Genomic DNA, 57,671 nt, shown 5'->3' on the forward strand with positions numbered 1-57,671 from the left:
CCGTTTTTTTATCCATTTTGCAATTGGTTTTTCAAAATATTCGAAAATAATAGCACTCAAAAAAAGAGCAACAACAAAATAAATAGCAATTTTTGTGAAATCATTTATTTTTGGAAGATATTGATTGCCATATTTTATAATAATCATATGTATCATGTAAAATGAAAAACTAATTTCACCAAGGTATACAAAAATTTTATGTTGTAAAATTTTAGAAATAAATCCTTTTTGTAAAGCAAAAGTAAGAACAATAGCAACCATTGGAATCCAGTAATATATCCCGTAACGAAATGCTCTTTGTATATCTAAATGGAAATAGAAAAAAATACCTAAAATTAAAATAGATGCTATTTCGAGTAAATTTCCTTTAATTGTATCTATTTTATAATTTTTAATTTTATCATAGATTTGAAAAGTAATTATTCCAAGAATAAAATCAAAACTTCTGACAATTGGATTAATATAAAATATCCCTTTTTCTAGTGCTAAATCTGAACGAAAATATGGTTCAGTAATAAAAATAGCAGGAATAATTAATAATAGTAAATATTTTAATTTAGGAAATTTATGTAACCATATTACAAAGAATGGAAACATAATGTAAAAGAAAAATTCTGTAGAAATACTCCAAGAAACATTATTAATAGAAAAGTAATAATCTTTAATAGGAATATAGGATTGTAATAAAAATAAATTAAGAATAGGAATATCCCAATGTATGTAACCTTTCCAAACGTTAATTATAACAAAAGGTAACATAATTATAAATGTAAGTACATGTAAAGGATAAATTCTAGCCACACGAGCAATGTAAAATTTCTTTTTATTGAAATCAGGATTGTCTATAATTTTTCTTTCATAATTAAGTGCCAATACAAAACCACTAAGAATGAAAAAGAAACCAACACCTAAATAACCTTCAAAAAACACATTATTTTTTAGCCAATTATACCAAACTAAATTTGTTTTTACAAATGTCAAATGACTTAAAAAAACAGCAAGAGCAAAGAAGAAACGTAAGGAAGTTAAACTTTTTAGCATTAGTCTAAAACTTTGATTTCCATTTGATAATATTCATCAAACATATGTATAAATTCATTTAATTTACTTTCACGAACAGAAATAGTAAACATACATTTATCGGAAAAATGTTTATCTTTTACTGTTCCATCCATTCGTTCAACATTTCGTTCAACAATTCCTTGTTGGTCGTAATTGAAAATCATTTTTATGCGTTTGGATACAAATCGCTCTACAATTTTAGCTTCTTCTAAAACAACTTGCGCAGCATATTTATAAGCCTTTACAAGTCCAGGAATTCCAAGTTTTGTTCCTCCGAAATAGCGAACGGAAACCACAAGAATATTGGTAATTTCAGCTGATAATAATTGATTATAAATTGGTAAACCTGCAGAACCACTTGGTTCACCATCGTCATTAGCACGATAATTTTTTTTATCGATTCCAAGAATATAAGCATAACAATGATGGTTAGCATCAGGATGAATTTCGTATAAATTTTCCAAATACATTTTTATCTCATCTTCATTTTCTACAGGATAAGCATAATTGATAAACTTACTTCCTAGTTCTTTGAAAATGACATCTTCTATAGGTTTTTCAATCGTTTGGTAACTATCAGTCATTTTTATTTTGGCATTTACAAAAGTGCAACAAAGTTAAAAATATATTTCTGTAGTCTTTTATATAAAAAGAAATAAAGCATCAAACAATAAAATATTTTATTGTTTGATGCTTTATTCTGTTAAAAGCTATGAAATATTGTTATTGATTAGTCGGCATCGTAGATAACCACTTTTTTAGCATATTTGTTTGGGCCATTTAAAAATTCGACATGTTGCGGATGTTTTTGATAAGCTTGGAATTCTTCCATTGTTTCAAAAGCTCCAAAAAGAGAAAATGAGTAAGATCCATCTACAACGTCTCTTACAATATCTGCTGGTGTTCCTACGTGAAAAAATTTAGCTAGATTTATATTTTCTAAATTTCTAGCAGCTGTTTCAAATTCTTTATATTCAGCTTCTGTAATATCGTCTTTTAACCAAAATAATACGTGATGTGCTAACATTGTTTTTGTTTTTTGTAAGTAATTAATAATTAATTTTTTAAATCCATTCAATTAAATTTTCAATTAAAATATTTTTTAAAAAATATCAATTATTTTAATTGAAAGTTGTATAACAAATATAACTTTTTCTTTTCGCTTAATCAACTTTAAAAATCCTTAATAAATGATAAAATTTTCATAAATAGGAAAGCTCCAAATAGGAGCTTTTTCTATTAAATTATTTATAACAATATTTAAATGTATTTTTTACAAATTAGTAAGCAATTTGCATTTTAACTTTTTTCGTTTTTATTTTCTGACCATTTAATTTCTTTAAAATTTCAGGTACTTTTTTTCTGTTGATAGCTACATAAGAAGTCGTATCTTTTACTTCAATTAGCCCAACATCGTTCTTTTCCAAGTTTCCTTTTTTAAATAAGAAACCAACAATATCAACTTTATTAACTTTATCTTTTTTACCTGCCGAAATGTAAATTGTTTGGTATGGTGTTCTTTCAGGAATTTTATAAGTTCCATTTAAGTTTTCTACTAATAAATTTTCTTTCACAAATGGGAAATGTTCTTCATTACTTATAATTAAGTAAACAAAACCTTTCGCATTCATACGAGCTGTTCTTCCATTTCTATGAATAAATGCAGCTTCTTTGGGAGGTAATTGATAGTGAATAATAGAATCAACCTCAGGAATATCTAATCCTCTAGCTGCTAAATCAGTTGTGATTAAAACTCGAACTGAATCATTTCGAAACTTTAGTAAAGCTCTTTCACGTTCATCTTGCTCCATCCCACCATGAAAACTCTCTCTTGCAATTCCTTTTTCATGTAGCAAATTACTTATTCTATCCACAGCATCTCGGTGATTACAGAAAATAAGCATTCTTTTATTCCCTATTTTACAAATAAGGTTAAATAAAGTATCCAATTTTTCTTCAGAAATTGTATTCACCAATTTCATTTGTAAATCAGGTTTTACCTCAATATTTTTTAAATAGCTAACAATCTTTTCATCTTGCAATCCAACAAAAGCAGGAATATCAACCATTTCTGTTGCAGAAGTTAAAATACGTTGTTTCAATCCAGAAAGTTGTTCTACAATAAAACTCATATCTTCTTGGAAACCTAATTCCAAAGCTTTATCAAACTCATCTAAAACTAATGTATTTACAGTTGAAGGATCAAAATTTTCGTTACGTAAATGATATGCAATTCTACCAGGTGTTCCAATTAACACAGCAGGAGCTTCTAACAAATTATTTTGCTCTATTTTTGTATTATGTCCTCCATAGCAACAAGAAACTTTATAATCTGTTTTCATCGATTTAAAAACAGTTTCTATTTGTAAAGCTAATTCTCTAGCTGGAACCAGAATAAGACATTGTACGCCTTTTGCGTCAGGTTTTAAATCTCTAACGACAGGAAATAAAAAAGCCAATGTTTTTCCAGATCCTGTAGGAGATAATAAAACTAAATCTCTTTCATTTTCAGACATTTTGAATGCAGATCTTTGCATTGCGTTCATGTCCTTAATTCCTAAATTTTTATAAAGTAAATCCATTTGCATGCTGCAAAAATACTAACATTTTAGCGATAAATAACAATAGCTTGCACAGAATACTTTATACAAATAGCAATATGCTTTTTATTTGGGCAATCCCTTTGGGGCAGGCTTTACGTTGCAATCTTTTTCCGAGGAAAAAGGATTTACACTTCAATCCTTATTGCAGAAAAATAGTTACTTTTTAGCAATAGAATAAAAATAAACAAGCTTGTAGTTATCCTAAAAAAAGTGTTTATCATAGACTTATTTACCCAATAAAATAACCTTGTAAAGTTGTTTTTGTTGGGTATTTTGAATTATCAACTCGTGCAAAGAGCAATATTTATGTTGCGTTTTAATTAAAAATAATTAGTTAACAAATGATATATATTTATTTTGGAATTCAATAAATAAATTGTTTTTATAATTTCATAAAACTTCTTATAAATGATAAAATATCTATTTAAAGCTCAATTTTTATGTTAAATTTGAAATACTAAATTAATATGAATGTCTCAACAAGGTAAATCCCTAGAAGATGTACACGAGAGTGTAGAAGTAAAAAAAGGAAAATTCAAAAAAATACTTAGTTTTTTTGGTCCAGCTTATTTAATAAGTGTTGGTTATATGGATCCTGGAAATTGGGCAACAGATTTGGCAGGAGGTAGCCAGTTCGGATATACATTAATTTGGGTTTTATTGATGAGTAATATTATGGCTTTGTTATTACAAAGTTTATGTACTCGTTTGGGAATTGTTAGAGGGAAAGATTTAGCACAATGTAATAGAGAAACTTATCCTAAAGGTCTGAATTTTGTATTGTATGTTTTAGCTGAAATAGCAATTGCAGCATGTGATTTAGCTGAAATATTGGGGATGGCAATTGGACTTAATTTATTATTCGGAATAGATCTTATTTATGGTGTTTTAATTAGTTTTTTAGATACATTTCTTTTGTTGTATTTGCAACGTTTGGGAATGCGAAAAATGGAAGTTTTTATTGTAGGGCTTATAACATTAATTGGACTTTGTTTCCTAACAGAAATGTTTCTTGCAAAACCAGATTTTGGAGAAGTTGCAAAGGGTTTTATTCCGTCAATACCTAATAGTGCTGCATTGTATATAAGTATAGGAATTATTGGAGCAACTGTAATGCCACATAATCTTTATTTACACTCGGCCTTGGTACAAACAAGACGTATTGATAGAGATGAAAAATCTATAAAAAAAGCACTCAAATATAATTTTTGGGATAGTGCTATAGCACTTAATTTAGCATTTTTTGTAAATGCTGCGATTCTTATTTTAGCAGCTTCTGTTTTTCATAAGAATGGTTATCATCAAGTTGCAGAGTTAGAGGATGCTTATCATCTATTAGGAATAACATTAGGAACAGACTTAGCTCCAAAATTATTTGCTGTAGCATTAATTCTTGCAGGACAAAGTTCTACCGTAACAGGAACATTGGCAGGACAAATTGTAATGGAAGGTTATTTACATCTTCGTATAAATCCAATGTTGCGTAGAATTTTAACACGTTTACTTGCAGTTGTTCCAGCTGTATTAGTTATTCTATTTTCTGGAGAGAGTAAAGTTGGGTCTTTACTTATATTTAGCCAAGTTATTCTTAGTATGCAATTGGCTTTTGCTGTAATTCCTTTGATTCATTTTGTAAGTGATAAATCAAAAATGGGAAATTTTGCAATTAACACGACAACTAAAGTTTTTGCATGGATAATTGCATTTGTAATTTCTTTTTTAAATGCACAATTAGTTTATGATGAATTTAATAACTGGATGAAAGAAGGAAATTCTGTTACACTGAATATTACATTGGTAATATTTGGTATTCTACTTTTAATTTTATTGTTATTAACTTTTTTCTATCCTATCATTAGTAAAAAGAAAAATAATATAGAAAAAGGACAAATTCATCAACCATTGAAAATATTTTCAGTAGATAAAGTTCCTCAGCAATCATTTAGTAGAATTGTAGTTGCTTTAGACTTCTCTATAATCGATGAAAAAGTTCTTAATTATGTAACTAAATTAGGAAATAAAGAGTCTAAAATTACTCTAGTTCATGTTGTAGAAAGTCCTGCAACCAAATATATGGGAGAAAAAACAGATGATTCTGAATCTAAATCTGATTTGAAATGTTTAGAAGAATATGCAGAAATGCTGAAACCTTTGTATGATAATATTCGTGTTGAATTAGGTTATAACAACAGGGTACAAGCTATTGCAGATGTTTGTAGACAGCAAAATGCAGATTTATTGATTGTTGGTTCTCATGGTCATAATACGTTCAAAGACATTATTTTTGGAGAAACAGTAAATAAACTTCGTCACAAAGTAAAAATACCAGTATTTATTGCAAAGTAATTTTTAATTGTAGCTTTTCTTTTAATGTTAATTGTTTTCTATTAAATTAGTTATTCAATTAACATATAGAATGACAAATAAAGTTTTTTTTACATTATTTATTGCAGGGATTAATCTTATTTATGCACAACAACAAGATTTAACTAAATATGTAAATCCTATTATTGGTACAGAGAAAATGGGGCATACTTTTCCTGGCGCTACAGTTCCTTTTGGTTCTGTGCAGCTAAGTCCAGAAACAGATAATGTTCCTTATTCTATAAATCATAAATACAATCCTAAAACTTACGATTATTGTTCAGGTTATAGGTATGAAGATAAAACAATCATAGGATTTAGTCATACACATTTTAATGGAGTTGGGCATTCCGATTTGGGTGATTTTTTAATTATGCCAACGGTTGGTCAATTACAACTGAATGTAGGAGTAGTGGAAGATACAAAAACAGGTTATCGTTCACACTTTTCTCATGAAAATGAACAAGCTGAGGCAGGATATTATAAAGTAAAACTAGATGATTATAATATTGTAGCAGAAATGACAGCAACAATTCGTGTAGGATTTCATCAATATACTTTTCCCCAATCAACAAACTCTCATATCATTTTTGATTTAAATTCTAATATTTACAATTATGATGATAAAAACACTTGGACTTATGTAAAAGTTATAAATGATACATTGGTTACAGGTTATAGACAAACAAGGGGTTGGGCTAGAAACAGAACAGTTTATTTTGCAATGACTTTTTCTAAACCATTTAAGAATTATGGTCAAAAGAACGAAGAACAAAATTTGGACTATAAAGGTTTTTGGAGAAAATGGAACGAAAATGAGAATTTTCCATTGATTGAAGGTAAAAAAATAAAAATGTATTTTGATTTTGATACCAGTGAAAATGAAAAGATTAAAATAAAATTTGCAATTTCTCCAGTTAGTCAAAAAAATGCATTACAAAATCTACAAACAGAAATTCCTGATTGGAATTTTGAAGAGGTTCGTAAGCAAGCCAAAGAGAATTGGAATAAAGAATTAAATCGTATTCAGATTAATGCTTCAAAGAATGACAAAGTAAACTTCTATACAGCTATGTATCATACATTTATTAATCCAACCACTTATGTGGATGTCAATGGAGAATACAAAGGTTTAGATCAAGAGGTTCACCAAGCGAATGGCTTTGTAAACTATACAACATTTTCTTTATGGGATACTTATAGAGCTTTACATCCTTTTTTTAATTTAATTCAACCAACTCGTAATAATGATATCGTAAAATCAATGATGAAGCATTACGAACAAAATCCTATAAAAATGTTACCTATATGGTCACATTATGCAAATGAAAATTGGTGTATGAGTGGTTATCATTCAGTATCTGTATTAGCAGATGCTATTGTAAAAGGAGTTTATACTGGAGATGCGAATCAAGCGTTAGAAGCATGTATTGTAACATCAAATAAAAGGGATTACGAAGGAATAGGAGAGTATATAGAGAAAGGTTATATTGCTGCTGAAAACAACAGTACTTCTGTTTCTAATACTTTAGAATATGCTTTTGATGATTGGTCGATTGCTCAAATAGCTAAGAAATTGAATAAAATGGATGTTTATAAAGAATATATGAAACGTTCTGAAAATTGGAAAAATAATTATGATATATCAATCGGATTTATGAGACCTAAATTAGCTAATGGAACATTTAAAAAGGAATTTGATGTTTTAGATACTCATGGGCAAGGATTTATTGAAGGTAATTCTTGGAATTATAGCTTCTTTGTTCCCCATAATCCTAATGAATTGATTAATGTAATGGGAGGTGAAAAGAAATTTGGAGCAAAATTAGATGAATTATTTAGTATGCATTTACCAGATGAATATTTTGAAAATACAGAAGATATTACAAGAGAAGGTATTTTAGGAGGATATGTTCATGGAAATGAGCCAGCTCATCATGTAGCTTATTTATATAATTGGGTTAATCAGCCATGGAAAACCCAAGAAAAAATACGTATGATTTTGGAAATGCAATATAAACCTACTCCAGATGGACTAGGAGGAAATGATGATACAGGACAAATGAGTGCTTGGTATATTTTTAGTGCTTTGGGTTTTTATCCAGTTCAACAAGGATCTGATAGTTATGCTATTGGTAGTCCATTAGTGGATAATGCAGTTATAAATTTAGAAAATGGAAAACATTTTATAATAGATGTTGAAAATCAAAGCAAAAAGAATATTTACATTCAAAAAATTGAATTGAATGGCAAAGTGTACGATTTTTATAATTTGAAACATCAGGATATTATAAATGGTGGGAAAATTAAATTTTATATGGGTTCTAAACCAAAGAAATAAATGTTAAATAAATGATAATCCATTGTTTAATTTTTTATTCTAAAAGAAATATGTTTAATTTAATAGTATAAAAATATAAAAACATGGCAACAAAAGAACAAAATCATTTACAAGAATTGGTAGAAAAATTGAAAAGTCCAAATCATAAAAAATTAGTTCAAACAAATAGAATTAAAAAGAAAAGAAGAAATAATGCTAAGAGCTAATTAATTCAAAATAAAAAAAGAGATGATATTTTAATATCATCTCTTTTTTTATTTTGGTATTTTTTGCATGTGCTCATGTTCAATATCAGTTAGTGATTTTTTACCTACAACTGTAAAACCTTTTCTTTCATATAGTTTTTTAGCTGATGGTTTTCTTAAATCAACCAATAATCCCAATGTCTTTTTTTCTTTATGAACTATTTCTTCAATTAAATAATCAAGAATTTTAGATCCTAAACCTTTTCCTTGATAATCTTGAGAAATAGCAATTGTATCAATATATATTTCACCTTTTCCTGTTTCATCTTCAGGATTAATTTTTCTATTATACTTACTTTCTAATAATTGTAATACAGGAAGTCTTAATTTATATAAGTCATCTCCATCATAATAAGTTGAAGTTCCAACAATTTTATTATCAATTTCTACGACAATTGTATTTGTATAGCTGTATTGATTATTTTTTTGTTTGATTAATTGCTCTAAAAATGAAATTGATTTTTCTAAATCCTCTTCTCCAATAAAACTATAAATAATCTCATCAATTGCTAAAATCATGATTTCAGCAATTTGTTTAGAATCTTCTTGAGTTGCTTGTCTAATATTTTCCATAAAAAAAGCCTTGATAAACTCAAGGCTAAATTATTTATTAATTAACTTAAGTTAATTATTTTGTTTTTAATTTATCTAAAGTATTGTTATAAGATTCTTTTGCTTTATCACCAGCTTCTTTAGCAGCATCTTTTACATCTGTTGCAGCTTTAGAAACATCTTCTTTTGCATCTTTAGCAGCATCTTTGATGTCTGCTTTTGCTTTATCAGCTTTTTCATCAATTTTTTGACCAGCTTCTTTAGCAGCATCTTTTACATCTGTTGCAGCATCTTTAGCGGCAGCTTTTGTATCTTCCCAAGCTTTGTTAGCATCATCATATGCTTTTTGTGCAGCCTCTTCAGCAGCTTTATCTCCTTTTGCTTTTGCAGCTTCTAAATCAGCTTTTGCTTGATCTAATTTTGATTTAGCTTCAGTTTCAGTAATTGTAGTAGTTGTTACAATTGTAGAATCATTTGCTAGAGAATCAACTGTTACTTCAGTTTCAACTGTCTTATCAGCTTCTTTTTTACAAGAAGTAGCAAAAGATAATGATGCAACTGCTGCTAATACGAATAATTTTTTCATAGTTATGTTTTTTTAATTGTTTTAATAATAGTTTAGTGTTACAATTATAATGCCATTTTCATTTCTTAAATGATGTTATAAAGAATAATAATTCAAGTTAAATATAATAATTAATTTGCACTTATCATCCTATAATTACCAGAAATATCTTTTATTAATTTTACATTACTGTAATATTCTTCAAATAATTCTTTTGTTTCATAAGGTAAGTATTGATTAATTTCGCAATAAATGAAACCTTGATTTTTCAAATGTTTTTTAGCGAATTCAATAATTCTTTTATAAAAAATGAGAGGGTCATTATTATCAACGAAAAGTGCAAGATGAGGTTCGAAATCTAAAACATTTTTATGCATTTCTTGTTTTTCTAATTCTCTTATATATGGAGGATTAGAAATAATAATATCAAATTTTTTATTTAAATTAATATCCTTTAATAAATCTTTTTCATAAAATGAGATTTCATTTTTTATAATATTTTCAGCATTTGTTTTCGCAACTATTAACGCTTCTTTAGAAATATCTATTGCAGAAACATCAGCATTATGAAATATTTTTTTTAATGTAATAGGAATACATCCAGTTCCAGTACCTAAATCAATGATTGATAACGAATCATTTTCTAAATGATTCGTTCTAATTAATTCGATTAATTCTTCTGTTTCTGGTCTTGGAATCAATGTAAACTCATTTACTTTATAGAAATTATCATAAAAGAAAGCTTTTCCAGTAATATGCTGTATTGGTTTATTTTCTTGTAATTGACTAATATCTTTTTCAATATCATCGTTATTTTCAATAATAAAGGAAGGAATGTAAGTTAAATTTAATTTATCTTCTATATAGATTAAAAATAGTTGTTCTATTTCATCTTTGTCATAACATTGTTCGAGTTTTGAAGTAAAAATTTGTTTTAATTCAGCTAATGTCATTATATAATTTTTTACAAAGATAAACCGATTATATTAATTTTTTGGGCAAACCTTTCAGGCCGCGCTTTCTCGTTCATAATCTTTTTTCTTCGCTTTATTGCTTCAAAAAAAGGATTTCCACTTCAATCGCTTTTGCAAATTAAATAATTTAGTAATAGATGAAATAAAATATTATTGCCATATTACATAATATAATTTTTTTAAAAAGAGTTATCTTTGTTATCCAAATGAAAAAAGATATCAATCAACTCGATCCAAAGGAATTTATTCTGATAAAAGGAGCAAAATTGCATAATCTGAAAAACATAGATTTAGCAATTCCCAAAAATAAACTTGTTGTAATTACCGGAATGTCTGGTTCTGGAAAATCAACTTTGGCTTTCGATACATTGTATGCAGAAGGACAACGTCGTTATGTAGAAAGTTTATCTTCATATGCAAGACAGTTTTTAGGAAAATTAGATAAACCACAAGTAGATTATATAAAAGGAATTGCTCCAGCCATTGCAATTCAGCAAAAAGTAAATTCTACTAATCCTCGTTCAACTGTCGGTACAACAACGGAAGTTTATGATTATCTAAAATTGCTTTATGCACGAATTGGAAAAACATATTCGCCAATTACAGGAGAATTAGTTCAAAAAGATTCTGTAACTGATGTTGTTGATTATCTTAAATCGTTTCAGCCCGAAACGAAGTTTATTCTACAAATAAAATTAGTTGTTCCTGAAGAACGTACATTTCCTGAGCATCTTACCATATTACAACAACAAGGTTTTACACGTTTAAGTGTAGATGGTAAACAAGTGAAAATAGAAGATTTAATATCTTTTAATTTTGAGCCACAGCCAGAAAATGAAATACATCTTATTATAGATCGTATTGCTTTACCAACAGAAGATGAAGAATCATTTTATCATCGTTTGGCTGATTCTATAGAAACTGCTTTTTTCGAAGGGAAAGGAGAAATTATTATTGTTAATATAGAAAATGATTCATATAAATATTTTTCTAATAAGTTTGAAGCTGATGGATTAATTTTTAATGAACCTAATATACATTTCTTTAGTTTCAATAATCCTTATGGAGCTTGTCCTTCTTGTGAAGGTTATGGAAAAGTGATTGGAATAGAAGAAAATTTGGTTGTACCTAATAAATCTTTATCTATTTATGAAGATGCAATTGTAGCTTGGAAAGGTGAGAAGATGAGCGAGTGGAAAATGCATTTTATAAAACAAGCTCAGCAAAAAGATTTTCCTATACACAAACCTTATTTCGAATTAACAGACGAACAAAAAGATTATTTGTGGCAAGGTGATTCTAATTGGGAAGGTATTAATGGATTCTTTAAAATGGTTGAAGAAAATACCTATAAAATTCAATACCGTGTAATGCTTTCTCGTTACCGAGGAAAAACTATTTGTCCTACTTGTAAAGGTAAGCGTCTTAGAAAAGAAACAAATTATGTAAAAATAGCTGATAAATCAATCAATGATTTAGTCGATTTACCTTTAAATGAATTACATGATTTCTTTTCTACTATAGAATTTAATGATTATGATAAACAGATTGCTGGACGAATTATTTATGAAATTAATTCACGTCTTACGTTCTTATTAGATGTAGGTTTGGAGTATTTAACGTTAAATAGAGCATCAAATACTTTGTCTGGAGGAGAATCACAAAGAATAAATTTAGCTACATCTTTAGGAAGTAGTTTAGTAGGTTCTATGTATGTGTTAGATGAACCATCAATTGGATTACATTCTCGTGATACAGAGAAATTTATTACAATTTTACATCGTTTACGTGATCTAGGTAATACAGTTATTGTAGTGGAGCATGATGAAGATATTATGAAAGCTGCAGATTATATTATAGATATTGGTCCTGAAGCTGGAACACATGGAGGTGAAGTTGTTTTTGAAGGAACATATAAAGAATTACTGAAAGCTAATACACTTACATCACAATATTTAAACGGTAAAATGGAAATTGAAATCCCAAAACATCGTTTAAAATCTTCCAATTATTTAAAAATTATAGGAGCAAGAGAAAATAATTTAAAAAATATTGATGTTAAATTTCCTTTGAATGCATTAACTGTAATTACAGGAGTTTCTGGTTCAGGTAAGTCAACATTAATGAAAGATATTCTTGCACCTGCAGTACAGCGACATTTTGAAATTTTTGGAAATAAAATCGGAGATTTTGATGAATTGGTAGGTGATTTACGTCAATTAGAAGGAATTGAATTAATCGATCAGAATCCTATTGGTAAATCCTCTCGTTCTAATCCTGTTACTTATGTAAAAGCTTACGATGATATTCGTAATTTATTTGCTTCACAAAAAGCAAGTAAAGTAATGGGATTCCAAGCCAAACACTTTTCTTTTAATGTTGATGGAGGAAGATGTGATACATGTAAAGGAGAAGGAACGATTACAATTGAGATGCAGTTTATGGCTGATGTTGAATTGTTATGTGAAGATTGTCATGGAGAGCGTTTTAAGAAAGAGGTTTTAGAAGTTAAATTTGAAGGTAAATCAATTTCAGACATTTTAAATTTAACAATTGATGATGCGATAGAATTTTTTGGAGAGTTTAATCAAAAAAAGATTGTAGATAAATTAAAACCACTTCAAGATGTTGGTCTTGGTTATGTAAAATTAGGACAATCATCAAATACACTTTCTGGTGGGGAAGCACAACGTGTTAAACTTGCTTATTTTTTAACAAAAGGAGAAACTACAAATAAAACTTTATTTATTTTCGATGAACCTTCTACTGGATTACATTTTCATGATATTCAGAAATTAATAAAAGCATTACGAGCATTAATAGATTTGGGTCATTCAGTTTTTGTGATAGAACACAATATGGATATCATAAAAGTTGCAGATTGGATAATTGATTTAGGTCCAGAAGGAGGTAAGAAAGGTGGATATTTAGTAGCGGAAGGAATTCCTGAAGATATTATAAAAATAGAAGCATCTTATACTGCTCAATTTCTTAAAGATAAAATTTAAAAAAATATAATTTCGATTATATCATTTTTCTAATGATATAATCGAAATCCTAATGTAGTACACATTGATGAGTATTTTTCGAAAAGCAGGTGAACTAATTCTACAACATCATCTGTTTCTCTTGCAATAGAAAAATAATATTGATCTAATACAGTACTTAAAATAGGTGAGGGGTTAATATATCCTGATAAAGCTTTTGCTCCTGTGACATCTAAAAAATACTGAAAAGATTCATCTTCTAAATCTAGATTTTTTATATTAGAGAAATGAACTATTTTATCAGTTAATTTACCTTGGAAAAACTCTGCGATTTCTTCTAAACTATAATAATAATCATCTATTTGTATTTGATTTTCATCCCCTTGAAATACTAAATAAATAATTTTATAATCTTTAAAATCTCTATCATGATATAAAAGGTTACTAATACTTTCTTCAAAACTCTCTATACTATCACAAGTTTTGTACATACTTGTAATTTCGAATTTTTTAGCTAGTTTATGTAAGAAATCAATTAATATAGTGTCATTTTCAACTTCTATATTTTCAACTCCTTCTAAACAAAAAATTTTGAAATCATCAATCTCATCAATTATAGAAATATCACTCATTATTTTAATTTTAATACACAAATTTAAAGAATAGTAAACTGACTTAACTCATTAATTTTTAAAAAATAAATACTTAATTTAGAAACGTTCTAATTAATATGAATTAACATGAGTAATGGCATTGATTTACAAGAGTTAGCCAGGCAATTAAGTTGTCCAACTGGCGATTATGGAAAAGAAATTGGCGAAATTATGAATACCAATAACTTTGGTATGACTAAAAAAGCAATAGATTCATTACAAATAAAAAATAAAGACCAATTACTAGAGTTAGGTCATGGGAATTGTAAGCATTTAGACTATGTTTTAAAACAAGCAGACTTTCTAGGTTATATTGGTTTAGAAGTTTCGGAGATAATGAAAAGTAATGCATTAGATAATAATATACATTTTTTAAAAACAGATATAAGATTTGAACTTTTTGATGGAAATAAAATTCATTTTCATGAAAAAAGATTTGATAAAATCTTTACAGTAAATACAATTTATTTTTGGGAAAATCCTGAATCTTTTTTAAAAGAAATTTATAGGGTATTAAAATTTAATGGTTTATTTTCTTTAACTTTTTCTACTTCTAGTTTTATGAAAACATTACCTTTTACTGAATTTGGTTTTAAACTTTATTCTGAGAATGAAGTAATTAATTTATTAAAACTATCAAATTTTAAAATAGAAGAAATTGACAGTTTTACAGAAAATGTAATAAGTAAATCAGGAGATGAGGTTGAAAGAGAATCTATTAATATTGTTGTATCTAAATAAATTAATTTATAATCAAAAGGGTTAAATTACTTTAGTAATCTAACCCTTTTTTATTAATAAAAATCACATTAATTGAAGTAATTATTTATTTCAATTTATTTTCTTTATATATTTTTTCAGCTAATTGTACAGCTTTGTATGCATCAACAACACCACCAGTAACAGATATGTCTTTTAATTGATCATTTTTATTTACTGAGTCTACAATGACTTGTCTGATTTGTTGAACTGAAAGTTTTGGATAATGAGACCATACTAATGCTGCAACACCAGCTACAACTGGAGATGCCATAGATGTTCCATCCAAATCTTTATATTCTCCATCTTTATTAGGTACAGTTGAATAAATAGCTGCTCCAGGAGCAAAAACATCAACAGATTTTTTACCGTAATTAGAAAAGCTTGCTCTTAGGTTGTTATTATCCATTGTGTTTGCACCAACAGTAATTACATTATTAGAAACTACATTACCATTTGTATCATATACAGTAGGGAAGTGTATATCTTCATCTATATTTACATTGTCATTACCTGCAGCTTTTATTAATAAAACTCCTTTTTTCTCAGCATATTTGAATGCTTCCCAAACAACTTTTTTATCTGGAGAATATGCTTTCCCAAAAGACATGTTTAATATTTTAGCTCCATTATCAACTGCATAACGAATTGCATTTGCTATATCTTTATCACGTTCATCACCATTTGGAACAGTTCTTACTGACATGATTTTTACATAACCATCACCAGCTATACCATCCATACCGATTCCATTACCCGTTTTTGCAGCAATAATTCCAGAAACGTGAGTTCCATGTAATGCATCAGGTCCATCAACATCATTATTTCCATAGAAACGTTCTGTAAGGTCATCATAGTTATCACCTACAATAGGTCTTGGATCTAAATTAATATTTAAGTTTGTGTCTACTTGCTCTTTATAGTATTTAAGCCCCTCATTTACTTCTTTTAGTACAGAATCAGTAAATTCTTTCATAGTTTTTCCTTCCCAAGCTTCTTGTGGTAACATAGCAAAAATAGACATACCTTGTTTAGCTTCTTGTGATTGAGGTTGAAAAGACATCATATTTTTTTGATTTAATTCTTTATCACCCCATTCTTTAATTAAAGTAGGAAATGCAGCAGTAAAAACTTCTGATAATTGTCCATATTGTGCAGCACCTTGTTTAGCTTCAGCTAATTTATTTTCGAATTCATTTTTTACTTTCTGATATTCTGCAAATTGTTCAGGAAATTTAGATTTGTTTTGTTCTTTATCAGCACTTTTTTCGAAAAGGTTGGTATATTTTACATATAATCTTGTAAGTTCTAATGTATCACCATCAACATTTTTTCCATCTTTTCCACCAATGAAATTCCAACCGTTTACATCGTCAATGTAACCATTTTTGTCATCATCTTTTCCATTACCTGCCACTTCTTTTGCATTTATCCAGATATTATCTCTAAGATCAGGATGAGTAATTTCTACTCCAGAATCTAATACACCAACTATAATTTGTGAAGGCTTACGTTTATTTGCTTTTAAGAATTGAATAGCATCTTTTGTATCAACACCATATATACTATCTTTTTCAATTGAAGCATGTTGCCATTGTTTTTGATCTATTTTTGGAGTTTGTACTGTAGCTGTTTCTTGTGCAAAAGATGTTACACCAATAAACATAGCAACAGATATACTTAATAAGAATTTTTTCATACTTGTTTTTATTGTAACTATTATAAAATAGTTTTATATTAATGTTTTGAGATTACACAAAAAAGACTCCAAAAATAGGAGCCTTTTTATAATATTGTGTTAAATAATTATTTTAATTTACGTTGCTTATAAATTTCCTCAGCTTTTTGAACAGCTTTATAAGAATCAATAACACCACCAGAAACAGAAATATCTTTTAATTGATCATTTTTATTTACAGTTTCCATTAAAATTGATCGAATATCTTCTGCAGTTAGTTTAGGATAATGTGACCAAACTAATGCAGCAACACCAGCAACAGCAGGAGAAGCCATAGAAGTACCGTTTAAAAATCTATATTGGTCTACTCCAGGGTAAGTTGCATATATTTCTTGACCAGGGCCAAAAACATCAACAGATTTTTTACCATAATTAGAAAAACGAGCTTTTAATGCATTTGGATCCTTAGTAGATGCACCAACAGTAAGAACAGATTTAGATACTGGTTGATTATTTTTAAAATTTGTAGGGTAGTGAATATCTATATCAATATTTTCATTGCTATTACCAGCTGCTTTAACAATTAAAACACCTTTGTCAGAAGCATATTTAAATGCATCCCAAACTAATTCTTTATCAGGAGAAAAAGTTTTACCAAATGACATATTTAATATTTTAGCTCCATTGTCTACAGCATAGCGAATTGCATTAGCAACATCTTTATCACGTTCATCACCATTTGGAACGGTACGGACAGACATTATTTTTACATTGTTACCTCCAGCAGTACCTTCAGAACCAATGTTATTTCCTCTTACAGCACCAATAATTCCTGCAACATGTGTACCATGAGTTGATTCTGGTCCATTTGAGTCGTTATTTCCATAAAAACGTTCTGTTTTATCGCTTGGATTATCTACATCTTTTCGATCAACTAAGTTTAAATTAAGATGAGAAGTTAATGCATCACCCTTAGCAGCACGACGAGCTGAAGCTAAATAAAAATTAGCAACTTCTTGCATTGTTTTACCTATCCATTGCTCTTCTTTAAGTTCTCCAAAAATCCATAGTGATTCTAAGATTTGAGAATCTGTAGGTTGATAATTATTTAAGATATCTTTTGATAATTTAGTATCACCAAATTCTAAAACCATTTTATTGATTCCTCCTTCAATAGCATTTAACCTAGCTTGACCAACTTGTTGGTTATATTTAGCTTTTCCAACAGCAGTTAAATAATCTTTTTGTACACGTTGAAATTCTGCATATTCAGAAGGATTATTTGATATAGCTAATTGATTTTTTTTCTGATTATAAGTATCATATTTTTCAGCTAAATGTTTGTAAACTCTTGTTACTTCGGTTGTATCATCATTATAGCTTATCCCTTTAGCTGTACCTAAAAAAGACCAACCGTAAACATCATCTATATATCCATTCTTATCATCATCAATACCATTACCTGGAATCTCCTTTGGATTTTTCCACATATTAGCTTTTAAATCTTCATGGAAATTTTCTACACCACTATCTAAAACACCAACTATAATTGTATTTGCTTTACGTTTGTGTTGTTTTAAAAAGTCTAAAGCTTGATCTGTATTTACACCATAAATTCCAGTTTGTTCAATACCTGCATGGTACCATTTTTCTTTAGGAACTTCAGCAGTTTGTGCTTGAGCAAATCCTAAAGTAAATGCAAATCCTAAAGCAATAAATAATTTTCTCATGTTGTTATTTTAGTATGTTTTTTAAATAAATAGCAGTACTAGGACCTTCACTAAATAATAAGTCTAAGATACTTAAACCTTCAATGAAACCAAATTTCTCATCAAAAACTTGAGCATATTCAGGTAATTTGTACTGAGGTTCTTTTTTAGCAGAAAATTGATTTCTGAAGTCGTTTTCTATATTTATTTTTTCGAAATTTTCAGTTTTATCAATAGCTAAATCTAATTTTAACTTTTGATTGATAAAATCAATTGTTTTTAGATTAAAATCTAAAAGATATTTTTCTTTCTGTTCATAAAATGGAGCAATATCATCTTCGTAATATTCAAAATATGGAGAACTACGATAAGCTGATTTTATTGATTTGAAATGTTCTTTTTGCCAATCATATTCATATGAAGGTTGTAAATCTTTAAATAATCTAGTTCCGTTATGAAGAATAGGAATATTAAGCATTAATTTTCCATTTGCACCTAAGATATTCATACGATTACGGTAAGTTTGTTTTTGAAAATTTTCAAAAACTTCAATCGATAAATTCTCGCTTTTTAGCATTTCTGCATAATAATCAATCGGCCCAAAATAAAAAGCTGAAAATGTATTTTTCATTTTAATTATATTATTTCTATGATATAAAATTGTGCATTATAAGATGAGTTATAATGCACAATTTTGATTGTTATTTATTATCTAAGAGTTTAATTTTCTTAGTATTTATTTTTCTTTTTTTCTTTTCTTGCTTTTACAATATCATAACCAATCCAAGCAATTAAAGCGATTAAAACATATATACCATATGATGTTTTATTTGGATCATCATTATTTATTGATGTAAAGAAACGGTTCCAAATGAACTTTTTAGGAGCTGTTGGCTCAAACATTCCATTCATATTAGCCCAAATCATAATTGGTCTTCCTATAATGTGATCTTCACCAACGTAACCAAAGAAACGAGCATCTAATGATTGATTTCTATTATCACCCATCATAAAATAATAATCTTGTTTAATTTGGTATTTGTTTGTTTTTTGATCATTAATATAAACATCAAATTTTCCATTTGCTGAATCTATACGTAGATTATTATGTTCATATTTACGTAAAATATTAATGAATTGAGGTAAAGATTCTTTTGTAATTTCAACATTATCTCCTTTTTTAGGTATATATAATGGTCCGTATTGATCAGGATTCCAATTTTTATTAACAGGGAAAATAGTATTTGTACTATCAATTTTTCCATTAACAATATGTTCAGTTTTTTGTCCAACAGGATCTAAAATTGGTTCTACAGAAATTACATTGGTATTAGATTTCATTGCTGCTACATGAGCATCAGTAAGAGCTTTGAAATAGTAAGCTAAATTTCCATCTTCATTTTTTTGAACAAAATAATCATTTTTTTGGAAATCACTTCCTGTAGGATTAATTCCGAAGTTTTCATACAATAACTTATCACTGAATGGTGTTTTAGTAATCACCATATAAGCATGTTGAACTTGAGCATCTTTTTTAGGGATGAATTTTTTTCCGTCAACATATAAAATTCCATTTCTTACTTGTACAGTTTGGCCTGGTAGACCAACTAAACGTTTTACGTATGCATCTTTACGATCAATTGCAGAATATACAGAATCTGTTGGATAGTTAAATACTACAATATCATTAGATTTTAATGCTCTCCAACCAGGTAAGCGCATGTATGGTAATCTAGCTTTATCAATAAATCCATCACGATAAATAAATTCAGAAAAAGGAATACCAATAGGAGTCATAGGAACTCTGGCTCCGTGACTAATTTTTTCTACAAATAGCGCATCACCAATTTTTATAGTATTTTCCATAGAACCTGTTGGTACAATCATAGGTTGTATAAACCAATTGTGTACTAAAGTTGCAAGAACTAATGCAAATAATAGTGATGAAATAAAAGTAGGTTTACGTTGTTCTGGACCTAAATATTTGGGATTATCAGAGTAGTTAACTGCAAAAATGTAAAGACCTAAAGTTAAAACCATAATAATTTTATCCTTAGTTTCAATTTTTCCGTAGGCATCCCCTAAATCTACAAAGAAAACTAACCAAAAAATTGGACCAACAATAGGGATATAAAATAATACAATCCACCATTTTGGTCTATGTATGATAGAAAGTCCTTGCCAGATATTAATGAAAGGAATATAAGCTTGCCAAGCCTGTTTTCCAGCATTTTTATAAAGTTTCCATGTAGCAACTCCAAAGATTAGATTGGCAAAAATATATCCAATAAGCCAATAGATTAATATATTCATAAGAAATTGATATTAAATATTTTAAATTAGTTTAGTTCAAGTACATCTTTCATAGAAAATATACCTTTTTTATCGAAAATCCATTCAGCAGCAATTACAGCACCTAATGCAAATCCTTTTCGAGAATGTGCAGTATGAGATATTTCTATTGTATCAATTTCTGAATTGTATTGAACGATATGAGTACCAGGTACATTTTCAATTCTTTTTGCTTCAATTGGAATAATATCATCAGCTTTTTGATCTAAAGACCAAGAAGTATATGAAGTTTGTTCTATAATTCCTTCAGCAATTGTAATAGCTGTTCCCGAAGGAGCATCTAATTTTTGAGTATGGTGTATTTCTTCTAAATTAATTTGATATTCATTACGATACTTGCTCATCATTTTTGCAAGTTTTTCATTTAAATCAAAAAATAGATTGACTCCTAAACTAAAATTAGAAGCATAAATAAATCCAGTATTATTTTCTAAAGTAAATTTATTTATTTCATCTTGTTTATCTAACCAACCAGTTGTTCCACATATTGTTGGGATTTTATTTTCAAGTAATACTTTAAGGTTGTCAAAAGCATATTCTGGTCTAGAAAATTCTATTGCAACTTCTACATTTTTTAATTCTTCAGGAAGAGGAGTACGAGAGATTTTAAGAACAACATCATGTCCTCTTTGTATTAATATTTCTTCTATGGCTTTACCCATTTTACCGTATCCTACTAAAGCTATTTTCATTTTTATTAAAATTTAAAATTAAAAGCCAATCCTAAAACAGGCTCAATAGACATTTCACTTTGCAATACTGTTGGTTTTAATGTCATTTCTTTATCTTTACGTATAGTATATAAATGAGCATCAACAGTTGCATCAACAATATTTAATAAATATGCTAATGCAGTTAATGCAACACTATAATCACGTTTTCTTTTATAATCATCTTGAATTACAGCTAACTGTTCTGCAGTCAAATTAGAAAATTCACTTGGAGAACCTTCTTGAACAGCAATAAATGCTTTTCTATATCTTCTGTATAAATTATTATAATAAATAGTGAAACCTGTTCCTGTAGCTACTAATCCTAATGCTATAGGAGCTTTTATCCATTTTTTATTATATAATTGTCCTGCCCCGGGTAATATAGCAGAATAAAGAGAAGCTCTAATAGGACTTTTTTCCATTAAAGTTTCACTACTTATCTGAACAGAATCTTTTGTTATAACTTCAGTTCCGTTACCAGTTTCTGTTTTTAATTGAGCTAATGAAAACGTAGAAGTAAGCATTAGACCAATAATTAAAATCTTAATTTTCATTTAAAAACTTACTTAATCGATCAAATTCATCATCAGAAGTAAAATTTAATATTATTTTACCTTTTCCATTTTTTGCTCGTTTTATCTCAACTTTCGTTTTTAGTGAATTTGAAATAGAACTTAATGCTTCTTTATATTGTTGAGGAAGTTCAATGACTTTTTTTGCAGTTTGATTATCACCATCTTTTAATGATTTGATAATTTTTTCTGTATCACGAACAGATAAATTATTTTTTACAATTTTTTCGTAAATATCAAATTGTAAATCAGAATCATCAATTGCCATTAGAGCACGTCCATGTCCCATAGAAATCATACCATCTCTAATACCAGTTTGTATAATAGGATCTAACTTAAGAAGACGCAAGTGATTCGTAATTGATGTTCGATCTTTACCAACTCTTTTACTTAATTCTTCTTGTGTTAATTTTATTTCATCAATTAATTGTTTGTAAGAAAGTGCTATTTCTATTGCATCTAAATCCTGTCGTTGAATATTTTCAACTAAAGCCATTTCTAGCATTTCTTGATCGTTTGCTAAGCGTACATAAGCAGGAATTGTTTTTTTTCCAGCTATTTGTGAAGCTCTAAAACGTCTTTCACCAGAAATTAATTCATATTCACCTGATATTTTTTTACGGATTGTTATAGGTTGAATTACACCTAGAGTTGCAATAGATGAAACTAATTCTTCTAAAGCTTTTTTATCAAAATTAGTACGAGGTTGCCAAGGATTAGCAGTTATTTTTTCTAAATCTACTTCTAAAATATTTCCAACAAGTTTCTTAGCACCTTCATCTTGTGCAGTTTTAACTGTTGGCTCATCTTTTAATAGTGCAGATAATCCACGTCCTAAGCGATTATTTTTATTTGGCTTTGCCATTCTTTTTAAACTGTATCGTTGTTATTGATTAAAAATTCACGTGCTAAATTTAAATAATTTTCTGCACCCTTACTCGCTGCATCGTATTGAATAATTGTTTCTCCAAAACTTGGAGCCTCAGATAGTCTTACATTACGAGTAATTATTGTTTTAAAAACCATTTTAGGGAAGTGATTATTTACTTCATCCAATACTTGGTTTGATAAACGTAAACGAGAATCATACATTGTTAATAGTAATCCCTCAATGTCTAATTCTTTATTATGATGTTGTTGAATACCTTTAATTGTATTTAATAATTTACCTAAACCTTCTAAAGCAAAATATTCACATTGTATAGGAATAATAACAGAATCAGCTGCTGTAAGTGCATTTAAGGTTATTAAACCTAAAGACGGAGCACAATCAATTATGATATAATCGTAATTATCTTTGATTTCGTTCAAAGCTCCTTTCAGCATATATTCACGATTTTCATAATCAACAATTTCTATCTCAGCAGCTACTAAATCTAAATGAGCAGGCATTAAGTCTAAATTTGGAGATTCAGACTTTAAAATAGCTTCACTTGCAGCTATTTCATTTTCTAAAACCTCATAAGTACCAGCTTCAATTTCATCTAAATCAAATCCTAATCCAGATGTAGCATTAGCCTGAGGATCAGCATCAATTAATAAAACTTTTTTTTCTAGAACACCTAAAGAAGCTGCAAGATTTAACGAAGTTGTCGTTTTTCCTACACCACCTTTTTGATTAGCAATAGCAATTATTTTACCCATAATTTACGTTCAAAACGAATTCAAAAATACAATAATTAGTATTTCTAAACCTTAAAGAAAAAATAAAATTTTCAACATTTTTATTTTTTTTCTAAAAACTTACATAATAAACAATGTAAAAAGGTATAAATTTTAGAATTATTTATAAATATTACACAATTAAAAAACTTATATTTGCATCGAACATTTTGTAATTTTTTTTAAGAAAAAAGTTGATGAATTTTAACCTTTTATTCAAAAGCGTTGAAAAAGAGAAAAACTTCAACGCGAAAGTTTTAATGAATAGAATAGAAACAAAGATTTATTCTTTTCCATTATTACTACGTAGTGTAAATTATGTAATACGTCTGTAATACTAGAAATTTTTACCCAAATTTTTTTTAGTATTAATACACACGTAACATTTATAAAAGCATAATGAAAACAAAATACATAGATTTAATAACACAATCTTTTGATTTCCCTCAAGATGAGTTTGAGTTGGATGGAGAACACTTAAAATTTAATGGAATTGATTTAAAATCAATCGTAGAAGAACATGGGACACCATTAAAATTTACTTATTTACCAAAAATTTCTGAAAACATACAGAAAGCAAAAGGTTGGTTTGAAAAAGCCCGTGAGGAGTTAAACTATGAGGGATCTTATAACTATTGTTATTGTACAAAAAGTTCCCATTTTCGTCATATTTTAGGCGAAGCATTAAAAAATGATATCCATATAGAAACATCTTCAGCATTTGATATAAATATTGTAGAAAATCTTATTAAAGAAGGATTAATAAAAGACAATCAATATATCGTATGCAATGGTTTTAAACGAGAAGAATATGTAGAAAATATTGCTCGATTAATTAATAATGGTCATCGTAAAACTATTACGGTTATTGATAATTATGAAGAGGTTGACTTATTCTCTAAAGAAATTGAAGGGGATTTTGAAATTGGTATCCGTATTGCTTCTGAGGAAGAACCAAAATTTGAATTTTATACTTCTCGTTTAGGAATAGGATATAAAGATATTGTACCTTTTTACCAAACGATGGTTAAACCGAATGAACGTATAAAACTTAAAATGCTCCATTTCTTTATTAATACAGGAATAAAAGATAATTCTTATTATTGGAATGAGTTAACAAAGTGTTTACGCGTTTACGTCAACTTGAAAAAGGTTTGTCCTGAATTAGATAGTCTTAATATTGGAGGAGGGTTCCCAATTAAGAATTCTCTAAATTTTTCTTATGATTATGAATATATGGCAAAGGAAATCCTATTACAAATAAAAGCTATTTGTGATGAGGAAGGAATTCCTGTTCCAAATATTTTCACAGAATTTGGATCATTTACTGTAGGAGAAAGTGGAGGAGTTATCTATAAAATTCTTTATCAAAAGAAACAAAATGATAAAGAATATTGGGATATGATTGATTCTTCTTTTATGACAACATTACCTGATGCTTGGGCAATTTCAAAACGTTTTGTTATGTTGCCTGTCAATAGATGGTATGACAAATACGAGCGAGTTTTATTAGGAGGGTTAACTTGTGATTCTGATGATTATTATAATTCAGAACAACATGTGAATGCAATTTATTTACCAAAATACGATTCTGCTAAACCATTATATATTGGGTTTTTCAATACAGGTGCATATCAAGATAACATCAGTGGTTTTGGAGGTATAAACCATTGTTTAATTCCACAACCAAAATATATTTTGATTGATGAGAATTATAACACAAAAGTTTACTCAGAAGAGCAAACACATCAAAATGTATTAGATACATTAGGATATAAATAAAAAATAAATTTAAAAATAAAAAAATAATAAGATGAGTAAAGGACCAATTAGTCAATTCATTGAACATAATTATAGACACTTTAACGCTGCTGCTTTAGTTGATGCTGCAAAAGGATATGAGCAACATTTATTAGAAGGTGGTAAAATGCTTATTTCTTTAGGAGGAGCAATGTCTACTGCTGAGTTAGGAGTTTCTCTTGCAGAAATGATTCGTCAAGACAAAGTTCAAATTATATCTTGTACAGGAGCTAATTTAGAAGAAGATGTAATGAATTTAGTTGCACATTCTCATTATAAAAGAATTCCAAATTATCGCGATTTAACTCCAGAGCAAGAAAGAGAATTATTAGATACTCATTACAATCGTGTAACAGATACTTGTATTCCAGAAGAAGAAGCATTTCGTCGTTTACAACAACATTTAGAAGATGTTTGGCATGCTGCTGAGGCTAAAGGAGAACGTTATTTACCACACGAATTCTTGTACCAAGTGGTAAATTCTGGTGTTTTAGAGCAATATTACGAAATCGATCCAAAAGATTCATGGATTGTTGCTGCTGCTGAGAAAAATTTACCAATCGTTTGTCCAGGATGGGAAGATTCTACAACAGGAAATATTTTTGCTGCTAATGTTATCAAAGGAAAATTACAAGCATCTACAGTAAAATCAGGAATTGAATATATGATTTACCTTACAGAATGGTACCGTGCTAATTCAGAAGGAAAAGGAGTAGGTTTCTTCCAAATTGCTGGAGGTATTTCTGGAGATTTCCCAATTTGTGTTGTTCCAATGATGTACCAAGATTTAGAGTGGGAAGATGTTCCTTTTTGGTCTTATTTCTGTCAAATATCTGATTCAACTACATCTTATGGTTCTTATTCAGGAGCAGTTCCAAATGAGAAAATTACATGGGGTAAATTAGATATTGATACACCTAAATTTATGATTGAATCTGATGCAACAATCGTTGCTCCTTTAATCTTTAGCTATATTTTAGGACATTAATAGATTCTTATAAAAATTAGATATAAAAAAAAACACTTCAATTGAAGTGGTTTTTTTTATATCTATTATAATTAATCCTTCATTGCTTCACCAGCCTTTCTATGTGTAAATTTACCATAGATATGTCTTCTTGCGAAGCGACTTGGAGAATCAGAATTTACCATTTTAATATATGTATTTTTAGGAACTCCGAAATATTCGTAATGATTTCCATCTAAATGTTCTACTTTCAAAATTCTTTCATCCATATAAAAGTCATGAATGTTAGATTTTGTTGTTGTTATAATATACTCTTCCTCATTTTTTTTATGAGTTTCAGGATTAATACTCACTAAAAAATGGTATGCTTCGATCACTATTTTACTTTTTTCTTCAGCTTCAAGCTTTCCAGCTTCATCATTCACAAATTTATCAGGATGAGAATCTTTCATCGTATTTCTGTAAATTGTTTTTAAGTCTTTTAATGTAGCAGTTTTATCTACTCCAAGTAATTTTCTGTGCTCAGCAACGGTTTTCATAATTATAAACTTTTTTCAGTTTGCAAAACTACGGATTATAAATTATGAAATACATAAAAAAAACATAAGTTTAATTAAGATTTTAATAAATAATATAAAAATTATATCAATTTCTAAATTTATTGGATAGTATTTGTTTTAATTTACTTTTTCTTTAGATTTTAATTTTAAAAATATAGTACCAATAATTGCTCCAATTGAAGCCATTAAGAAACCAACCCATAATTGTGAGTTGAATCCATATCCCAAAGCAATAGGAATTCCTCCTAAAAATGCTCCTAATGCATTACCAATATTAAAACTTGCTTGTCCAGCAGCAGCAGCCAAAGTTTCAGATCCTTTCGCATTATTTATTAATATCATTTGGATAGGTGACCCAATTGTAAATGCGATTAAACCAGTTACAAAAGACATAAAATATGCAACAATTTGTATATGAGAAGTAAAATATACAACCATTAAACAAACTGCCATAGCAGAAAAAGCTAAAATTGCAGCTTTGTTAGGAGAAATAGAATCAGCTAATTTACCTCCAATAAAATTACCTATAAACATTCCCAAACCAACTAGTGTCATGATAATAGGTATTTGCGATTTAGGTAATTGTGCTACTTCTGTCATTAATGGAGATATATAACTTATCCAAGCAAATAATCCAGATGTACCAATAGAAATCATTAAAATTAAAACCCATGCTTCCCATTTTTTAAAGAAACTTAATTGTTGAACTAAACTTGTTTTATTTTCATTTTCTATATTAGGAACCCATAAATAAATTGCTAACATTGTTAATAATCCTAAACTCGATATAATTCCAAATGTTAAATTCCAAGAATAGACTTGAGCTAACTTTGTACCAAATGGAACACCAGCTAGATTTGCTAAGGTAAGACCAGCAAACATGATTGATATTGCTTGAGCTTCTTTTCCTTTCTCACTTAATTTTGCAGCAACTACAGATCCAACGCCAAAAAATGCACCATGTGGAAGTCCTGACATAAATCTAGCAATCATTAAAGTATAATAATTTGGAGCTATAACAAATAGAAAATTGAATACAGTGAATAAGAACATAAAAAAGATAAGAACTTTTTTAGGCGGAAACTTATTTGTTGCCATAATAAGGGTAGGAGCACCAACCATTACACCTATAGCATATATTGATATAAAATGACCAGCTTCTGGTATACTAATTTTTAAATCCTTAGCAAATTCTTCTAAAACACCCATCATCGAAAATTCTGTCATTCCGATAGCTAATCCTCCCATTGCAAGTGCTAATAAACTTTTCTTAACCATTTTTATTGTTTTTGTTTACTAATTAATAAATTTTCATTTTAGCACGAGAATTTATTAATTGTAATAATTTAATTAGTTTTTCTTAAAAAAAAGAAATAAAGAATGCAAAATTAAGAGTATTTTATAGATTACAATGTATTTGTATAAAATATTATTTTGAATATTGGTTTGTAATAAATTATCATTTATAATTATGTATTACAGTAATGATTATAAGTTAAAATAATAGAATAATTAGATTAATCAATGATTTATATTAGGATTTATTAAACATGATATAAATCATGTTTTTAAAAAAATCTAATAATCAGTTCGATATGTTAGAAAATAGTTAGCATTTTAGATAAATTGTAAACTAATTTTTAGAAATTACGTGTTTGTTCGTACTTTTACAAAAAAGTGAATTTTGGAAAAGAAAAAGATTGTCATTTTAGGTGCTGGATTTGCCGGACTTAAATTAGCCCGTAAATTAAATAATAACCCACACTTTTCTGTTACACTTATTGATCGCTATAATTACCATCAATTTCAACCTCTTTTTTATCAGGTAGCAACTGCAGCAATTAATGCGAGTGATATTTCATTCCCAATACGTAAAGTTTTTCAAAACAGTAAAAATGTAAGCGTACGTTTGGCAGAAGTTACAGGAATTAATCAAGAAAAAAATGAAGTTGAAACTACAATTGGAGATTTTTCTTATGACTATTTAGTTGTTGCAATGGGATGTACCACAAATTTCTTTGGCAACAAACAAATTGAGGAACTATCATTCCCGATGAAGTCAACAAACGAAGCTTTAACGCTTAAAAATCGTTTGTTAACTAATTTTGAGAGTGCATACACTGCACAAACTCCTGAAGAGTTGGAAGAAATCATGAATATTGTGATTGTAGGTGGAGGACCAACAGGTGTTGAACTTTCAGGTGCGATTTCGCAAATGAAAAAATTTATCCTTCCTAAGGATTATCCAGATTTAGATTTTTCTAAATTAAACATTTATTTAATTGAGGGAAGTCCAAATTTACTAGGGCCAATGTCTGATTTAGCTCATAAAAAGTCTTATGAATATTTGACGAATATGGGAGTAAATGTTTGGACAGATGGACGAGTTACTGATTATGATGGAAAAAAATTATCTTTAGCTGATGGTCGTTCAATTAATACACGTAATATTATTTGGGCTGCTGGTGTAATGGGTAATGTTCCTGAAGGTGTTGTTACAAGAGAGGAATTACAACGTGGTAATCGTCTAAAAGTTGACAGAACTTCTAAAGTTGTAGGTAGTAAAAATATTTTTGCAATTGGTGATATTGCATCAATGGAAACACCTAAATATCCACATGGTCATCCTCAATTAGCTCGTGTAGCTGGTGATCAAGCTGTACAATTAGCTAAGAATTTTGAAAAAATAGGAAATGGAGTTTCTGAAGATAAATTAACTTTATTTGAATATGATGATCCAGGATCTATGGCTACTATTGGTAAAAGAAAAGCTGTTGTAGATTTACCTAAATTTTCTTTTTCGGGAAGATTTGCTTGGTTTACATGGATGTTTTTACATTTAATGTTAATTTTAACAGTAAGAAATAAACTAGCTATTTTCTTAAACTGGGCTCAAACATATTTTACAAATGATTCTTCATTACGTATAATTGTTCGTCCAACTAAAAAAGATTTTAGATTTAATATAAAGGAATACAGACGTTTTCCAAAAAATAGAAATAAGGAGGAAGAAGAAGTTAAGCAAGCTTAAATTTTTCTTTTAAGATTATAAAAGGCTATCTAATTAATTAGATAGCCTTTTTAATTATTTTGTTATTCCTTCTAACATGAATAAGAAAGCATCTTCTTTTGCATCTTCTTTTAGTGACTCAAATCGTCCAGATGCTCCTCCATGACCTGTGTCCATATTAGTATCTAAAAGTAAAATATTATCATCTGTTTTTAGCTCTCTTAATTTAGCAACCCATTTTGCAGGTTCCCAATATTGTACTTGAGAATCATGTAAACCAGTAGAAATATATAAGTTTGGATAAGCTTTTTCTTCTACATTGTCATATGGAGAATATTCTTTCATATAAAAATAATATTCTTTATCATTAGGATTTCCCCATTCATCATATTCACCTGTAGTTAAAGGAATTGTATCATCTAACATTGTTGTAACAACATCAACAAAAGGAACCTGAGCAACAATACCATTAAATAATGTTGGTTCATAGTTTATTACAGCTCCCATTAATAACCCTCCAGCAGAACCACCCATTCCGTATAAATGAGCAGAAGAAGTATATTTTATATTTATAAGATGCTTTGCAACATCAATGTAATCGAAAAAAGTATTTTTCTTATCTAACATTTTACCATCTTCGTACCATTCTCTACCTAAATATTGTCCTCCACGAATATGTGCGATTGCATAAACAAAACCTCTATCCAATAAACTTAATCGTACAGAACTAAAATTAGGTTCTATAGTATATCCATAAGAACCATAAGCATATAGTAGAAGAGGAGTATCTTTACTTAATTTAGTATCTTTATGATGTACTAAAGAAATTGCAACTTTTTCTCCATCTCTTGCTTCGGCCCAAATTCTTTCGGATGTATAATTTTCTTTATTAAAATCACCTAAAACAATTTGTTCTTTTTTAACTTCGGAAGTTTGATTTTTCATATCAAAATCTATTACAGAAGTTGGTGTTGTTAATGAAGTATAACCATAACGTAAAATGTCTGTATCAAAATCTGGATTTGTTCCAGAACCAGCAGTATATGTTTCTTCGCTAAACGGTAAATAATAATCTTGAGAATTATTCCAAGCTTTAATATTCATTTGGATTAATCCATTTGTACGTTCTTCTACAACTAAATAATTTTTAAATATCTCAAAACCTTCAATAAATACTTCTTCACGATGTGGAATAACTTCTGTCCAATTATTTTGTTCTGTAGTATTGATTGATGTTTTCATTAATTTGAAATTAAAAGCATCATCTTTATTGGTCTGAATATAAAATTTATCTCCAAAATGTTCGATAGAATATTCTAAATCACGTTCACGCTTCTGAAAAATTTTAAATTCAGTATCTGGTTCATTTGATGGAATAAAACGATATTCATCAGAAACAGTAGAAGAAGAACCTATAATGATATAATCTCTAGATTTTGATTTATAGATATAAACTGAAAATGTATCATCTTTTTCTTCAAAAACTAAAACATCATCAGAAGATGAAGTTCCTAATTTATGTTTCCAAATCTGGTATGCACGTAAAGTATCATCTTTTCTAGTATAAAAAAGAGTTTCATTATCAGCAGACCAAACAGAACCTCCAGTAGTATTTTCTATTTTATCATCTAATAATTGACCTGTTTTTAGATCTTTAATTTGAATTGTATAAATACGTCGAGACACATTGTCAACTCCAAAAGAACACAAAGTGTTGTCTGGAGAAACAGAAATTCCACCTAAATTATAATAAACATGCCCTTCTGCCATAAGATTAACATCAAATAATATTTCATCCTTATTATCTAATGTATCCTTTCTGCGTTTATGAATTGGATATTCTTTTCCTTTTTGAAATTCTGTTAAATACCAGTAACCATTTAATTTATATGGAACAGACGAATCATCTTCTTTTATTCGAGATTTCATTTCTTCGAATAATTTTGCTTGAAATTCTTCTGTAGATTTTAAAATGCTTTCAGTATATTTATTTTCTTCTTCTAAGTACTTAATTACTTCAGGATTTTCACGCTCATTCAGCCAATAATAATTATCAATTCTGATATCTCCGTGTTTCTCTAATTTTTTTTCTATTTTTTTAGCAATAGGTGCTTGCATATATTTTATTTTCTAGTGCAAATGTATATAAAACTTATTTTGTATAAGTTTTAAGCTCCCAAGAATTCAAAGCTGTTCTGTATTCAATCATAATATTATTTCCATTAACATATCCTATTGTTTGATAATTTCCTTCTGGAACAATTATATTTACGTGGTAAATATTTTTTTGTGTTGAAGGGTAAAACTGAGCAACAATTTGTGAGTTTTCTTGATTGATTAAAACAAAATTACCATTTGATGTTGTTGCTACTTCATAATTTTTACCATCTAATTTATAATATGGATTAATATTTTGATTAGCTGATGTTTGATTAGTTACTGTTTGATCTGTTGTTGTAGAAATTATGTTATTTGAGTTTTGAATAACAGGTGTATTTTTTGCACTTTGAGTTTTTACTTGATTCATGGCAACTTGTAAAGCTTCTTGATAACCTTTTTCGAATTCTTTAATAGAAGAAACTCCTTCAAAATCACCAACAACTGAATGATTACAATCTGTAAAAACAACTTTTAACTTGTTTTTAAAAGTACTTTTTACATTTTGTAAATCTACTTTTGTAGCTAAACAAGGATTATTTTGTAATTCTAATGGACGATTGTTACTGTTATCCTCAACTATAATTTCGTATTTTTTTCTTCTTAAAAATGTTTTTAATCGTGGAGGCAAATTGAAATCATTTTTTTTAAAATCAGGGAATTCTTGAGGAACGATAACATATTTGTAATCGCTAACATCTTGTGCATTAGAAGTAGATAATGTAGCAAGTAAAATTAAAGATAAGATACTTTTCATGTGATTTATAATATTTAATCAAATTTATACTTTATATCATTATTCTCAAAAATAATTTATTTCATAAGTAATCTGTAAATATCAAATGAATTAATAAGATATTTTTATCAATTTAATAATTAAAATTTCGGGTTTAATATCTTATGCTTAGTTTTGCACTTCAGAATTTAAGTTTTTATGAAAAATATACACATGATGCTTGGAGGCTTAATCCTTTTTGGATTTACAGCATGTCAAACTCCAAAAGTTGCTACAGAAAATCAATCGAATACAAAATCTTATCATAATGTGCAAGCAGATGGTAAAATTTATTCAGCATTTTATCAGCAACATGCAGCAGAGTATCAAGCATTAAGTCAACAGGCTTTTAATATTGCAAAATTCCGTTTAGATGAAGCTATTTCAAAAAAAGGAGATAAACCACTTGCAATTGTAACAGATATAGATGAAACATTTTTAGATAATTCTTATTATGCTGTAGAAATGGCAAAACAAGGAAAAATGTGGACACAAGAAAGTTGGTCTAATTGGACAGCTAAAGGTGTTGCAACTCCATTAGCAGGTTCATTAGATTTCTTTAATTATGCAGCGAGTAAAGGTGTAAATATTTTTTATGTAACGAATCGTTTTAACGAAGAAAGAGCAGGGACTTTAGCTAATCTTAAAAAATACAATTATCCATTACAAGGAGATGATCATTTAATTTTAAGAAGTAAAGAAAGTAGTAAAGAAAATCGTCGTCAGGATATTGCTAAAAACTTCGACATTGTTTTACTTCTAGGTGATAGTTTAACAGATTTTTCATCTTTATTTGATAATCATAAATCAGAAAAGGAGAGAGCTGCAGCAGTTGAAACATTGAAAGCTGAATTTGGAAAACGTTTTATTGTTTTACCAAATGTTGGTTATGGAGATTGGGAATCGGCAATGTTTAATTATAAATATGATTTAACTCAAGATCAAAGAGACTCTATTATTTACAATGCGGCGAAAGATATGCCATCTAAAAAATAAAAAAATATAGCCTTGAATTTATAGTTCAAGGCTTTTTTTTAATAACGCTATTTGCGTTAGGGATTGAAGTGGAAATCCTTTTTTCTTCAGAAAAAGATTGCAACGAAAAGCCCGACCTGAAAGGAAACGCCCAAAAAAATAATTAATTAATCTATAATTCTGAATTGTTTCATTAGAAATATAGCATTCATCATTTTTGTGGTTCCTTTTCTTAATTTATAATCAGAATAATAGTTGTTGTCTTTGTTTTTTAGTTCAAAAGAATAGTTTATAATATTTTCTGGAAATTCTTCTTCCATTTTAGTCAATTCTAAATCGTGTGTAGCGATAAAACCAATTAATTTCGTTGAATTTTTTATCAATTTTTCTAAAAATTTTTGAGAACCAATTAATTTATCTTGAGAGTTTGTTCCTTTTAAAATTTCATCAAGAATAATGTATTGTGGTTTATCATTTTCTAATCGGTCAATTAGAATTTTTAATTTATTAATTTCATTTTTAAAATAGGAATCACCCGAAGAAAGATTATCTACCGTTCTAATACTTGTAAATAAATCCATCGGGAAAAAAGACATTTTTTCTGCACTTACCTTTGCACCATTCATAGCAAGAACAAGATTGCAACCAACAGTTCGTAGAAAAGTACTTTTACCAGCCATGTTTGCTCCTGTAATAATTGCGATATTATTTGGTCTATTATTTTCAAAACTATTTTTTACAGCTATTTTTTCATCTAATAAAGGATGAAAACCGTTGATAATTGCCAAATGATAAGGATTGTTATTGATTTCTGGAAATGTAAAATGTTCATGTTTGTCATTAAAAATTGCAAATGAAACATAAGCTTCTAGTTTGGCAAGTTCATTTAACCAAGGTTGTATTAGATGAACAGTTTTTTGTACTTCATTTTCGAATTGTAATGAATAATATAATCGCCATAAAAAGAAGGTGTTTAATAAAAATCCAACAATGGGAAATGTAGAAGCATCTAAGGTTTCTTTACTGCTAGATATTGTTTTTACAAGTTTAGATGCTATAAGTGGCTTTGTAAATACATCTTGGATATTTGTATTGTTTTTTGTCTCAAATTTTTCGTTCTCAATATGATTAAAAACTTCATATAGATTACTTAATTCATCAGCTTTCAAATTTGTATAAGCACTTACTTTTGCCAATTGTTTACCAAAGATTTGTCCTATGATAAAACCAATAATTACAGCACCTATAATCCAATAGAAAACAAGTTCTTTTGGAAAACCAATACAAGCTAAACCAATAAAAATAATAATGTTAATTGTACTGATTACGATTGGAATGTATTTGATGGATTGGTTATGAAATACACGATTTTCGAACACAAAAAGATTTTCTTGGTTCATATTCAAACGTTTTGTAAACGTAAGAAATTTTACAATCCACTCATGTTTTTTACCAATTTCTGAAAATGATTGTTGTCGTTCTGTAATTTCAGTTTTATTTAAAACTAAATTTGATAAGAAATCTTTTAATTTAGAATTTCCAATTTTTGTTTGGGTTTTATTTATTCTATTAAAAAGAGAGTTTCCTTCTAATATATCCAAATCTTTATTGTAGACATTGTTATAGGAAATATTATCTTCTGTATATAAATCTATTGTTGTATCTGCTTTTATTTCTTTTATAATTTCTAATGCTTGCTCTATATAATTTAAATCTGTACTTAGTTTAGAAGCTTTGATGACTAAGATGATAAATATAATGAAAGTAATACTTGAAATGTATAACGGTAAGTTATTGCTAGTTAATATATAATATGTAAATAAAATAATTGAAATAATGAAGGTGATAAGTCTTATGGTGCTTATTTTACTTTTTTTTGATTTTAAAATGGAATGTTGATTTGTTAAGTTTTCTTCTATAGAATGGTAATGGTTCATTGTTTTTTTATAAAAAAATATTTATAAATACAAAAATAGGTAAAATGATTAAGACCTTTACTATAGAGCGGTTTATAAAAAAGGGGCAAAGTTGTAATTTAGTTGTTTGATTTCCATTATGACTCTTATTTTTGATAGGTATGTACAGTTTATAGTTCTTTTTAGTTAAAAATTTTACGGATATTTTATATTAAAAATTATTTTCTAAATTCACCAGGAGTACAATCGAAATATCGTTTAAAAGCATGGACAAAATGTTGGGAATAATTGTACCCTACTATAGTTGCTATTTCTGAGATGGTAATATCAGTAGAAATCAAAAGCTCTTTGGCTTTATTCATTCTCAAATCTAATAAAAATCCAAAAATAGTCTGACCAAATATTTCCTTAAAGCCTGTTTTTAACTTGGTTTGGTTTATTCCAGCAGATAAAGCCAGATTGGGAATAGTTAAATGATTAAAGTCTTTACTGATCATTTCTTTTACATAGTGAATGGCTTCAACATCATTTTTTTGAAGTTTTGGATTTCTGTTGTATTTGTTTTTTTTACTAAAGCAACTTATTTGAGTCAATAATAATTCTGATGCTTTAGATTCTAGATATACTCGTTTTAACTTACCAGTATAATTATCTTTTCGTTGATGCATTTCTTTAATTATTTTCCACATAAGAGGATCTTTAGTTAAAGAAGTAAATAATTCTTTTCCATTTAGCACTTCATCGGTTATATGATCTTCACAATAATTGGCAGTGTAAAATTCAGGACTGAAAGAAATTTCAAAAAATTCACCTATCCCATTATCTACATCCATATGAAATAAATATTCATTTTTTTCTTCCTTAAATAACATAGATTCTCCTCTATTGATATTAAGTGCATTTTTAGATTCGCTTATACAGGATCCTTGAAGGCAGAAATGTGCAACTATCGTTTCTTTTTCAGGAGTTACGGAATAGCTTTTAACTCCTTTGGATTTATATTGTCCCCATTTTAAGTGAATTCCTTCTAGAAAAATATTATTCAACGTGATATCAAATCCATTATTATCAGATAGATTATCCTTTCTTTCAAAAATTCCTGAATGTTTGAAATTGTCCTTAATATAATAGTTCTTGGCATCCATCGTCATCTTATATTCCATAATACTTCTTATTGCGTTATTAATTCATCCATTCTCGTATAGTTTCCAACTATTATAGTATTCATCTTTGCACAAAGATAGATAGTAATTTATAATTATTATAAATAAAAATAACAGTAATGTATAATATTAAATTATTGGTGCCTTCAATTTTCTTGATTTCAATATCAAGTTTAAAAGCACAAAATACACACCTAAAAGTGAAAATAGATACATTATCAAAGGAACAAGTATTAGAAGAAGTTATTATCAATAGCCTTAAAAATAAGTATAAAATAGATAAGCCTTCTTCTTCATTGCGTCTTGAAGGTAATTTATTGGAAATTCCACAGAATATTCAGGTTCTTGACAGTCAGCTAATAGCAGATCAGCAGATTTATTCTATGTCTGATGGGATAGCCAAGAATGTAAGTGGTGCTGCTAGAATTGAAGAATGGGGAGATATGTACACTTATATTACAATGAGAGGAACAAGAGCTGCTTCTTTTAGAAATGGTATGAATACAGCATTTACGTATGGTATTTTGTCAGAGGATATGAGTTTTGTAGATCGTATAGAATTTGTAAAAGGTCCAGCAGGATTTATGATGTCAAATGGAGAACCTAGTGGAATATATAATGTTGTAACCAAAAGACCTACAGGTCAAAACAAAGGAAATTTCGCCTTTGGACTAGGAAGCTATGGTTTGTATAGATCATCACTGGATTTGGATGGAGTTTTAAATAAGAATCATTCACTTCAATATAGATTGAATATTTCTGCACAGAGTAATAATTCCTTTCGGGAATACGAATCAACACGTAGAATCAATATTGCTCCGGTATTACAATATCGAATCGATAATAAGAGTATTTTAACATTGGAGTATATCTTACAACACGCTAAATTACCAGACTTGGGAGTTGGTTATTTATTTTCAAAAACAGGATATGGAACGATAGATCGTAAGAAAACTTTAGCTGATCCAGGTATAGAACCTACTGTCGTGAATGACCAAAATATAACAGTAAATCTGGAACATTTATTTAATGAAAATTGGAAGCTAACAGCACAACTTTCCTATTTTGACTATAATCAGAAAGGGTCTTTTATTTGGATAAAAAATATTGATAATATCGGAAACATTCAGAGGATACATTATATATGGGATGCAAAAAATGAAATGACATTTGGACAAGCATTCGTTAACGGTAAATTCAGAACAGGTAAATTAAAACATACTTTACTTGTAGGAGTTGATGTTAGCAATAAGAGCTATATAGCAGATTTTAGTCAAAGTAATTTGTTGGACAGTATCGGGACTTTTAATATTAATCGTGATTATTATCAGAAACCTTATTATGGTATAGGAAAATTTGATAGAACGGTTCCTTTAAAAGAACGTGTAGGTAATGGATTTCTACTAGAATCACGCATTACAAGTATTTATTTGCAAGATGAATTAACTTTTTTCAGAGATAGGTTGCATCTTACTTTGGCAAGCCGTTATACTTATCTGAAGGACAATAATCATGGATTGGTATATGAAAATAAACGGTTAATACCAAGGGTTGGTCTAAGCTATTCACTGAATAAATATACAAATGTGTACGCTTTGTATGATCAAAATTTCGTACCACAAACTGGAAAACTGCGTAGTGGTGGACAAATTAAGCCAATGACAGGTAATAATTTGGAAATTGGACTTAAAAAAGATTGGTTGAAAGGCAAATGGAATACTACACTATCATTGTATAGGATTATGAAAAATAATCAGGTATCTAAGGATCCTGATAATGTCAGTGGAGAAAATTATGTTCTTCAATTTGGAGAAACTAAAACACAGGGGATTGAGTTTGATATTAAGGGTGAAATTTTTCAAGGGATGAATCTTATGGCTAATTATGCTTTCACTGAATCTATAATTACTAAATCAACTAATAAATATGAAAAAGGAATGTTGGTACCTGGATATGCCAAACACAATATTAATACTTGGCTGAATTATAAAATCCAAGAAGGTGAATTTAAGAATTTAGCTATTTCTACAGGAATTAGTTATATGCTCGATAGAGCAACTTGGTGGAATGGAAATTATGAGGGAGAAAGTTTGCCCAATTATTTTCGGTTAGATGGTGCTTTATCATGGAGTTCTGAAAAATTCAGTATCCATTTGAATATTTATAATATTTTAGACAAATACCTTTATAACGGAGCCTATCATTCCAGTGGTTGGTATTATTGGCGTCCAGAGGCACCTCGAAACTTTAGATTAAATATTACTTATAATTTTTGATTTTATGAAAAATAATATACAAAAAAGAATTGTTTTGGTTATTCTTTTAATGGCCGCAATATTATCACCACTTGATTTTTATATCATTAATCTCGCATTGATACCTATTCAAAAAGGATTGAACACTTCCTCCGGACAATTACAGATGATTGTGTCTTTTTATACCTTTGCATATGCGGTTTTCCAAATTACAGCAGGGAGATTAGGTGATTTGGTAGGTCGAAAAAAAATTTTTCTTATCGGATTGATGGGTTTTATTTTGTCTTCAGCAATATGTGGTTGTGCTGGTAGTCCAAATGTGATTATTATAGGTAGAATACTACAAGGGATATCAGGTGCTGTAATGGCACCTCAGATTCTTGCTATTATTCATATTACATTTAGTGAAAAAGAAAAAACAATAGTAATGGCTCTTTATAGCTTTACATTTGGTATGGCAGCAGTATTGGGACAATATATTGGTGGAATACTGATGTCATATAATATATTTGGTCTTGGCTGGCGGGTTATATTTCTAATGAATATTCCTATAGGGCTTATAGCTTGGATAGGATCAATATATCTTTTACCTAAGATGAATAAGACCTCTGGTGAATATATTGATATTTTAGGGATGATTCTGCTCTCTCTATCTTTGGGATTCATAATTTATCCTTTAACCCTGATCTCTGAAAAAGGGTTTAATGTTTTTACAGGATTAATGTTGGTAAGCAGTGCGATTTTAATGTTTTTTTTTATAGTCTACGAAAAAAAGATTATGCATAAAGGAAAAATTCCATTAGTTGATATGAATTTATTTAAGTACAAAAACCTGACACTGGGTAGTATCATAGCATTCCTTTTTTATACTAGTGGTATATTTTATTTGGCATTAAGTATTTATCTTCAATCAGGGCAAGGATGGGATGCTTTGAAAGCTGGTAGTATTATCATACCCTTTGGAATAGCTTTTTTGATTTCTTCTCTGCTTTCACCCATACTTGCAAAACAGATAGGAGGTTATGTTCTTAATGTTGGGATTTTTTTTAAAGCTTTAGGTTTCGGATGTATTATCTATAGTATTTCACTTTCTGATCCAACATCGTATCTATTTATAATAGGTCTTATACTCGCTGGAGCAGGGATGGGGCTTATTTTGTCTTCACTTGTGCGTATTTCTTTGAAAGGAATTCCTTTTGAATATAGTGGACTTGCATCAGGAATTGTTAATTCTTCATTACAGATAGGTTCTGCTATTGGAGTTGCAGTTATTGGAAGTGTCTTTTTCTCATTATGCAAAAGCAGTAATCATACCTATGCTTTTCAAATATCTCTGATGATTGTTATCGCCATGCTTATCATTGCATTTTTTATAGCTATACCTCTTGTAAAACAAAATAAAAAAATATAATATAGTACTTCTTATTCTGGTTTTTATTTTTAGTTGCTGTTTGACTCCTCAAAAACAAAAACATGATCAGGATTTTAATAGAATAGTAGTATTGGGGCAGGCACCGTTGGATATATTATTAAAATTGGGATATAGAGATAAAATTGTAGGCATAGGATACCTTGATCAGCCTGAAGTTTTAAAAGATTTTTCTGATTTACCTATAATGTCAATAGGATGGCCTGATAAAGAAAGTATTCTTTTACTTAAACCTGATTTGATTTTTGGTCTTGAATCTTCATTTCGATCTAATAAAATAGGTGATGTTCATTTTTGGGAAGATAGAGGTGTACATACATGTTTGATAGATAATTACAAGATTGATAAAAATCTTGAAAACTTGAGAGCTGATCTAGAAAAAACTGGTAATTTATTTAGAATTGAATCAAAGATAAAACCCCTGATTCAGAAAAGTAGGGATATAAGTCGAAAATATGCTCAAATAAAAAAAGGTACTTCGAAACGTGTCTTGCACTTGTCATACACAGGTACAGCTAATAAATACTATTACTATCCACCAACAATGTGCTTGATAGATGAAATTATCACAGACTGTGGTGGAGAGTATATCAATTTGGGACCAAATTATTTTATACTCCCTTTAGAAACTATTATCCAAGCAGATCCTGACAAGATTATTATTACTTGGTTTAGAAAACAGGAAAAGATTGATATCACCAAAAAACTTTATAGTGATCCCTTTCTAAAACATCTAAAGGCTATAAAAAATAAACAGATCATTGAAGTTGATTATACCCAAGCGATTAGAGGTACTTATGATATGGAGCCTCTTTATTTTTCAATCTCAAATTTTCTCAAGCTATGATTCAGAAACGTAGAGGTATAATCCTCTTTTTAATTATAATTCTTTTTTTATCTTTTTTATTTACTTTAAAACTTGGACAGATTCCAATTTCTTACGTAGACATATGGACAGCTTTAACAAAGTCGAATCAGAACGAATTGTTAAATGATATTATTCTCAATCTTCGCCTTCCTCGGATAGTATTTGCTATTTTGGTTGGAGCAGGACTTTCGTTGTGCGGATATGTTATGCAGTCAACAATTCAGAATCCACTTGCGGATCCTTATATCTTGGGGATTTCATCAGGAGCTTCCTTAGGTGCAGCAGTAGCGATTTCAATTCGTTTTTCTTTAAAAGGTATTATAATAAATGAAATATGGATTTCTATTTTTGCCTTTATAGGAGCTTTATCCGCAATGTTATTGGTAAATCTAATTTCAAATTTTAGGAATAAATCTACCATAATACGGTTGATCCTATCTGGCGTTATTATCAATTCATTCTGCATTGCTGTTACCAACCTTTTGATCTACTTTACAAAGGACTTGGAAGGAGCTAGGGATATTACATTTTGGACAATGGGAAGCTTGTCTGACGTTCATTGGATTCAGGTGTTTGTATTAGCCTTTATTCTCATTTTTGTCGTATTATACTTTATAACACAATCCCGTTCTCTCAACTTAATAAGCTTGGGAGATGAACCGGCTGCAACACTAGGAATAGATGTACAGAAAAAACGTAAATTATATCTTCTCATTATTACTTTTCTTACGGGAGTTATTGTTTATCAATGTGGTATCATAGGTTTTGTTGGACTTGTCGTTCCTCATTCAGTACGTTTTATTTGTCGCACGTCAAATAGTAGTATTCTTCCAATTTTATTACTGGGGGGTAGTATCTTCATGTTGCTGGTAGATACATTCTCGCGAAGTATTATTCCTAATCAAGAGATTCCTATCGGTATTATTACTTCATTAATAGGTGCTCCGATTTTTTTATTAATATTTATCCAAAGGAAATAAACGTCATGATTGAAGTCAAAAAATTAACAGTAAAATTAAATAATAAATATATTCTTAAAGATATTTCATTTAAGATTTTGCCAGGGCAATTTGTTGCAGTAATCGGTGCTAATGGGAGTGGAAAATCCACTTTGCTCAAAAGTATTTATAAAATTATAAAACCATCTTCAGGAGATATATTCATCAACAAAAAAAATATTCACCAAATCTCTTTTGCAGAATTAGCCAAAGAAATTGCAGTAGTAGGTCAATTTAACTATACAGAACTTGACTATTCGGTGTTAGAATTTGTGATCATGGGACGTTACCCACATAAAACAAATTACGAAAGAATGAACAAGAGTGATTATGATATTGTTTATCAAGTACTCGATTTTATGGATATGAGGGGCTATGTAACACGAAAGATTTCAAGTTTATCAGGAGGCGAAAAGCAAAGAATGGTTATTGCGAGAGCTTTGGTGCAGCAACCGAAATGTTTGATTCTTGATGAACCTACTAATCATCTTGACATTAAATATCAGCTTCAGTTGCTGAACAAATTAAAAGATCTCCCCATTACGGTTGTTATGAGTATCCATGATATAGGGTTTGCTTATAATTTTTTTGAACATATTATAGCATTGAATAACGGAGAATTAATAAAAAGTGGGCTACCAAATGAGGTAATAACAAAACCAATTATAAACGAAATGTTTGATATTAATATAAAATTATTACAGCGTCAAAATGAAGATGTAGTATGTATATATTATGAGGAAGTTTCTTTATGATAATAAATAATCTTTTCATTATAAATATTTTATTATTTAAAAGAGTTAAAAGAATAAATTTTTAAGAAAGGTGAAATACTTTTCAAATTATTTTCATTGATAAGATTTTGGTCAGTATATAGAGAAAATAATTTATATTTATTCGTTTCAATTATTTTCAAATTGTATTTTTATTGTTTTATAAAAAGTAAAAAATTATGTCAAAAATAATTCCAACCCAAGAATGGTTAAATTTGTACGAATCTAAACAAGATATTTTATCTTCTGTAAGTGACTTTAATGAATATTTTTCTTTGAAAGAAATGTTTGATAAACCTTTGCATAAAATAGAAATAGGAGAGTTACCTTTTCCAACAGGAGAATTATTAGTGAGAGATCCATTGGTTTATTTACAAAAAAATGAAACACCATATCTAGAATCTATTCCAAATGGGAATCATCCATTAACATTATTAGTAGTAGAACTTGAAGAAGATTATTTTAGATATGTAGCTACAAGGTTGAAAACTAAAGATACAAAAGCAATAAAACATAAAGAAGCATTATTAGGGAATGAAGATTTAGTTAACTTTAAAGAAGGAGAGTATTTTGGATTTAATGTAGATGCAGGTTTAGCAACAATAGTAGATGTTTCAACGAAAGATGCTTATTGTAATTTTGTTGAAAATTGGATAGTAAAAAATCCTGAATCAAATATTTATGATAATTATTTCGCTGATCAATTTAAACAAAATGCAATTGATAATCCAAAATATCAAAGAGAAACAGGGGATTGGATTAATTTTAAAATTCCTAATACAGAATTATATGTACCAATGATTCAAACTGGTTTTGGTGATGGAGTATATCCTGTATATTTTGGTTTTGACGAAAATAATGAGATTTGTGAAGTTGTGACGCAATTTATAGATTTAGAATTAACTTTTGATGACGAAGAAGATGAATAGGGTATTTTTTCTGATAAATTTGTGTTTTTTGATTTAAAATAGATTATTATTCAAAAAAATATTTATACTTTAGAAAAAAATTAATTAAATATGAAGTTTGATGCGATTGATAGACAATTGTTAATGTATTTACAAGAAAATAGTAAGATAACATATAAGGAATTATCAGATAAACTAAGTTTATCATCTACTGCAATTCACGAAAGGATAAAAAAATTAGAGAAATCTGGAATTATTTCAAAATATGTTGCGCTAGTTAATAGAAGAATTATCAATAAAGATCTTTTGGTTTTTAGTCACATAAAACTACAACAACACTCTACAGAGAATATACAATTTTTTGAAAAAGAAATTCAGAATTTAAAAGAAGTTCAATCTTGTTTTCATGTTAGTGGTGATTATGATTATATCGTAAAAATGGCTTTCGAAAGCATGGATGAATACAGGGATTTTATGATTAATAAATTAACTAAAATTAATGTTATTGGTAATTCGCATAGTATTTTCGTAATTGGAGATGTAAAGGACGATACAGCTTATCAATTAATTTAAAAACAATAAAAAAGTGAAAAATATTCTAAACTATATTTTTCACTTTTTTATTTAGGGCAATCAATTCGTGTCGCGCTATACACTGTGTCTTTTACAAAAAAAAGAGTTTTAGTAAAAGGATGTCGTTACTATCGCTATTGCATTAATAATTTAATTATTAAAGTCTATTTTCAAAGATAGATAATTCATCATTTAGAAATCTATATTTCTCGGTTCTAGTTCCTTTTAATTTAGGAGCAGGAATTCCTTCATTCCAAATCGTATCCGAACTTAAAACACGTGCTTCATCCCATAAATTAAGGTTTATAAAATGCTTAATTGTATCAGATCCTCCTTCTATAATCAGTGATTGAATATTTAATTCATATAGATGTTTAAGAATAGCAGGAATAATTTCTTGAGAAAAATCTAATTGGATAAATTTTAAATTTTCTTCGTCAGAATTTTCAATAGAATTAAAGATAATTGTAGGTTGATTTCTATCAAAAACATGAAAATTTCTAGGAATAGCAAGGTTTTTATCAATTACAATTCGTAAAGGATTATTTCCATCCCACAATCTAGAATTTAGTTGAGGATTATCAATCAAAGCAGTATTTTTACCTACAAGAATTGATTGTTCTTCAGTTCTCCATTTATGTACTAATTGTTTACTATAATTGTTTGTAATCCATTTTTGTATATCATCTCTACCAATATAACCATCTTCAGTTTGTGCCCATTTTAAAATGATGTAAGGACGTTTTTTTTCATGAAATGTAATAAATCTTCTATTAAGTTTTAAGCATTCATTTTCTAAAACACCCAATGTTACGTCAACACCATTTTTTAATAAACGTAAATAACCTTCGCCATTTACTTTAGCAAAAGGATCTAAGGTTCCGATTACAACTTTTGGAATTTCTTTTTCTATAATTAAATTGGCACAAGGTGGAGTTTTTCCGAAGTGAGAACAAGGCTCTAAAGTAACATAAATAGTACTTTCTTTTAATAATTCTTTATTTTTAACGGAATTTATTGCATTTACTTCTGCATGTGGACCTCCATATACTGAAGTAAAACCTTCTCCTATAATTTTATTATTATGTACAATTATAGAACCAACAAACGGATTAGGATACGTAGTTCCTAATCCGTTTGTTGCTATTTGTATACAACGAGACATAAACATCTCATCTATAGTTTGTTGTTTCATGCTAAGAATTAATCATTAAGATCAACATTAAATAAAGCTTTAAGTTTTATTTCAGCTTCAGTTAATTTTTTGCGTTTTTCATCAATTTGTTTGTAAACGTCTTTTAGTAAAGGACTATTTTTATCGGCATTTGAAAAGAAATGAACATTGTTATCTAATTGATTGATTTCTTTTTCTAAATCGTCAATAACTTTTCGAGTCTTTTTAATTTCCTCATCTAATAAGTTTCCTCCGTTTCCTTGAGATTTTACTTTGTTTACAAATGCTTGAACTTCGTAATCATTCAATTCTGATTTAGATAGGTTTAAGTTGCTTAAAAAAGAATTGTATATTGTATTGAATTCTTGGCTAATATCTGATTTATCTGCTGGAACTTTTCCTATTCCATTCCATTGATTCTTGTAATCTTGTAATTCTTTTAATGCAATTTCTTTATCGTCAGAAATAGTTATTTTTTTGAATTCACTAATAAAATATACTTTTTTAGCATAATTATTTTCTAATTCTTCATTGTCTTGTTCGTGACGTTTTTTGTAACGGTCGAAAAATTTATTACAAGTTTCTTTAAATTCCTTCCAAATTTTATCAGAATTTTTTCTAGGTACATGACCGATGTGTTTCCAATCATTCTGAATTTTTTTAATAACAGAAACAGAATGATTCCAATCAGTACTTTCAGCATGTTCTTTAGCTATTTCTAGTAAAGCAAGTTTCTTTTCTAAATTTACTTGTTGTTCAGTTTTTAAATTTTTGTAGAAATCATTTTTAACATGATTAAATGCACGAGTTGCTTCTTTAAAGTCATCCCAAGTTTTTGCATTTTTATCTTTAGAAACTCGACCAAGAGAAATAAAACTCTCACGAAGAGAATTTACTTCAGCAATAGACTTTTGCCAATCGCCATGAGATTTAGAATTAGATTTTGCAGTAATTTCATTTATTCTTGCAATAATTTCTACTTTTCTTTCTAAATTTTCTACTTGTTCTTTTTTTATTCTTTCATTTAACTCACTTTTTCTATCGTGAATTTTATTAGTAAGTTCTTTAAATTGCTGCCAAGTAGGTTCGCGAAGGTCTTCTTGTACAGGAACAGCTTCTTCTTTCCATAAACGATGTAAATATTGTAATTCGTTTAAGGCTTTTTGTACATTCGGTTCATTAATTAACTCTTCTGCACGTTTTATAATAGAATAACGAACTTCTAGATTATGAGCATAATCTAAAGTCTGTAATTCTTTATTCATATCCAGATAAGTATAGAAATTATCTAGATGAAAGAAATAATTTTTAAATATATTTTCGGCATCTTTACTAGGAATTCTTCCTGCATTATGCCATCTAGTTTTTAATTCACGAAATTTTTTGAACATACCAGCACTAGAATCACTTGGTTCTTGATACAATGCTTTTAGTTCATCAATAATTGCTAAACGTTCAGTTAAATTATCACCTTCTTTTTTTTCATTTTGTTTGTGATAAATAGCTAATTGATTTTTGTAATCACTATAGACAGTATTGAATTTCTCACGGTATGAAGTTTCATATCTGAAGTCTAATTCATTTCCACCTTCTTCTAAGAAAGCTTTTTTCTTAATAGCTTCTTCTGTTTCAAGTTTGTTTTTGAAAGCATCTCTTATTTGATTAAAATGTTCGCGAATTTCTTGAACAGGATATTTACTTAAAAGAGTTTTAGCCTCATTAATTAAAACATCAAAACTAAAAGTCTCATAATCTTTTAATGAAATTTGACTTTCTTTTTCATTGCTATTTGTTTCTTCTGTCTTATAAGATTCATTCTCAGAATTGCTTGTAGAGATAGGTTTTGATTGATTTTCTCCATCTGCATTGTGCAGGTTATCCATTTCAGTACTCATAATTAATTATGTTTTGTTTCTCAAATCTAATAAATTTAAAGAACAAAATCAAGAGAATTATTCTACTTTATTCCATATTTCCCAAGCTTTTTCTGCTTGTAGTACTAACATTTCATGTCCATTTTTTATGATGGAACCTTTATTTTGTCCATTTTCTAAGAATTTAGTTAATGGCGGATTATAGATTAAATCATATAATAAATGGTTATTAGTAATTAAATCATAGGGAAGAAGAGGCGCGTTTTCTATATTAGGAAAAGTACCTACGGGTGATGAATTTATAATGATTTGATATTCATTCAATATATTTTCATTGATATCCTGATAAGTAAAATGATTTTCTAAATAATTTCTTGAAACTATTTTATAATCAATATTTAATTGGTTTAATATATAATAAACGGCTTTTGCAGCACCACCATTTCCTAGAACCAATGCTTTTTGATGTTTAGGTGTTAATAATGGTTGTATTGAATGAAGGAATCCATAACAATCTGTATTATAGCCTATTTTTTTTCCATTTTTAATTAATACAGTATTTACAGCGCCTATTTCTTTAGCTTCTGGAGATAATTCATCTAAATATTGTATAATTTCTTGTTTATATGGAATAGTTACATTAAATCCAACTAAACCTTCTTCTTTAAATACATTTTCAACTTCATCTATCGTATTTAAATCAAAAACATTGTAGACAGCGTCTACAATGTTTTCTTTTTTAAATTTATCAGCGAAATAAGATTTTGAAAATGAATAAGAGATATTTCTACCAATTAATCCAAATTGTATCATTCTTGTTTATTTTCTTTGTTAAATTGACCTTTAATGATTCTTATAATTAATGGCATATTAGCTAATATAATAATACCAAAAATAAATTTTTCTAAATTATGTTTTACAATATCAAATTGTCCTAGTGTATATCCAAGTAAAGAGATTACACCAACCCATAATACAGCACCAATAAAACTATATGTAATAAAAGTTTTATAATTGACATGAGTTACACCACAAATAAAAGGAATTATTGTGCGGACAACTGGCATAAAACGAGCAATAATAATTGCTTTTTTACCATTTTCATTAAAGAAAAAGGTTGCTTTTTCTATATGTTTCTTTTTAAGAAAAAATGAATCTTTTCTACCAAGAACCCAACCTCCAAATTTTCGACCAATATAATAGTTTAAATTATCTCCAAGAATTGCAGCTAACATAAGAAAAGGAATGATATATTCTATATGCAAATGACTTTGACTTTCGTTAGCAGCAATCATTCCTACAGAGAATATTAAAGCATCTCCAGGTAAAAATGGCATAATGAAAGACATAACAATAAGTCCAGTTTCAGCAAAAATAATTAAGAATAATACGACATATATCCAATAACCGTAGTTATTAATAATGTCCATTAAAACTTTATCTGGACGCTGTACAAAATTGGTGATAAATTCTATTATAGATTGCATTTGGTATTTTTTTAGGCTCTTATTATATCAGCACCAATTGCTCTAAGACGAACATCAATATCTTCGTATCCACGATCAATTTGATCGATATTATCAATCACGGTTTTTCCTTTAGCAGAAAGAGCAGCAATTAATAGAGACATACCAGCACGAATATCAGGAGAAGTTAATTTAGCTCCCTTTAATGGTATTTCTTGGTTAAGACCAATTACTGTAGCTCTATGTGGGTCACATAATATAATTTGGGCTCCCATTTCTATTAATTTATCGACGAAGAATAATCTAGATTCAAACATTTTTTGATGAATTAATACACTTCCTTTTGCTTGTGTAGCAATAACAAGTATAATTGAAAGTAAATCTGGAGTAAATCCAGGCCAAGGCGCATCAGAAATTGTAAGAATAGATCCATCAATAAATCTTTCTATTTGGTAATGTTCTTGAGCAGGGATGTATATATCATCATTTACTTTTTCTAATTTAACACCAAGTTTTCTAAAAACATCTGGAATAACACCAAGATTTTCCCAAGATACGTTTTTGATTGTTAATTCAGATTTTGTCATAACTGCTAAACCAATCCAAGAACCAATTTCTATCATATCAGGTAAACAAGTATGTTCTGTTCCTCCTAAAGACTCTACACCTTCAATAGTTAAAAGGTTAGATGATATTCCAGAAATTTTAGCTCCCATACGATTCAACATTTTACATAATTGTTGTATATAAGGTTCACAAGCAGCATTGTAAATAGTTGTGGTTCCTTTTGCTAGAACAGCAGCCATTATAATATTTGCTGTACCTGTAACAGAAGCTTCCTCTAATAACATAAAAGAACCTTGTAGACCATTTTCATCTACTTCAACACCATAAAAATCCTCATCAGGATTAAATCTATATTTAGCTCCTAAAGCAAAAAATCCTTCAAAATGAGTATCTAATCTTCTACGTCCAATTTTATCTCCACCAGGTTTTGGCATGTATGCTTCACCAAAACGAGCTAATAAAGGTCCCATTAGCATGATAGAACCACGTAATGCAGCACCATCTCTACGAAATTGATCACTTTTTAAATAATCTAATCTTAATTCATCAGATTGGAAAGTATAATCACCTTTTCCATTTTTTTGTGTTTTAACCCCAAGATCACCCAAAATTTCAATCAAACGATTAACATCTTGTATATCTGGTATATTTTTTACACGGACTTGTTCATTTGTTAATAAAACAGCACATAAAATTTGTAAAACTTCATTTTTTGCACCTTGTGGAGTTATTTCACCTTTTAAAGGTTTACCTCCTGTAATTTGAAATGTAGCCATTTTTTTGCTTAATATATAGTTTTTTTACCCTTTATTATTTCGAACGTTCTGGTTACGATTATTTTGGTGATTATTATTTCTATTATTAGAGTTTTGATTATTTCTATTATTGTTCTGGTGATTATTATTTCTATTATTAGAGTTTTGATTATTTCTATTGTTGTTCTGATAGTTTCTGTTTGTTTGATAGTTGTTATTACTATTCATTTTTTCAGGAGAAACTAATTGATCTTCAACTTTTCTTAAATCAATTTTACCATCAGATAAATCATATAGATGATCAAATATAACATAATCGTCAACTGTATCTTTATTCCAAAGCAAGTAACATTTTTTCATATGGTTAGCTATGGCAAAATATAAACCTTCTCTTTTTTCTCCTTCTTCCCAAGTAACAGCAACATCAATCATTTTACGTATATTATTTCCATAATATCTGTATTTATAGATACTCTGAGGATAGTCTACTTTATTTGGTTTACTGTTTACAGTATCTTTTTTAGTAGGAATAGGATAAGGAGATTTAACATCCAAATCAAATTCTGCCATAATAAAAAGTTGATCCCAAAGTTTATGTTGAAAATCTGGTACATCGCGTAAATGAGGATTTAATTCTCCCATTACTTCAATAATAATTTCCGCGAATCCGTTACGTTCTTTTTCGTCTGTGATTGTTTTACAATAATCTACCATTTCTTGAATATGACGTCCATATTCTGGAATAATTAGTTGTGAACGAAGTGTATTATATTCCATTATAAGTTTATACTATGTATGTTGCAAATTTATGAATTTATATTCTAATTATTAGGTGTTATATAAGGTTTAGACTAATAATTTTTCATTTAATTAATCACCAATAATAACGCCAGAAATATTCCAATAACTAAAACTGTTCCCTTCTGGTTTTCCCTGTGGAATTTTGACTTGAATTGTATGCTTACCAGCTTTTAAATTACCTAAATCTATATAATATGGATTTGTAATGGTTCCTGGACACCAATTTGATCGGCTATAATCTGAAGAAGACAAACCATTGTCAAAATTACCCGAGGCAGGATTGTATGTCCTATAAGATGCACAATCTTGTCGCCAAGGAATGATATTAAAAACCTTTTGGTTGTCAACAAATATAGTATTTTCTTTTGGAACAAACTCATCTCCATTTTCCCAACCTCCATGTCCAGTTGTTATAAAACGAAGTTTAGCATTGTTATAATCCTCATTTAAAGTAAACTCAACTTGTAAACCATTATTATCTGAAAAAAGTGTTGAATATTCTTGCCCTGACATTTCCATTACATTTACTGTATTAAATATTGGAAATGTTTTTTGTATTGGCAGCGTAATCTTTGATGGAGGATGAATTGTTAAATTAGATGAAATAATATGTCCTCCTCCATCATAATTACCAATGAAATAGCCTATATAAACTTCTTGATTAGATAACAATGTTTGAAATTCAGAGATTTCTTGGCGATAATCAACTTCATTCTGCCAATTTATATTTTTAATAGGAATGTGATTAAATTTATTTATTCCAAAAGGAGTAAAAAATCTCATCAATTCAATATTAGAACTATAATTTTCTGTTGAAAAATATCCTTGATATTTTTTACCATCACCATTTGTATAAATAGGTAATTTGTTTATACCTTTTTTTAACGCATCTAAAAAATTAATTGAATTATTAGTAGGGATTAAGAAGATAGAACCTGTTCTGTCATAAGCATCTCCGTTAGATTTTTCTTTGACATCTATAAAAAGCTGACTTCCTTCTTTTATAATTGGTAATTTAATTTTTCTAACTACAACTGTACCGTTAGAAAATCTTAAAATAGAATCATTTGATTCAATTTCTGAACTGAAATTAATTTGTTGATTAATTAATAAGGGAATTTCTACGAATTTATTTTTCCAAATTATATCTTTATATGTTAATAAATCTACAGCTTCTTGATTAATTTCTTTTTTTATATATAGACTAGGTTCAATATTTTTTAAATTTTCAATTTTTGAAGCTTTTATAGTAAAATTATTATTTCTAGTCATTTCTAATACTAAACCTAGATTTATTCCTAATGGAGTAGGAGCTGCATTAATTCCAATATTATTTACGAACCAAATATCAATTTTATTAGAATTAATAGTAGTAGTAGCTTTTTGACAGCGTAATCCTAAAATTCTTTTTGTTTCTTTTGTTATTTTAAAAATGGGTTTATTAATTATTAATGAATCATTACTAGTTATAGAATGAATAGAATCAAATTGAGTAATATAAGTTAATATAGTTGGATTTTTTTTGTTGAAATATGAAATTTCATTTGGAAAAGATTTTTTTTGACTAAAATTATTTTCTGTTCCTATAATTGTTTCATTTATATTAGAAGCAACTTTTATTTTATTTTTTTCTTCAACTTTTTTTTCATTTGAATATTTTTCATAACTAATTAAGTAAGTGTCTTGAGCATGAATATGAATTACTAAAATCCAAAAAGTGAAAAATAATGATTTGATTTTCATTTTGTTTTATAGAGATTGTATAAGTATTTTGTATTAGACTAAAGTACGCTATTTAGGATATTATTCAAAATATTATTTTTAACTAGTTATAGTTTTTTAAATAATAGAATAGTAATTCAAAATAGAGGTATTAATTTTGTAGTAATAACCATAAAAAATAAAAAATATTATGATAGAGTCTTTTTTCTTTGATTTTGATGGAACGTTACAAGGGTTTGAAAACCATGAACTTTCTGAGTCTACAATTGAAGCACTTCATAAATTAAAACAGAATAATAAGAAAATATATATAGCTACAGGACGTAATTTATCAGATATGCCAGAAAGTATATTTGAAATTGGTTTCAATGGATATATTAATAATAATGGCGGAATGTGTTCTGATGCTAATAGAAATACATTTTTTACTGAATATATTCATTCAGATGATATAAAAGCTTTGCTTGAATATGATAAAAAAAATCCTGTTGCATTTTCTTATATGACAACAAAAAATCCATTTAGTATAAACCGAGTAAATGAAAATATTGAAAAATCTTTTAATCATTTTGGATTAAAGGTTCCAGAAGTTATAAATCCAAGAGATCTACCGAATGATAATATTATACAAATGAACCTTTTTGTAAATGAAGAGGAAGAAAGATTTTTATTAGAGAATGTTCTAAAAAATAGTGTAGGAACAAGGTGGATAGAATATTTTGCAGACATTAATCCTAAAGACGTAAATAAGATGGAAGGTATAAAAAGAATTGCCAAACGTGATAATTTAGATCTTAGTAAAACAATGTCTTTTGGAGATGGAGGTAATGATATAAAAATGTTAGAAGGTTGTAAAATTGGAGTTGCAATGGGAAATGCAAATAAAAATGTAAAAGAAATAGCAGATCACATAACAAGTTCTGTTGATGAACATGGTGTTTGGAATGCATTAAAGCATTATGATTTTATTTAAATTTATTTCTTTATAATACAAAAAGACTTGCCTAAGAAGCAAGTCTTTTTTGTATTATAAAACTTTACGTCTTTTATCCCAAGACTTCATCCAATTTAAATAATCATCTTTATAATGGTTGTTATTTAATTTTTCGATAATAGTTTTTTGCTTTTCTTTATTTAAATCTTCATCAATGACAGAGAAATTAAGAAAAATTTCTTTTCCCGTTTCTCTTTTAAAGAATTCATCATTTTTTAATTCTTCTAAGACTTCAATACATTTTTCATTTATTTGCTGTTGAAAATTGTAAAACCAATCTTCGTCATCATCATGTGTTTCAACTATTAATTTACAATTATCATTAATTGCGTTAAATAATTCTTCTGCACCTTTATATTCATATTTCCATTCAGAAGGTTCGTATTTATAATAGTAAAAGTCATCATCATCAGATACTTCTTTAAAATATTCTAAAGAATTTGATGAAGGATGTATAGAAATTTTAGAGTCATTGTTACATAATGCGAAGGAATAAATTTCCTCATTTGGGTTTTGATTATAGATTTCTAAAAATGCTTGTTTGGTAGATAGAGTTAATTGTTTTTTGAACTCATTAAAATCCATTCATTAATAATTTTAATTGATAAAATAATTCTAAATTAATTTTTCAGAAAAGTAAAAAAAATTCTACAAATAATAAAATAATGTTAATTTATTTTTTTTGTAACTTTTAACTACAACCTACGTCTTATAGGTGATTACAATAATTAACTAATACTATGAATAAGTTTTTTTTTAATATACTGTTTTGTTTATCAGCTACATTTGGTTATTCACAAGATGAGTATAGAGTTAAAATAAAAAATGAAGATAAATTTCCTATATCATATGTTGATATTATTATTATAAAAGATAATAAAGTGTTAAAAGAACTATCAACGGATGAAAAAGGAGAATTTTTAGTTGTTTTAGAGAAAGGAAATTATATTATAAAGATAGAAGAAGCAGGAATTTTACTTAATTCTCAGTCAATATACTTCGAAAATGATAAAGAAATTAATTTATTAGTTACTTCACAAAATGAAAATATTTCCCTTGGAGAAACTGTTATCACTAGTCAGAAAAAGTTAGTTGAAAAAAAAGTTGATAGAATAATTTTTAATGCAGATATGGCTGAAGGAGCTAGAGGAGGAGATGCATTAGGTTTATTGAAACTAGCTCCAAGAGTAAAAGTTGAAAATGATGTAATTTCAATTATAGGAAAAAGTAATTTACTTGTCATGGTAAATGATCGTTTATTACAAATAACAGGTGATCAGTTAATAAATTATTTAAAATCACTTCGTGCAGATGAAATAGAAAAAGTTGAAGTGATTACAAATCCTCCTGCAAAATATCAAGCTGCTGGAAATAGTGGAATTTTGAATATAGTTCTAAAAAATGGGAAAAATGATTCTTGGAATGGAACTGTTACTTCAACATTTGGTCATTATAATAAACCGAATTTAAGGAATGGAGCAACATTTAATTATAGAAAAGATAAATGGACAATAGTTTCTAATATTTTTCAAGGTTTTGGACAGTACGAATCTATAGGGCAATCTGATATTTTTTTTAAAGAGAAAAATGAATTATGGACAGAAAGAGAGATATATAAAAATAATTTTAAAAATATTGGTGGTAAACTAGGTATAGATTATCAAATTTCTAATAAAATAACCACAGGTTTTAATGTTGATATATACGATGGAAAAGATAATATTGTTGGTAAAACATATACTTATGTAAGAGCGATTGATACAAATGATTTAAAAAATACAATTATTAATGATAGAAAAGGCGGGAATAGTGACATAAAATACAATACCTTGAATTATCATTTTATTTATAAAATGGATTCTATTGGAAAAAAACTTACTGTTGATTTCGATTGGGTAAATTATAACAATAACAAGATTGACATAGCATCAAATAGATTTTATAATAATAAAAATGAAGAGAATAATAATGAATATGTAGGAAATAAAAGTCTTTCAGACCAAAAAGCTAATAATTACAGTGTTAATATAGACATGGAGCACCCAATAGAATCTTGGAAATTAAACTATGGTACTCGATACAGTTTTACAAAAAATAACAGTGATAATCTGTTTTATGATACAACAAGTGGTAATCCAATTTTTGATTTAAATAAGAGTAACAGTTTTTATTATAAAGAAAATATTTTTGCAATTTATACATCTTTAGACAAAGAAATTACTGAAAAATTATCTGCAAAAATAGGGTTGAGGTATGAGAATACAAATGCTAATGGATATTCTCCGCAAGAAGATCAGAAAGATATATATAAATACGAAGGATTTTTTCCTACAGCATATTTACTTTATAAACCTTCAGAAAATCATTCTCTTAGTATAAATTTTGGAAAAAGAATAGATCGTCCATCAATGTCTCAACTAAATCCTTTTCGTACAGTTTATTCACCTTATTCTTTTGCACAAGGAAATCCAAAGTTAAGACCATCATATTCTTATAATTACGAACTAGAATATGGATACAAAGATTTAGCAATTACTACATTATATTATAGGAAATCTAAAAGTGAAGTAACACAGTTGATTATAGTTGATGAAGAAAATACAAGTCAAAACTGGATGCCTTATAATTATGCAAATACAGAAAGTTATGGTTTAAGTGAAAATTTGAATTTTAAACTTTTTAAATGGTGGAAGGTTAACGGTTCTATAGATTTGTTTTATAGAAAAACAAAAGGAATCATTCCTGCATTTAATTATATATTAGATGGTTTCAACGGACAGTTTGGTTTAACAAATAACCTAGAGTTAAATAAATCTAAAACAATATTATTTAATCATACAACAAATTTTACTGCAAGAGGAAATGATGGGCTTGATGATACGCGTTCATTGTGGTATTCGTCTCTTGGTGTAAGAACGTTGTTTCTAAATAAAAAATTACAACTTTCGTTTAATGTAAATAATGTATTTCAAAACAGAGCTTTTCAAAGTGTTACGTACAGTAATAATAATAAAACTGTATACACAGGGCAATCTGTACGTAATTACAGAATTGGATTAACATATAATTTCGGAAAGAAATTTGAAATTGTAGAATCAAAAAGTAGTTCAGAAAAAAATAGATTATAATAAGAGTGAGGTTTAATAGATTAAACCTCATTTCTTTTTTTGGGGCAATCCCTTTGGGTCGCGCTTTCTCGCTCTCAATCTTTTTACTTCGCTAGGACGCTCCGTAAAAAGGATTTCCGCTACAATCGCTATTGCTATTTATTTGTCGATAATCAAACTTGTAGTCCTTAGAAAAAGAACTTGTTTTTCAGAGACCTGATTTAGCCAATGATAACAATCTTGTAAAGTTGTTTTTATTGAGTACTTTGAGATAACAACTCGGGCGATGAGCA

At 28.2% G+C, this 57,671-nt stretch carries 48 protein-coding genes; 18 read left to right on the forward strand and 30 right to left on the reverse strand.

What is annotated here, in order from left to right:
• The 4 genes from RT575_RS01400 to RT575_RS01415 form a co-directional block, all read right to left on the reverse strand.
• On the reverse strand, nucleotides 1-1,041 hold a 1,041-nt coding region (locus RT575_RS01400), incomplete at its 3' end, for an acyltransferase (protein ID WP_313578242.1).
• Nucleotides 1,041-1,646, reverse strand: coding sequence for a YigZ family protein (locus RT575_RS01405; RefSeq protein ID WP_313578244.1), 606 nt, complete (start codon nucleotides 1,644-1,646; stop codon nucleotides 1,041-1,043). The genes RT575_RS01405 and RT575_RS01400, both read right to left, overlap by 1 nt.
• A 146-nt stretch (nucleotides 1,647-1,792) precedes the next feature.
• Nucleotides 1,793-2,089: a Dabb family protein gene (locus RT575_RS01410; RefSeq protein ID WP_313578246.1), complete on the reverse strand. Its 297-nt coding sequence runs from the start codon at nucleotides 2,087-2,089 to the stop codon at nucleotides 1,793-1,795.
• Nucleotides 2,090-2,342: 253 nt separating this feature from the next.
• Entirely contained in the window at nucleotides 2,343-3,650 is a 1,308-nt protein-coding gene (locus tag RT575_RS01415) for a DEAD/DEAH box helicase (protein ID WP_313578248.1), read from the reverse strand.
• 486 nt (nucleotides 3,651-4,136) lie between these two features.
• Here RT575_RS01415 and RT575_RS01420 point away from each other — a divergent pair, with 486 nt between their 5' ends.
• From RT575_RS01420 to RT575_RS01430, 3 genes are all read left to right on the forward strand, one after another.
• Complete coding sequence (locus RT575_RS01420) at nucleotides 4,137-6,011, forward strand: Nramp family divalent metal transporter (RefSeq protein ID WP_313578250.1); 1,875 nt, start codon at nucleotides 4,137-4,139, stop codon at nucleotides 6,009-6,011.
• Nucleotides 6,012-6,081: 70 nt separating this feature from the next.
• A complete protein-coding gene (locus RT575_RS01425; protein WP_313578252.1) occupies nucleotides 6,082-8,370 on the forward strand; it encodes a GH92 family glycosyl hydrolase in 2,289 nt (762 codons plus the stop codon).
• Between the two features lie 83 nt (nucleotides 8,371-8,453).
• A complete protein-coding gene (locus RT575_RS01430; protein WP_313384419.1) occupies nucleotides 8,454-8,576 on the forward strand; it encodes a hypothetical protein in 123 nt (40 codons plus the stop codon).
• Between the two features lie 48 nt (nucleotides 8,577-8,624).
• On the opposite strand, the gene RT575_RS01435 is transcribed toward RT575_RS01430, so the two are convergent.
• The 3 genes from RT575_RS01435 to prmC form a co-directional block, all read right to left on the reverse strand.
• On the reverse strand, nucleotides 8,625-9,188 hold the full coding sequence (locus tag RT575_RS01435; RefSeq protein ID WP_313384418.1) for a GNAT family N-acetyltransferase: 564 nt from the start codon (nucleotides 9,186-9,188) through the stop codon (nucleotides 8,625-8,627).
• 55 nt (nucleotides 9,189-9,243) lie between these two features.
• A complete protein-coding gene (locus RT575_RS01440) occupies nucleotides 9,244-9,753 on the reverse strand; it encodes a hypothetical protein (RefSeq protein WP_313578254.1) in 510 nt (169 codons plus the stop codon).
• A 110-nt stretch (nucleotides 9,754-9,863) separates the two neighbouring features.
• Nucleotides 9,864-10,685 carry a peptide chain release factor N(5)-glutamine methyltransferase gene (gene prmC / locus RT575_RS01445; RefSeq protein WP_313578256.1) on the reverse strand — a complete coding sequence of 274 codons (822 nt, stop codon included), beginning with the start codon at nucleotides 10,683-10,685 and terminating at the stop codon, nucleotides 9,864-9,866.
• A gap of 227 nt (nucleotides 10,686-10,912) precedes the next feature.
• Here prmC and uvrA point away from each other — a divergent pair, with 227 nt between their 5' ends.
• The gene (gene uvrA, locus RT575_RS01450) at nucleotides 10,913-13,714 is read left to right on the forward strand and encodes an excinuclease ABC subunit UvrA (RefSeq protein ID WP_313578258.1); all 2,802 of its coding nucleotides are present in this window, start codon (nucleotides 10,913-10,915) and stop codon (nucleotides 13,712-13,714) included.
• 29 nt (nucleotides 13,715-13,743) lie between these two features.
• Here uvrA and RT575_RS01455 read toward each other — a convergent pair whose 3' ends face one another.
• Nucleotides 13,744-14,325, reverse strand: coding sequence for a DUF6642 family protein (locus RT575_RS01455; RefSeq protein ID WP_313578260.1), 582 nt, complete (start codon nucleotides 14,323-14,325; stop codon nucleotides 13,744-13,746).
• Between the two features lie 108 nt (nucleotides 14,326-14,433).
• Between RT575_RS01455 and RT575_RS01460 the strand changes: the two genes are divergently transcribed.
• Nucleotides 14,434-15,087, forward strand: coding sequence for a class I SAM-dependent methyltransferase (locus RT575_RS01460; RefSeq protein WP_313578262.1), 654 nt, complete (start codon nucleotides 14,434-14,436; stop codon nucleotides 15,085-15,087).
• Between the two features lie 85 nt (nucleotides 15,088-15,172).
• Here RT575_RS01460 and RT575_RS01465 read toward each other — a convergent pair whose 3' ends face one another.
• The 8 genes from RT575_RS01465 to RT575_RS01500 form a co-directional block, all read right to left on the reverse strand.
• A complete protein-coding gene (locus RT575_RS01465; RefSeq protein WP_313578264.1) occupies nucleotides 15,173-16,804 on the reverse strand; it encodes a S8 family peptidase in 1,632 nt (543 codons plus the stop codon).
• Nucleotides 16,805-16,911: 107 nt separating this feature from the next.
• The gene (locus RT575_RS01470) at nucleotides 16,912-18,513 is read right to left on the reverse strand and encodes a S8 family serine peptidase (protein WP_313578266.1); all 1,602 of its coding nucleotides are present in this window, start codon (nucleotides 18,511-18,513) and stop codon (nucleotides 16,912-16,914) included.
• Between the two features lie 4 nt (nucleotides 18,514-18,517).
• A complete protein-coding gene (locus RT575_RS01475; protein ID WP_313384403.1) occupies nucleotides 18,518-19,123 on the reverse strand; it encodes a WbqC family protein in 606 nt (201 codons plus the stop codon).
• Nucleotides 19,124-19,221: 98 nt separating this feature from the next.
• Nucleotides 19,222-20,805: a signal peptidase I gene (gene lepB, locus RT575_RS01480; protein ID WP_313384401.1), complete on the reverse strand. Its 1,584-nt coding sequence runs from the start codon at nucleotides 20,803-20,805 to the stop codon at nucleotides 19,222-19,224.
• A 26-nt stretch (nucleotides 20,806-20,831) separates the two neighbouring features.
• On the reverse strand, nucleotides 20,832-21,536 hold the full coding sequence (gene dapB / locus RT575_RS01485) for a 4-hydroxy-tetrahydrodipicolinate reductase (protein WP_313578268.1): 705 nt from the start codon (nucleotides 21,534-21,536) through the stop codon (nucleotides 20,832-20,834).
• A gap of 5 nt (nucleotides 21,537-21,541) precedes the next feature.
• A complete protein-coding gene (locus RT575_RS01490) occupies nucleotides 21,542-22,111 on the reverse strand; it encodes a DUF5683 domain-containing protein (RefSeq protein ID WP_313578270.1) in 570 nt (189 codons plus the stop codon).
• On the reverse strand, nucleotides 22,101-22,994 hold the full coding sequence (locus RT575_RS01495) for a ParB/RepB/Spo0J family partition protein (RefSeq protein WP_313376173.1): 894 nt from the start codon (nucleotides 22,992-22,994) through the stop codon (nucleotides 22,101-22,103). The genes RT575_RS01490 and RT575_RS01495 overlap by 11 nt, the downstream gene beginning before the upstream one ends.
• Nucleotides 22,995-22,999: 5 nt before the next feature.
• Nucleotides 23,000-23,773, reverse strand: coding sequence for an AAA family ATPase (locus RT575_RS01500; RefSeq protein ID WP_313384396.1), 774 nt, complete (start codon nucleotides 23,771-23,773; stop codon nucleotides 23,000-23,002).
• Between the two features lie 417 nt (nucleotides 23,774-24,190).
• On the opposite strand from RT575_RS01500, the gene RT575_RS01505 reads away from it, so the two are divergent.
• Nucleotides 24,191-25,573, forward strand: a complete 1,383-nt coding sequence (locus RT575_RS01505) for an arginine decarboxylase (protein WP_313384394.1) — start codon at nucleotides 24,191-24,193, stop codon at nucleotides 25,571-25,573.
• A gap of 31 nt (nucleotides 25,574-25,604) precedes the next feature.
• Nucleotides 25,605-26,579 carry a deoxyhypusine synthase family protein gene (locus RT575_RS01510; RefSeq protein WP_313578272.1) on the forward strand — a complete coding sequence of 325 codons (975 nt, stop codon included), beginning with the start codon at nucleotides 25,605-25,607 and terminating at the stop codon, nucleotides 26,577-26,579.
• Between the two features lie 71 nt (nucleotides 26,580-26,650).
• On the opposite strand, the gene RT575_RS01515 is transcribed toward RT575_RS01510, so the two are convergent.
• Complete coding sequence (locus RT575_RS01515) at nucleotides 26,651-27,097, reverse strand: KTSC domain-containing protein (RefSeq protein ID WP_313384392.1); 447 nt, start codon at nucleotides 27,095-27,097, stop codon at nucleotides 26,651-26,653.
• Between the two features lie 138 nt (nucleotides 27,098-27,235).
• Complete coding sequence (locus tag RT575_RS01520; protein ID WP_313578274.1) at nucleotides 27,236-28,396, reverse strand: MFS transporter; 1,161 nt, start codon at nucleotides 28,394-28,396, stop codon at nucleotides 27,236-27,238.
• Between the two features lie 406 nt (nucleotides 28,397-28,802).
• Here RT575_RS01520 and RT575_RS01525 point away from each other — a divergent pair, with 406 nt between their 5' ends.
• Nucleotides 28,803-30,149, forward strand: a complete 1,347-nt coding sequence (locus RT575_RS01525) for an NAD(P)/FAD-dependent oxidoreductase (RefSeq protein WP_313384389.1) — start codon at nucleotides 28,803-28,805, stop codon at nucleotides 30,147-30,149.
• A gap of 54 nt (nucleotides 30,150-30,203) precedes the next feature.
• Here the strand turns inward: RT575_RS01525 and RT575_RS01530 are convergent, their stop codons facing one another.
• Both RT575_RS01530 and RT575_RS01535 read right to left on the reverse strand, forming a co-directional pair.
• On the reverse strand, nucleotides 30,204-32,246 hold the full coding sequence (locus RT575_RS01530; RefSeq protein ID WP_313578276.1) for a S9 family peptidase: 2,043 nt from the start codon (nucleotides 32,244-32,246) through the stop codon (nucleotides 30,204-30,206).
• A 34-nt stretch (nucleotides 32,247-32,280) separates the two neighbouring features.
• Nucleotides 32,281-33,042 carry a hypothetical protein gene (locus tag RT575_RS01535; protein WP_313578278.1) on the reverse strand — a complete coding sequence of 254 codons (762 nt, stop codon included), beginning with the start codon at nucleotides 33,040-33,042 and terminating at the stop codon, nucleotides 32,281-32,283.
• Nucleotides 33,043-33,219: 177 nt separating this feature from the next.
• Between RT575_RS01535 and RT575_RS01540 the strand changes: the two genes are divergently transcribed.
• Nucleotides 33,220-34,056, forward strand: a complete 837-nt coding sequence (locus RT575_RS01540) for a 5'-nucleotidase, lipoprotein e(P4) family (RefSeq protein ID WP_313578280.1) — start codon at nucleotides 33,220-33,222, stop codon at nucleotides 34,054-34,056.
• A 146-nt stretch (nucleotides 34,057-34,202) separates the two neighbouring features.
• Here RT575_RS01540 and RT575_RS01545 read toward each other — a convergent pair whose 3' ends face one another.
• Together RT575_RS01545 and RT575_RS01550 are read right to left on the reverse strand one after the other, a co-directional pair.
• Nucleotides 34,203-35,972 carry a MutS-related protein gene (locus RT575_RS01545; protein WP_313578282.1) on the reverse strand — a complete coding sequence of 590 codons (1,770 nt, stop codon included), beginning with the start codon at nucleotides 35,970-35,972 and terminating at the stop codon, nucleotides 34,203-34,205.
• A 197-nt stretch (nucleotides 35,973-36,169) separates the two neighbouring features.
• Nucleotides 36,170-37,096 (reverse strand): AraC family transcriptional regulator, encoded by a 927-nt coding sequence (locus tag RT575_RS01550; protein WP_313578284.1) that lies wholly within the window; start codon nucleotides 37,094-37,096, stop codon nucleotides 36,170-36,172.
• A 158-nt stretch (nucleotides 37,097-37,254) separates the two neighbouring features.
• Here RT575_RS01550 and RT575_RS01555 point away from each other — a divergent pair, with 158 nt between their 5' ends.
• From RT575_RS01555 to RT575_RS01585, 7 genes are all read left to right on the forward strand, one after another.
• Nucleotides 37,255-39,390, forward strand: a complete 2,136-nt coding sequence (locus RT575_RS01555; protein WP_313578286.1) for a TonB-dependent siderophore receptor — start codon at nucleotides 37,255-37,257, stop codon at nucleotides 39,388-39,390.
• A 4-nt stretch (nucleotides 39,391-39,394) separates the two neighbouring features.
• The gene (locus RT575_RS01560; RefSeq protein WP_313578288.1) at nucleotides 39,395-40,780 is read left to right on the forward strand and encodes an MFS transporter; all 1,386 of its coding nucleotides are present in this window, start codon (nucleotides 39,395-39,397) and stop codon (nucleotides 40,778-40,780) included.
• A 40-nt stretch (nucleotides 40,781-40,820) separates the two neighbouring features.
• Nucleotides 40,821-41,645, forward strand: a complete 825-nt coding sequence (locus RT575_RS01565) for an ABC transporter substrate-binding protein (protein ID WP_313578290.1) — start codon at nucleotides 40,821-40,823, stop codon at nucleotides 41,643-41,645.
• Entirely contained in the window at nucleotides 41,642-42,646 is a 1,005-nt protein-coding gene (locus RT575_RS01570) for an iron ABC transporter permease (RefSeq protein ID WP_313578292.1), read from the forward strand. The genes RT575_RS01565 and RT575_RS01570 overlap by 4 nt, the downstream gene beginning before the upstream one ends.
• Nucleotides 42,647-42,651: 5 nt before the next feature.
• Complete coding sequence (locus tag RT575_RS01575) at nucleotides 42,652-43,419, forward strand: ABC transporter ATP-binding protein (RefSeq protein WP_313578294.1); 768 nt, start codon at nucleotides 42,652-42,654, stop codon at nucleotides 43,417-43,419.
• A 197-nt stretch (nucleotides 43,420-43,616) separates the two neighbouring features.
• Nucleotides 43,617-44,366, forward strand: a complete 750-nt coding sequence (locus tag RT575_RS01580) for a DUF4241 domain-containing protein (RefSeq protein WP_313578296.1) — start codon at nucleotides 43,617-43,619, stop codon at nucleotides 44,364-44,366.
• A gap of 90 nt (nucleotides 44,367-44,456) precedes the next feature.
• Nucleotides 44,457-44,918 (forward strand): Lrp/AsnC family transcriptional regulator, encoded by a 462-nt coding sequence (locus tag RT575_RS01585; protein WP_313376158.1) that lies wholly within the window; start codon nucleotides 44,457-44,459, stop codon nucleotides 44,916-44,918.
• Between the two features lie 157 nt (nucleotides 44,919-45,075).
• Here the strand turns inward: RT575_RS01585 and ribD are convergent, their stop codons facing one another.
• From ribD to RT575_RS01620, 7 genes are all read right to left on the reverse strand, one after another.
• Nucleotides 45,076-46,113 carry a bifunctional diaminohydroxyphosphoribosylaminopyrimidine deaminase/5-amino-6-(5-phosphoribosylamino)uracil reductase RibD gene (gene ribD, locus RT575_RS01590; protein WP_313578297.1) on the reverse strand — a complete coding sequence of 346 codons (1,038 nt, stop codon included), beginning with the start codon at nucleotides 46,111-46,113 and terminating at the stop codon, nucleotides 45,076-45,078.
• Nucleotides 46,114-46,121: 8 nt separating this feature from the next.
• A complete protein-coding gene (locus RT575_RS01595; protein WP_313578299.1) occupies nucleotides 46,122-47,987 on the reverse strand; it encodes a DUF349 domain-containing protein in 1,866 nt (621 codons plus the stop codon).
• Nucleotides 47,988-48,044: 57 nt separating this feature from the next.
• Entirely contained in the window at nucleotides 48,045-48,779 is a 735-nt protein-coding gene (gene aroE / locus RT575_RS01600) for a shikimate dehydrogenase (RefSeq protein WP_313578301.1), read from the reverse strand.
• Complete coding sequence (locus RT575_RS01605; RefSeq protein WP_313578303.1) at nucleotides 48,776-49,453, reverse strand: DedA family protein; 678 nt, start codon at nucleotides 49,451-49,453, stop codon at nucleotides 48,776-48,778. The genes aroE and RT575_RS01605 overlap by 4 nt, the downstream gene beginning before the upstream one ends.
• 11 nt (nucleotides 49,454-49,464) lie before the next feature.
• Nucleotides 49,465-50,775, reverse strand: coding sequence for a UDP-N-acetylglucosamine 1-carboxyvinyltransferase (gene murA, locus RT575_RS01610; RefSeq protein ID WP_313384362.1), 1,311 nt, complete (start codon nucleotides 50,773-50,775; stop codon nucleotides 49,465-49,467).
• Nucleotides 50,776-50,799: 24 nt separating this feature from the next.
• On the reverse strand, nucleotides 50,800-51,531 hold the full coding sequence (locus RT575_RS01615) for a DUF4290 domain-containing protein (RefSeq protein WP_313578305.1): 732 nt from the start codon (nucleotides 51,529-51,531) through the stop codon (nucleotides 50,800-50,802).
• Nucleotides 51,532-51,624: 93 nt separating this feature from the next.
• Nucleotides 51,625-53,298, reverse strand: coding sequence for a GLPGLI family protein (locus tag RT575_RS01620; RefSeq protein WP_313578307.1), 1,674 nt, complete (start codon nucleotides 53,296-53,298; stop codon nucleotides 51,625-51,627).
• 169 nt (nucleotides 53,299-53,467) lie between these two features.
• On the opposite strand from RT575_RS01620, the gene RT575_RS01625 reads away from it, so the two are divergent.
• Nucleotides 53,468-54,250, forward strand: a complete 783-nt coding sequence (locus RT575_RS01625) for an HAD family hydrolase (RefSeq protein ID WP_313578309.1) — start codon at nucleotides 53,468-53,470, stop codon at nucleotides 54,248-54,250.
• 54 nt (nucleotides 54,251-54,304) lie between these two features.
• Here RT575_RS01625 and RT575_RS01630 read toward each other — a convergent pair whose 3' ends face one another.
• Nucleotides 54,305-54,856 (reverse strand): DUF4303 domain-containing protein, encoded by a 552-nt coding sequence (locus RT575_RS01630; protein ID WP_313384357.1) that lies wholly within the window; start codon nucleotides 54,854-54,856, stop codon nucleotides 54,305-54,307.
• A gap of 155 nt (nucleotides 54,857-55,011) precedes the next feature.
• Between RT575_RS01630 and RT575_RS01635 the strand changes: the two genes are divergently transcribed.
• Nucleotides 55,012-57,399 (forward strand): outer membrane beta-barrel family protein, encoded by a 2,388-nt coding sequence (locus tag RT575_RS01635; protein WP_313578311.1) that lies wholly within the window; start codon nucleotides 55,012-55,014, stop codon nucleotides 57,397-57,399.
• The last annotated feature ends 272 nt before the right edge of the window (nucleotides 57,400-57,671 follow it).

The organism is Chishuiella sp., from assembly GCF_032109125.1.
Taxonomy (GTDB): domain Bacteria; phylum Bacteroidota; class Bacteroidia; order Flavobacteriales; family Weeksellaceae; genus Empedobacter.

What these genes read in the sequence shown, in the direction of transcription:
- RT575_RS01405 (WP_313578244.1), bottom strand. Translation starts at nt 1,646, where the DNA reads ATGACTGATAGTTACCAAACGATTGAAAAACCTATAGAAGATGTCATT.
- RT575_RS01410 (WP_313578246.1), bottom strand. Translation starts at nt 2,089, where the DNA reads ATGTTAGCACATCACGTATTATTTTGGTTAAAAGACGATATTACAGAA.
- RT575_RS01415 (WP_313578248.1), bottom strand. Translation starts at nt 3,650, where the DNA reads ATGCAAATGGATTTACTTTATAAAAATTTAGGAATTAAGGACATGAAC.
- RT575_RS01420 (WP_313578250.1), top strand. Translation starts at nt 4,137, where the DNA reads ATGTCTCAACAAGGTAAATCCCTAGAAGATGTACACGAGAGTGTAGAA.
- RT575_RS01425 (WP_313578252.1), top strand. Translation starts at nt 6,082, where the DNA reads ATGACAAATAAAGTTTTTTTTACATTATTTATTGCAGGGATTAATCTT.
- RT575_RS01430 (WP_313384419.1), top strand. Translation starts at nt 8,454, where the DNA reads ATGGCAACAAAAGAACAAAATCATTTACAAGAATTGGTAGAAAAATTG.
- RT575_RS01435 (WP_313384418.1), bottom strand. Translation starts at nt 9,188, where the DNA reads ATGGAAAATATTAGACAAGCAACTCAAGAAGATTCTAAACAAATTGCT.
- RT575_RS01440 (WP_313578254.1), bottom strand. Translation starts at nt 9,753, where the DNA reads ATGAAAAAATTATTCGTATTAGCAGCAGTTGCATCATTATCTTTTGCT.
- prmC (WP_313578256.1), bottom strand. Translation starts at nt 10,685, where the DNA reads ATGACATTAGCTGAATTAAAACAAATTTTTACTTCAAAACTCGAACAA.
- uvrA (WP_313578258.1), top strand. Translation starts at nt 10,913, where the DNA reads ATGAAAAAAGATATCAATCAACTCGATCCAAAGGAATTTATTCTGATA.
- RT575_RS01455 (WP_313578260.1), bottom strand. Translation starts at nt 14,325, where the DNA reads ATGAGTGATATTTCTATAATTGATGAGATTGATGATTTCAAAATTTTT.
- RT575_RS01460 (WP_313578262.1), top strand. Translation starts at nt 14,434, where the DNA reads ATGAGTAATGGCATTGATTTACAAGAGTTAGCCAGGCAATTAAGTTGT.
- RT575_RS01465 (WP_313578264.1), bottom strand. Translation starts at nt 16,804, where the DNA reads ATGAAAAAATTCTTATTAAGTATATCTGTTGCTATGTTTATTGGTGTA.
- RT575_RS01470 (WP_313578266.1), bottom strand. Translation starts at nt 18,513, where the DNA reads ATGAGAAAATTATTTATTGCTTTAGGATTTGCATTTACTTTAGGATTT.
- RT575_RS01475 (WP_313384403.1), bottom strand. Translation starts at nt 19,123, where the DNA reads ATGAAAAATACATTTTCAGCTTTTTATTTTGGGCCGATTGATTATTAT.
- lepB (WP_313384401.1), bottom strand. Translation starts at nt 20,805, where the DNA reads ATGAATATATTAATCTATTGGCTTATTGGATATATTTTTGCCAATCTA.
- dapB (WP_313578268.1), bottom strand. Translation starts at nt 21,536, where the DNA reads ATGAAAATAGCTTTAGTAGGATACGGTAAAATGGGTAAAGCCATAGAA.
- RT575_RS01490 (WP_313578270.1), bottom strand. Translation starts at nt 22,111, where the DNA reads ATGAAAATTAAGATTTTAATTATTGGTCTAATGCTTACTTCTACGTTT.
- RT575_RS01495 (WP_313376173.1), bottom strand. Translation starts at nt 22,994, where the DNA reads ATGGCAAAGCCAAATAAAAATAATCGCTTAGGACGTGGATTATCTGCA.
- RT575_RS01500 (WP_313384396.1), bottom strand. Translation starts at nt 23,773, where the DNA reads ATGGGTAAAATAATTGCTATTGCTAATCAAAAAGGTGGTGTAGGAAAA.
- RT575_RS01505 (WP_313384394.1), top strand. Translation starts at nt 24,191, where the DNA reads ATGAAAACAAAATACATAGATTTAATAACACAATCTTTTGATTTCCCT.
- RT575_RS01510 (WP_313578272.1), top strand. Translation starts at nt 25,605, where the DNA reads ATGAGTAAAGGACCAATTAGTCAATTCATTGAACATAATTATAGACAC.
- RT575_RS01515 (WP_313384392.1), bottom strand. Translation starts at nt 27,097, where the DNA reads ATGAAAACCGTTGCTGAGCACAGAAAATTACTTGGAGTAGATAAAACT.
- RT575_RS01520 (WP_313578274.1), bottom strand. Translation starts at nt 28,396, where the DNA reads ATGGTTAAGAAAAGTTTATTAGCACTTGCAATGGGAGGATTAGCTATC.
- RT575_RS01530 (WP_313578276.1), bottom strand. Translation starts at nt 32,246, where the DNA reads ATGCAAGCACCTATTGCTAAAAAAATAGAAAAAAAATTAGAGAAACAC.
- RT575_RS01535 (WP_313578278.1), bottom strand. Translation starts at nt 33,042, where the DNA reads ATGAAAAGTATCTTATCTTTAATTTTACTTGCTACATTATCTACTTCT.
- RT575_RS01540 (WP_313578280.1), top strand. Translation starts at nt 33,220, where the DNA reads ATGAAAAATATACACATGATGCTTGGAGGCTTAATCCTTTTTGGATTT.
- RT575_RS01545 (WP_313578282.1), bottom strand. Translation starts at nt 35,972, where the DNA reads ATGAACCATTACCATTCTATAGAAGAAAACTTAACAAATCAACATTCC.
- RT575_RS01550 (WP_313578284.1), bottom strand. Translation starts at nt 37,096, where the DNA reads ATGGATGCCAAGAACTATTATATTAAGGACAATTTCAAACATTCAGGA.
- RT575_RS01560 (WP_313578288.1), top strand. Translation starts at nt 39,395, where the DNA reads ATGAAAAATAATATACAAAAAAGAATTGTTTTGGTTATTCTTTTAATG.
- RT575_RS01570 (WP_313578292.1), top strand. Translation starts at nt 41,642, where the DNA reads ATGATTCAGAAACGTAGAGGTATAATCCTCTTTTTAATTATAATTCTT.
- RT575_RS01575 (WP_313578294.1), top strand. Translation starts at nt 42,652, where the DNA reads ATGATTGAAGTCAAAAAATTAACAGTAAAATTAAATAATAAATATATT.
- RT575_RS01580 (WP_313578296.1), top strand. Translation starts at nt 43,617, where the DNA reads ATGTCAAAAATAATTCCAACCCAAGAATGGTTAAATTTGTACGAATCT.
- RT575_RS01585 (WP_313376158.1), top strand. Translation starts at nt 44,457, where the DNA reads ATGAAGTTTGATGCGATTGATAGACAATTGTTAATGTATTTACAAGAA.
- ribD (WP_313578297.1), bottom strand. Translation starts at nt 46,113, where the DNA reads ATGAAACAACAAACTATAGATGAGATGTTTATGTCTCGTTGTATACAA.
- RT575_RS01595 (WP_313578299.1), bottom strand. Translation starts at nt 47,987, where the DNA reads ATGAGTACTGAAATGGATAACCTGCACAATGCAGATGGAGAAAATCAA.
- aroE (WP_313578301.1), bottom strand. Translation starts at nt 48,779, where the DNA reads ATGATACAATTTGGATTAATTGGTAGAAATATCTCTTATTCATTTTCA.
- RT575_RS01605 (WP_313578303.1), bottom strand. Translation starts at nt 49,453, where the DNA reads ATGCAATCTATAATAGAATTTATCACCAATTTTGTACAGCGTCCAGAT.
- murA (WP_313384362.1), bottom strand. Translation starts at nt 50,775, where the DNA reads ATGGCTACATTTCAAATTACAGGAGGTAAACCTTTAAAAGGTGAAATA.
- RT575_RS01615 (WP_313578305.1), bottom strand. Translation starts at nt 51,531, where the DNA reads ATGGAATATAATACACTTCGTTCACAACTAATTATTCCAGAATATGGA.
- RT575_RS01620 (WP_313578307.1), bottom strand. Translation starts at nt 53,298, where the DNA reads ATGAAAATCAAATCATTATTTTTCACTTTTTGGATTTTAGTAATTCAT.
- RT575_RS01625 (WP_313578309.1), top strand. Translation starts at nt 53,468, where the DNA reads ATGATAGAGTCTTTTTTCTTTGATTTTGATGGAACGTTACAAGGGTTT.
- RT575_RS01630 (WP_313384357.1), bottom strand. Translation starts at nt 54,856, where the DNA reads ATGGATTTTAATGAGTTCAAAAAACAATTAACTCTATCTACCAAACAA.
- RT575_RS01635 (WP_313578311.1), top strand. Translation starts at nt 55,012, where the DNA reads ATGAATAAGTTTTTTTTTAATATACTGTTTTGTTTATCAGCTACATTT.